The sequence below is a fragment of the Candidatus Sericytochromatia bacterium genome (assembly GCA_035285325.1).
GTDB lineage: Bacteria > Cyanobacteriota > Sericytochromatia > S15B-MN24 > JAQBPE01 > JAYKJB01.
Window position 1 is genome coordinate 57,672 of sequence record JAYKJB010000063.1, and the last position, 57,671, is coordinate 115,342.

General features: G+C 62.9%; 46 protein-coding genes and 1 pseudogene (2 of these 47 cut by a window edge). 26 read left to right on the forward strand and 21 right to left on the reverse strand.

Going from position 1 to position 57,671, the window contains the following annotated elements; all coding sequences use genetic code 11:
- The 3 genes in view from VKP62_08720 to VKP62_08730 are tightly spaced (at most 55 nt apart) and all read right to left on the reverse strand, a layout consistent with a single transcriptional unit that may run on beyond the window.
- Positions 1-262: the 5' portion of an LEA type 2 family protein gene (locus VKP62_08720; protein MEB3197272.1), read on the reverse strand. 218 nt of this gene lie to the left of the window's left edge; the window shows 262 of its 480 coding nt (coding positions 1-262); it begins with the start codon at positions 260-262; its stop codon lies off the left edge, out of view.
- 30 nt (positions 263-292) lie between these two features.
- Complete coding sequence (locus VKP62_08725; protein MEB3197273.1) at positions 293-3,226, reverse strand: hypothetical protein; 2,934 nt, start codon at positions 3,224-3,226, stop codon at positions 293-295.
- A 55-nt stretch (positions 3,227-3,281) separates the two neighbouring features.
- Positions 3,282-4,067, reverse strand: coding sequence for a hypothetical protein (locus VKP62_08730; GenBank protein ID MEB3197274.1), 786 nt, complete (start codon positions 4,065-4,067; stop codon positions 3,282-3,284).
- 247 nt (positions 4,068-4,314) lie between these two features.
- Here VKP62_08730 and rpsU point away from each other — a divergent pair, with 247 nt between their 5' ends.
- The 21 genes from rpsU to VKP62_08835 all read left to right on the forward strand — a co-directional run bounded on the left by rpsU (position 4,315) and on the right by VKP62_08835 (position 28,954).
- A complete protein-coding gene (gene rpsU, locus VKP62_08735) occupies positions 4,315-4,488 on the forward strand; it encodes a 30S ribosomal protein S21 (GenBank protein ID MEB3197275.1) in 174 nt (57 codons plus the stop codon).
- A 136-nt stretch (positions 4,489-4,624) separates the two neighbouring features.
- Positions 4,625-5,596 (forward strand): PhoH family protein, encoded by a 972-nt coding sequence (locus tag VKP62_08740; GenBank protein ID MEB3197276.1) that lies wholly within the window; start codon positions 4,625-4,627, stop codon positions 5,594-5,596.
- On the forward strand, positions 5,593-7,101 hold the full coding sequence (locus tag VKP62_08745) for an HDIG domain-containing protein (GenBank protein MEB3197277.1): 1,509 nt from the start codon (positions 5,593-5,595) through the stop codon (positions 7,099-7,101). The genes VKP62_08740 and VKP62_08745 overlap by 4 nt, the downstream gene beginning before the upstream one ends.
- Positions 7,082-7,597 (forward strand): rRNA maturation RNase YbeY, encoded by a 516-nt coding sequence (gene ybeY / locus VKP62_08750; protein ID MEB3197278.1) that lies wholly within the window; start codon positions 7,082-7,084, stop codon positions 7,595-7,597. Before VKP62_08745 ends, ybeY begins: the two co-directional genes overlap by 20 nt.
- Entirely contained in the window at positions 7,594-8,004 is a 411-nt protein-coding gene (locus VKP62_08755) for a diacylglycerol kinase family protein (GenBank protein ID MEB3197279.1), read from the forward strand. The genes ybeY and VKP62_08755 overlap by 4 nt, the downstream gene beginning before the upstream one ends.
- Before the next feature lie 99 nt (positions 8,005-8,103).
- Positions 8,104-11,025 carry an excinuclease ABC subunit UvrA gene (gene uvrA / locus VKP62_08760; GenBank protein ID MEB3197280.1) on the forward strand — a complete coding sequence of 974 codons (2,922 nt, stop codon included), beginning with the start codon at positions 8,104-8,106 and terminating at the stop codon, positions 11,023-11,025.
- Positions 11,026-11,062: 37 nt separating this feature from the next.
- Positions 11,063-11,485: a hypothetical protein gene (locus VKP62_08765; GenBank protein MEB3197281.1), complete on the forward strand. Its 423-nt coding sequence runs from the start codon at positions 11,063-11,065 to the stop codon at positions 11,483-11,485.
- Positions 11,472-12,161 (forward strand): N-acetylmannosamine-6-phosphate 2-epimerase, encoded by a 690-nt coding sequence (locus VKP62_08770; protein MEB3197282.1) that lies wholly within the window; start codon positions 11,472-11,474, stop codon positions 12,159-12,161. Before VKP62_08765 ends, VKP62_08770 begins: the two co-directional genes overlap by 14 nt.
- The gene (locus VKP62_08775; GenBank protein MEB3197283.1) at positions 12,158-13,087 is read left to right on the forward strand and encodes an ROK family protein; all 930 of its coding nucleotides are present in this window, start codon (positions 12,158-12,160) and stop codon (positions 13,085-13,087) included. The genes VKP62_08770 and VKP62_08775 overlap by 4 nt, the downstream gene beginning before the upstream one ends.
- Before the next feature lie 60 nt (positions 13,088-13,147).
- Positions 13,148-14,632: an AAA family ATPase gene (locus VKP62_08780; GenBank protein ID MEB3197284.1), complete on the forward strand. Its 1,485-nt coding sequence runs from the start codon at positions 13,148-13,150 to the stop codon at positions 14,630-14,632.
- Between the two features lie 119 nt (positions 14,633-14,751).
- Positions 14,752-16,509, forward strand: coding sequence for an SNF2-related protein (locus tag VKP62_08785; protein ID MEB3197285.1), 1,758 nt, complete (start codon positions 14,752-14,754; stop codon positions 16,507-16,509).
- Positions 16,509-17,768 carry a hypothetical protein gene (locus VKP62_08790; GenBank protein ID MEB3197286.1) on the forward strand — a complete coding sequence of 420 codons (1,260 nt, stop codon included), beginning with the start codon at positions 16,509-16,511 and terminating at the stop codon, positions 17,766-17,768. Before VKP62_08785 ends, VKP62_08790 begins: the two co-directional genes overlap by 1 nt.
- A 97-nt stretch (positions 17,769-17,865) precedes the next feature.
- Complete coding sequence (locus tag VKP62_08795) at positions 17,866-18,273, forward strand: YbjN domain-containing protein (protein MEB3197287.1); 408 nt, start codon at positions 17,866-17,868, stop codon at positions 18,271-18,273.
- Between the two features lie 185 nt (positions 18,274-18,458).
- The gene (locus tag VKP62_08800) at positions 18,459-19,850 is read left to right on the forward strand and encodes a hemolysin family protein (GenBank protein ID MEB3197288.1); all 1,392 of its coding nucleotides are present in this window, start codon (positions 18,459-18,461) and stop codon (positions 19,848-19,850) included.
- Positions 19,851-19,909: 59 nt separating this feature from the next.
- A complete protein-coding gene (locus tag VKP62_08805; GenBank protein ID MEB3197289.1) occupies positions 19,910-21,556 on the forward strand; it encodes a CTP synthase in 1,647 nt (548 codons plus the stop codon).
- Positions 21,553-21,972: a cytidine deaminase gene (locus VKP62_08810; GenBank protein MEB3197290.1), complete on the forward strand. Its 420-nt coding sequence runs from the start codon at positions 21,553-21,555 to the stop codon at positions 21,970-21,972. The genes VKP62_08805 and VKP62_08810 overlap by 4 nt, the downstream gene beginning before the upstream one ends.
- Positions 21,972-22,871 carry a GTPase Era gene (gene era / locus VKP62_08815; protein MEB3197291.1) on the forward strand — a complete coding sequence of 300 codons (900 nt, stop codon included), beginning with the start codon at positions 21,972-21,974 and terminating at the stop codon, positions 22,869-22,871. Before VKP62_08810 ends, era begins: the two co-directional genes overlap by 1 nt.
- Before the next feature lie 25 nt (positions 22,872-22,896).
- Complete coding sequence (locus VKP62_08820; protein ID MEB3197292.1) at positions 22,897-23,562, forward strand: tetratricopeptide repeat protein; 666 nt, start codon at positions 22,897-22,899, stop codon at positions 23,560-23,562.
- Positions 23,563-23,576: 14 nt separating this feature from the next.
- A complete protein-coding gene (locus VKP62_08825) occupies positions 23,577-25,475 on the forward strand; it encodes a hypothetical protein (GenBank protein MEB3197293.1) in 1,899 nt (632 codons plus the stop codon).
- Positions 25,476-25,783: 308 nt separating this feature from the next.
- Complete coding sequence (locus tag VKP62_08830) at positions 25,784-26,518, forward strand: lytic transglycosylase domain-containing protein (GenBank protein ID MEB3197294.1); 735 nt, start codon at positions 25,784-25,786, stop codon at positions 26,516-26,518.
- 120 nt (positions 26,519-26,638) lie between these two features.
- Positions 26,639-28,954 (forward strand): MMPL family transporter, encoded by a 2,316-nt coding sequence (locus VKP62_08835; GenBank protein MEB3197295.1) that lies wholly within the window; start codon positions 26,639-26,641, stop codon positions 28,952-28,954.
- A gap of 4 nt (positions 28,955-28,958) precedes the next feature.
- On the opposite strand, the gene VKP62_08840 is transcribed toward VKP62_08835, so the two are convergent.
- From VKP62_08840 to VKP62_08855, 4 genes are all read right to left on the reverse strand, one after another.
- On the reverse strand, positions 28,959-30,455 hold the full coding sequence (locus VKP62_08840) for an AI-2E family transporter (protein ID MEB3197296.1): 1,497 nt from the start codon (positions 30,453-30,455) through the stop codon (positions 28,959-28,961).
- A gap of 78 nt (positions 30,456-30,533) precedes the next feature.
- Positions 30,534-31,532: a metallophosphoesterase gene (locus VKP62_08845; GenBank protein MEB3197297.1), complete on the reverse strand. Its 999-nt coding sequence runs from the start codon at positions 31,530-31,532 to the stop codon at positions 30,534-30,536.
- Between the two features lie 160 nt (positions 31,533-31,692).
- Positions 31,693-33,030, reverse strand: a complete 1,338-nt coding sequence (locus tag VKP62_08850; protein MEB3197298.1) for an aminopeptidase P N-terminal domain-containing protein — start codon at positions 33,028-33,030, stop codon at positions 31,693-31,695.
- A gap of 94 nt (positions 33,031-33,124) precedes the next feature.
- Positions 33,125-34,948 (reverse strand): S8 family serine peptidase, encoded by a 1,824-nt coding sequence (locus tag VKP62_08855; GenBank protein ID MEB3197299.1) that lies wholly within the window; start codon positions 34,946-34,948, stop codon positions 33,125-33,127.
- A 277-nt stretch (positions 34,949-35,225) separates the two neighbouring features.
- Here VKP62_08855 and VKP62_08860 point away from each other — a divergent pair, with 277 nt between their 5' ends.
- Entirely contained in the window at positions 35,226-35,930 is a 705-nt protein-coding gene (locus tag VKP62_08860; GenBank protein ID MEB3197300.1) for a hypothetical protein, read from the forward strand.
- Positions 35,931-36,009: 79 nt separating this feature from the next.
- Here VKP62_08860 and VKP62_08865 read toward each other — a convergent pair whose 3' ends face one another.
- Positions 36,010-36,303 (reverse strand): peptidoglycan-binding domain-containing protein, encoded by a 294-nt coding sequence (locus VKP62_08865; GenBank protein MEB3197301.1) that lies wholly within the window; start codon positions 36,301-36,303, stop codon positions 36,010-36,012.
- Positions 36,304-36,732: 429 nt separating this feature from the next.
- Here VKP62_08865 and fsa point away from each other — a divergent pair, with 429 nt between their 5' ends.
- From fsa to folD, 3 genes are all read left to right on the forward strand, one after another.
- Positions 36,733-37,377 carry a fructose-6-phosphate aldolase gene (fsa, locus tag VKP62_08870; protein MEB3197302.1) on the forward strand — a complete coding sequence of 215 codons (645 nt, stop codon included), beginning with the start codon at positions 36,733-36,735 and terminating at the stop codon, positions 37,375-37,377.
- A gap of 545 nt (positions 37,378-37,922) precedes the next feature.
- Complete coding sequence (locus VKP62_08875; GenBank protein ID MEB3197303.1) at positions 37,923-38,978, forward strand: LysM peptidoglycan-binding domain-containing M23 family metallopeptidase; 1,056 nt, start codon at positions 37,923-37,925, stop codon at positions 38,976-38,978.
- 85 nt (positions 38,979-39,063) lie between these two features.
- The gene (gene folD / locus VKP62_08880) at positions 39,064-39,927 is read left to right on the forward strand and encodes a bifunctional methylenetetrahydrofolate dehydrogenase/methenyltetrahydrofolate cyclohydrolase FolD (protein ID MEB3197304.1); all 864 of its coding nucleotides are present in this window, start codon (positions 39,064-39,066) and stop codon (positions 39,925-39,927) included.
- 75 nt (positions 39,928-40,002) lie between these two features.
- Here the strand turns inward: folD and VKP62_08885 are convergent, their stop codons facing one another.
- From VKP62_08885 to VKP62_08900, 4 genes and pseudogenes are all read right to left on the reverse strand, one after another.
- Entirely contained in the window at positions 40,003-40,518 is a 516-nt protein-coding gene (locus VKP62_08885) for a hypothetical protein (GenBank protein MEB3197305.1), read from the reverse strand.
- Between the two features lie 237 nt (positions 40,519-40,755).
- Positions 40,756-41,325 (reverse strand): annotated as a pseudogene (locus VKP62_08890) (LysM peptidoglycan-binding domain-containing protein).
- 183 nt (positions 41,326-41,508) lie between these two features.
- Positions 41,509-41,922, reverse strand: coding sequence for a cobalamin B12-binding domain-containing protein (locus tag VKP62_08895; protein MEB3197306.1), 414 nt, complete (start codon positions 41,920-41,922; stop codon positions 41,509-41,511).
- 780 nt (positions 41,923-42,702) lie between these two features.
- Complete coding sequence (locus VKP62_08900) at positions 42,703-43,080, reverse strand: helix-turn-helix transcriptional regulator (GenBank protein MEB3197307.1); 378 nt, start codon at positions 43,078-43,080, stop codon at positions 42,703-42,705.
- Between the two features lie 806 nt (positions 43,081-43,886).
- Here VKP62_08900 and VKP62_08905 point away from each other — a divergent pair.
- Complete coding sequence (locus VKP62_08905; GenBank protein ID MEB3197308.1) at positions 43,887-44,201, forward strand: DUF167 domain-containing protein; 315 nt, start codon at positions 43,887-43,889, stop codon at positions 44,199-44,201.
- Here the strand turns inward: VKP62_08905 and VKP62_08910 are convergent.
- From VKP62_08910 to VKP62_08950, 9 genes are all read right to left on the reverse strand, one after another.
- Positions 44,191-44,949, reverse strand: coding sequence for a hypothetical protein (locus tag VKP62_08910; GenBank protein ID MEB3197309.1), 759 nt, complete (start codon positions 44,947-44,949; stop codon positions 44,191-44,193). The genes VKP62_08905 and VKP62_08910 overlap by 11 nt on opposite strands.
- 54 nt (positions 44,950-45,003) lie before the next feature.
- A complete protein-coding gene (locus VKP62_08915; GenBank protein ID MEB3197310.1) occupies positions 45,004-46,653 on the reverse strand; it encodes a hypothetical protein in 1,650 nt (549 codons plus the stop codon).
- Positions 46,654-46,849: 196 nt separating this feature from the next.
- Complete coding sequence (locus VKP62_08920) at positions 46,850-47,899, reverse strand: ATP-binding protein (protein MEB3197311.1); 1,050 nt, start codon at positions 47,897-47,899, stop codon at positions 46,850-46,852.
- A gap of 9 nt (positions 47,900-47,908) precedes the next feature.
- Complete coding sequence (locus tag VKP62_08925) at positions 47,909-49,150, reverse strand: M20/M25/M40 family metallo-hydrolase (protein ID MEB3197312.1); 1,242 nt, start codon at positions 49,148-49,150, stop codon at positions 47,909-47,911.
- 106 nt (positions 49,151-49,256) lie between these two features.
- The gene (locus VKP62_08930; protein MEB3197313.1) at positions 49,257-50,357 is read right to left on the reverse strand and encodes an aminotransferase class I/II-fold pyridoxal phosphate-dependent enzyme; all 1,101 of its coding nucleotides are present in this window, start codon (positions 50,355-50,357) and stop codon (positions 49,257-49,259) included.
- Positions 50,318-55,198 carry a diguanylate cyclase gene (locus tag VKP62_08935; protein MEB3197314.1) on the reverse strand — a complete coding sequence of 1,627 codons (4,881 nt, stop codon included), beginning with the start codon at positions 55,196-55,198 and terminating at the stop codon, positions 50,318-50,320. Before VKP62_08935 ends, VKP62_08930 begins: the two co-directional genes overlap by 40 nt.
- A 110-nt stretch (positions 55,199-55,308) precedes the next feature.
- Positions 55,309-56,826 (reverse strand): leucyl aminopeptidase, encoded by a 1,518-nt coding sequence (locus VKP62_08940; protein ID MEB3197315.1) that lies wholly within the window; start codon positions 56,824-56,826, stop codon positions 55,309-55,311.
- Between the two features lie 33 nt (positions 56,827-56,859).
- On the reverse strand, positions 56,860-57,471 hold the full coding sequence (locus VKP62_08945; protein ID MEB3197316.1) for an MBL fold metallo-hydrolase: 612 nt from the start codon (positions 57,469-57,471) through the stop codon (positions 56,860-56,862).
- Between the two features lie 39 nt (positions 57,472-57,510).
- On the reverse strand, positions 57,511-57,671 hold the 3' end of the coding sequence (locus VKP62_08950; GenBank protein MEB3197317.1) for a hypothetical protein. Its footprint extends 358 nt past the window's final position; only the last 161 of its 519 coding nucleotides appear in the window; its start codon lies beyond the right edge, outside the window; it ends in the stop codon at positions 57,511-57,513.

The following is a 57,671-nucleotide window of genomic DNA, read 5'->3' on the forward strand; positions in this document are numbered from 1 at the left end:
GAAGCATTTTCAAGTCGTTGGCATACAGCGAGTAGTCCAGTCGGTCCAGTACCACCGCGTGGTCACCCGGGTTGTGAACGCGCAGGGTCACCGCAAATTCTGCGCCCGCCAGGTCCAGGCCAACAATCTGGGCGTTGACCAGGGAAAACGTCGCCTGCTCGATCGCTCGTCGCTGCACGTAGGCCTGATAGACGGCACAGCCCGTGAGCATCGGCAGGCACGCCAACGCCAGCAGAAAAAGCCATCTGGAAGCTCGATTCATCGGGTCACCTCATCTGGCTGGGAACAGTTGCTAAAACCATACGCCGTGAAGTGGTTTCCACGCCAGGGAATAGCCGAGCCCGACGCGAAATTCGAGATTGCTCCCGAGGATGGCCGTTTCGGGAACCTTTCCCGTGAACAGAAACCAGTCGGCTCCCACATTCAGGGTGAATCGCTCCCAGAGAGGGATCGCGATGCCCGCATTCAGAAGCGCGGACAGTCCCAGGCGGTCGGGCGTGTCGGTGGCGGTCGGAAAATATCGGAACACTTCCATCCCGGTTCTCACCTTCGCCTGGGTCAATGGTGTCAGGCTGCGCTCGAGGCCACCGGCCAGGTACAACCCTGGCTCCAGCATGCCCGGATTGGCGAGGTCATTCTTCAGGGCTGCCCCGACGCGCCAATCCCGCACCGCTCCACCGGGGGCATAGACCAGGCCGCCGATGGCGGCGAGTTCGGAACGGCGAGGTTTGACCAGCTGGTCGGTGCTGTCTGGAACGAACTCGGTGGTGTAGTTCCAGCTGGCGAAGGGCACGGCGGCCCCCCCGGGGAGGGGGACGGCGATTCGCTTGAGCCGGATTTCACTGCTGAGATTCAACTCGTCGTCGGTCTCTTGATTGACCTCTTGCCCTGAGCGATTCAAGGACTGCCTTTTATAGACGGCTCGCGCGCGGTTTTCGAAGGCCCAATCCCGGGAGTCGTAGAGCACGGACAGCTTCGCGCGGCCTCCCAGCGTCTGGCTGGAGGGAGCCGTCACCCGGGTGTTGCGCACCTGAGAGAAGGCCGAGTGACCAGAGGCGTTCAGGGCATTGGTCAGAAGTTCCCCATCCTCGAGTCGGAGAGACCAGCGAGCGGGAGAATCCTCCGCATTCGCCAGACACCAGGCCAGCAATTCTCGCCGGTAGGACTCGTTGAACTGTCCACGGTGCCGACCCTTGAGTTCTTTCAGGCAGCTGATGACGTGGTCACGCAGGCCCATGGGGATTCCCTTTTGCGCGGGGTGCAGCTCCGCGTGGTGTAACCATTTCCACTGGTTCACGGTGGGGCTGTCGCCCAGCAACGCGGCCACCTCCGGCAGGCGGGTGGTCGCGTCCGTGGTGGTCAATCGATACCAGTCATCATCCCGGATGGAGGCCCCCATCAGCGTCTCTGATGAGGGGTCGAGGCCGGCCCAGCCCAGGCCCGGTTGGCGCAGCCCGGCCAGGGCTCGCAGGGTTTTGCCCGCTACGCGCACGTCCACTAACTGGTCGGGAAATTCCAACCAGCCTTCGACCGTCAAACGACTGACGGGACCAAAGACCCGCTGTCGCAGGGGCAACCGCCTCACGAAGGCCGCCTCCGCGTGGGTGGTTCGCCAGAGCATCTGGGCGATCAGGCGGTTCCATAGCGTTTCGGTCACACGTGAACTGGGCAGGGCCACGCTGTCTGGTGGAACCAGCGGGTGCAGGTCGCGAATGTCCGGCAGCAGCAACTCCCGACTGCGCCGCTGCTGGTCGGCTTTGATGGCGTCAAGCAAGGCTCTGGCATGCGGGTCATGGGGGAGCTGGTCCGTGACCAGGATGGCACGGTTGGTAATTTCGGACAGGAGTTTGGGACCGGCGGGCGATCCACGGAAGGTCGCGGTGAGATGACCGACCCGGTTCGGGCTCGAGCGTGCCAGCAGAAGGCTGCTCCTCACGCGGGTTCGTGCCTGGCCCGCCAGCCTGGTGGATTCGGTGATGACCTCCCCCGGGGTGCCTTCCATGTCGGCCAGAACGGCCGACGCGCCGTTCAGGTGCTGCAGCATTTGCAACCGCTCATCCTGGATGTTGGAGGCCAGCACCACCCATTCCGGTCGGCTGGACAGTGGCATTTGCTCGAATTGCCGCAAAATTTTGCGTGCCGCTTCGATCGGTTCTTCGACCTTCCAGAATGATGACTTCCCGGCCAGGCCCGCCGAGGTGAAGGCCCGGTCGTCCACCAGGCCGACCACCGCCACCGATACGCCATCCAGCTGACGCGTCAGCACGGGCGGCGGCGAGCGAAACTCCGGATTTTGGGGGGTTAAATTTGCGGCGAAAACCGGCACGGCCTCCGTGAGTCGGCTCCACTCGGCCGCATCCAGCGCGAGTTCCGCCTCGGCTGGGACCATGCCGTCGAGTTGGAGGCTGGCCAGTCGGGTCATCGAGAACGCCCGACGTTGTCGTGTCGACTCTGACGTTCCGAATTCGACCGCGTTTCCCAGGTCCAGGGCGATCGCCCGTCCGGCCGCTGCCCGTTTCATCCTGGATTGAAGCCATTGCCGGCGCAGCCCCTCTCCCAGGGTTCGCCCGATCGTCATGATGGTGGCCGGAGCATCCCCTGTGGGTTCTCGGCGAATGCGCACGGCCGCGGCCGGTACCATCTCCCAGGCACGTCGATGGAGTGGTTCGGACGAGGAGAGGGGCGTGTCTTCCAGATTGACCAGGGCCAAACGAGTGCCTGCGGCGCTGCGAAGCGTGTGGTGACGTGCCTGGACCAGGCGGATGTCGTCATAACCGCCGTGGCGCCGGTAGGCCTGCTCCAACCAGCCGAGGCCCCACGGCCTCGAAGCGGTCGGCGTTTCCAGCAAATAGGCATAGTCAGAGCGCAGCAAAGGCAGGGGCTGGCTGCGCTCGAATCGGGGTTGACCGTGCGAGAAGAATTGCTGAACATCCTCGCGCGTCAGTGGACCCTGTTCCGTGTAGAGGTACATGTTGCCACTGCGAAACACATTGTCCGAGAGCATCCCGACCGGTTGGACGGGATCTTGCTCCGACAGCTGGTGGAGTGGCGTCAGTTCCGCAAAGTCGAGTCGCGCATGAAACGTGCCCTGGCTTTGGCCGGTGTAGATGATCTGCGGGTGATGCTCGCTGGCTGACGGGCTGTTGGGCTGGCCCCAGGCGGGCGCTGGCGTCACCAGCAGGATCAGCAGGCTCGCCGTCGACCATCCGCGGCCATCAAACCACACGGGCCAAGGAACTTGGCCCCTGCGCTCGTGTTGTTTCCAGCCAGTGGCGCGATGACTATCTGAAGAGTTGCCCGATCTGGCCAATCAAGTTTCCGATCTGCGTGATGGGATCGGCGCCATAACCCGGGTAACCTCCGTAGCCTGGGGGAGGTGCCCCATAGCCCGGTGTGTGGCCGTAGCTTGGGGGTTGATAAGCAGGGGGCGCGATCATCAGGGCGGCTTGCCCGAGGGCGGCCAGTTCCCGGTTACTCGGTACGGCCGGTGCGTGGTAGGTTCCCATCGCGTACTGGACCGACGCGGCGTGCAAGGTCAGCAGGAACGGTCCTCGCAGAACCCAGTCGTTCACATCCCCCGGTGCGCCATACTGTCCCAACCAGCTGAGCGCGGCCAGGCGATGAAGGGGCATTCGGCCCATCGTCTGATCCTGGTATGCCAATTGCAGGAGGCGAGCGTGGTCGGGCCGCATGCCGGGGACCCGCATGAATTGCTCCCGTACGGCATACGCGTGGAGGCGCTGTTCGGGGATCTTGGTCAGGCTGGAGGCGATCGCGCGGGTCCACGCATAGCGGGTCCAGAAGCGGACCCCACCGAGTTGCATCAAGCCTCGATTCAAGGCCCATCCGTCGTAGGGATGGTCAAAAATGTGGTCGCGAGGATGCAAATAATTCCAGTTGTAGCCGTTGTTCTGCGGCCATACGGCGCTGGCGACGACGCCCTGTGGGCCCGAGCCCGCCGGCCCAGCCGTGGCAAGTTCGGCGGCGGCGGAAGCGGCAGACCATTGTGACGCTTGGCGCGTGGCTGGAGAAAGAAGGATGGGGCTCATCGGGGAGACGGTTTGCATCGTGGCAACCTCGGGCGATTCAGGACGGTGTCCACGGGCTTTATCGCCCTGGTCAGGCGTGATCTTTCCAGAAATTGGTAAATTAAAGGTTAAGAATGATGAAAGAAAGGTGTCGATCGTCATTTGCCTCGTTCGGCATTTGCCCGTATAATGAAACCCTGTCGCGGCTCCCTTACTACCCAGCAGCAGCCACAATTTCGGGACATCCGGGCGACAGAGAGTCTGGCTGCGGGGGGGGTGAATTCATTTGGCAGAAGTTCGCGTTGGCGAAAATGAGCCCATCGAGAGCGCTCTGAAGCGGTTCAAGAAGAAGATCCAGAAGGCTGGCATCTTGTCCGAGATCAAGCGCCGTGAGCGCTACGAAAAGCCCAGCGTCCGTCGGAAGAAGAAGTCGGAAGCTGCGCGGAAGCGTCACAGCTAGGTTGTGACTCATCCAATTTGTTCCAATTCTGGGTGCGGCGGGGCTTTGGTCCTGTCGCGCCCTTTTTGATTCGGTACCCCAGCTTGCGTGACGCATCGTGCGGGACGAATTCGGCCGATGGCGTCAGGAGTTCCCTGTGTCTGCGAGCACCCCAACTGAAAAGAACCTGAACCTGCCGCATCCCTACACCGCACGCTGGCTTTGTGGGGACCGGGATGAGAATCTGAGTTTCCTCTCTTCCGCACTGGGGGTGCACGTGCGCCTGGCCGGTGACGGACTGGTTTGCACCGGCCCGTCGGAAGCGGTTGGGCTGGCGGCACAACTGCTCACGCGTCTGATTCCGCTCGCGTCGGAGCACGAGATTCTGTCCCTTGAGACCCTGCGTGGCGAGCTTCGCGGTCTGGATGAGGAGGCCGCCGCCGAGGATGACCTGCAAGAGGGCCTGGTGACTCGCACGCAGCGGGGGAAGCCTGTCAGGGCGCGCACGCTACAGCAGCTGGACTATGTCCGCGCCGTCACCTCCCACACGCTGACGTTCGGCCTGGGGCCGGCTGGCACTGGCAAGACGTTTTTGGCGGTCGCGCTCGCCTCTCGCTGGTTGAGGGAAAAGCGGGTGGGGCGTGTCATCCTCACCCGCCCTGCCGTGGAGGCTGGGGAGAATCTGGGCTTCTTGCCTGGCGACTTGCAGGCCAAGGTCGACCCCTATTTCCGCCCGCTCTACGACGCGCTCTATGAGATGTTCGACGGGGAGAAAGTTACCCGATATCTGGAGAGGGGTATGATCGAGGTGGCGCCTCTGGCGTACATGCGTGGTCGGACGCTGGCTGATGCATTCATCATCCTTGACGAAGCGCAAAATACCACGCCAGAGCAAATGAAGATGTTTCTGACACGCATTGGACCGGGCTCGCGGGTGGTGGTCACGGGGGATGTCACCCAGGTCGACCTACCCCGGGGCAAGCGTTCGGCCTTGCTGGACGTTCAGTCGATTCTCGCCGGTTTACCGGACATTGCCTTCGTGCTGTTCAGCGCACAGGATGTCGTGCGGCACGACCTGGTTCGGCGGATCGTGTCGGCCTATGGGGCCTGGGAGGCTCGGCAGGCATGACGGATCGCCTGATCTCGCTGGCGCAGCGTGTGGTGCCGCCTCGGGTGCAGTCGATGGCCCTGCAGCCGTCGACCCATCAGGCACTCAATGTCCTGGTGGCCAGCCTATTGAGCCTTCTCTTGCTGGTTTTGGCTCAGCCTCGCTTTGCCACGGCCCTGGCCGAGGGCCACTGGTTGCCGCTGGGCGGCCTGGTCATGGTGCTTGGCACCGTTCTTGCTTTGATTGTCGGTTATTTGCGGCAGTACGAGGCCACGGTGGTGTCCTCTATCCGTCAGTTGTATCTCATCACGCTCGTCGTGGTGGGAACGCTGGCAGCGGCTTGGGCCTTCAGTGTGCTCCGGTTGGATCCTTTCGTCAGCCCGCTGGTGGCGTGCGGCATGCTGCTGACGGTTTTCGTCAACAGCCGCGTGGCGCTGGTGATCAGTTTCCCGATGGCGCTGTTTCTGGTGCAGTTCCCAGGGCACGATGGAACGTCGACCCTGGTGTCCGTGATGGCGCTGATGGTGGCGGTTTATGCCGTCAGTCGCGTGCAGCAGCGCTACGACGTCGTGCGCGCCGGCGGGATTGCCGCCTTGATGGCGGCGTGGTCCGTGGCGGCCCTGTTCAGCCTTGATGGCGTCACCTGGCAGGATTGGGGACTGCACGCCGTATCGGCCGCCGGTTCAGGCTTCGGGTCCGCCATCCTGGTGGTGGGCGTGCTGCCACTGGTGGAAGACCTGTTCGGCATCACGACCACCTTCAAGCTGCTCGAGCTCGCCAGCCCCAGCCAACCTCTGTTGCGGGAACTCCAGATGAAGGCTCCGGGCACCTACCACCATTCGATCCTGGTTGGGAACCTGGCAGAGGCGGCTGCGGAGGCCATCGGGGCCGATGCCTTGCTGGTGCGCGTAGGGGCTTACTATCACGACATCGGGAAGACCAAACGCCCCTATTTTTTCGTGGAAAATCAACTGGGAATGGCGAATCAGCACGACCGGATCTCGCCGCGGTTGTCGGCGCTGGTCATCACCGCGCACGTCAAGGAAGGCCTGGACATGGCGCGCGAGCACAACCTTCCGGGCATCATTCAGGACTTTATCGCGACGCATCACGGCACCAGCCTGGTCTCCTTCTTCTATCACCAGGCGGTGCAAGCTGAGGGACAGCGGCAGGTGCAGGAGGAGCATTTCAGGTACCCCGGGCCACGTCCACGCACTCGCGAAACGGGCATTGTGATGTTGGCGGACGGGGTCGAGGCCTCCTGCCGCTCTCTGAAACACCCCACTCCCGAACAGATCGAGGCGATGGTTCGCAAGATCGTTGAGAAGCGCCTGTCGGATGGTGAACTGTCGGAAGCCCCGCTGACGCTGAAAGAGATTGACAAGATTTCTGCTGCCTTCATTCGGGTTCTTTCGGGATTGTTCCACCAGCGCATCGAATATCCCGACCAGGTCTTCCGAGAACTTCGGGGCGGGGGCATTGAGATGGAATTGAAGGGGCGTAGGGTTGCCGGTCTGTCTAAATGACGAACAGGGGATGGCGCTGGATGCCTCCCACTGGCAGTCTCTGGCGGAGGCCTTGCACGAAGCGTGTGGCCTCTCTCCGGAGGACGAGTGGTCCCTCAGTTGGGTCAGCCGCGAGGCGATTCAGAGCCTGAATCGAGACTATCGCGGGGTCGATGCGCCGACCGATGTGCTGGCTTTTTCCTTGGAGGAAGGCGAGGAGGCCTGGCCCTCGCCCATGCCCGGGCGGATGCTCGGCGACGTGGTCGTCGCTGTCGAGGTGGCCGCGGAACAGGCTGCGCGCCGTGGACACGGCCTCGATGCCGAACTGGCCTTGCTGATGGTACACGGCTTGCTTCATCTGCTCGGGGAGGATCACGACACCCCGACCCGCAAGACCCGAATGTGGCAGAGGCAGGCCGAACTGCTGACCCAGATAGGCTTTCCCGAACCGATCTCCGTGGACGACCCGCCAGCCCAGAAACCGGCTTCCCGGCGCCGGAAGGCGGCTGGTGCGTGAGGTTCAAGGCTGCCACGCTACTGGCCAGTTTCACGTTCGCCGCGTCGGGGATTTATTTTTGCCTGCGCACCCAGCGCAACATGCGAATTCACGTGGTCGCGGGGGTGCTGGCCATGGCCATGGGCGCTTGGCTGCGTTTGCCCGCCTTCCATATGGCCTTGATCGCGGTCGTCAGTTCCCTCGTCGTGACCATGGAAATGATCAACACGGCCATTGAAAATGCGGTGGACCTTTACACCCATCGGCGTCATCCGCTTGCGAAAATCGCAAAGGACGTCGCTGCCGCCGCGGTGCTGGTGAGCGCGATCAATGCCGTATTGGTGGGGGTTCTGCTGTTGGGGCCACCCCTGCTCAGAGAGATTCAAAATGTTCAACTCGGCCAAGCGGCACACCAGGCGTTGCTATGAGCGGCTATCCCTGACGCTGGTGCGCTTCACGTGTCGTCTCAGCGTCCGAGTGCAAACTCCGTGTTTGGCCAGGATGGGGACTCAGCTGGAGGAAGTCTGGTGGTAAGAACTGGCGACCACGCTCACCTGTTCGTGAAGGGAGCGCGGGAACACAACCTGAAAAATGTCGACCTGCGGATTCCCCGCGACCAGCTGGTGGTGTTTACCGGAGTGTCCGGGTCTGGCAAATCGTCGCTTGCCTTCGATACGATCTTCGCCGAAGGTCAGCGGCGCTATGTCGAGAGCCTGTCGGCCTACGCGCGTCAGTTTCTTGGGCAGCTCGACAAACCGGATGTGGACTACATCGAGGGGCTTTCTCCCGCCATTTCGATCGACCAGAAGTCCACCAGTCACAATCCTCGTTCAACCGTCGGAACGGTGACCGAGGTCTACGACTATCTTCGCCTGCTGTTTGCTCGGGTCGGCATTCCCCATTGCCACCGTTGTGGACAGGCCATCAATCCGCAAACGGTGGAACAGATCGTCGATCAGGTTCTTGCGATGCCCCAGGGGTGCAGAATCCAGGTCCTTGCTCCCTTGGTCCGAGGAAAGAAGGGAACCCACGACAAGCTGCTGGAACAGGTTCGCAAGGATGGATTCGTCCGCGTGCGGGTGGATGGGGCCGTCTTTGATTTGGCGGAATTGCCCGCACTCGAGAAAAATAAGGCCCACGACATCGCCATTGTCGTGGACCGTCTGGTGGTGCGGCCTGATCAGGCCTCACGACTTGCTGATTCGCTGGCGACGGCGCTCAAGCACGGTCGGGGGCTGGTTGCGGTGCAAGGCTTGGGGACCCGGGAACATCCTGAGGAACGCCCTGAACAGGTTTTTTCCGAACACTTTGCTTGCTCCGACTGTGGAACCAGCGTGGAGGAGGTGGCGCCTCGGCTCTTTTCCTTCAACAGTCCATTCGGCGCTTGCCAGACCTGTCACGGCCTCGGTGCGCGCAGAGAATTTTCCCCCGCATTGTTGGTCCCGGACCCGCGGAAAACCCTTCGCGAGGGTGCCATCGTTCCCTGGGCGCGAACGGGCAATGCTTACTACCTCGAATTGCTCGGTGCAGTCGCCAGAGGTATCGGCTTTAGTCTAGACGTTCCGTGGGGATCTCTCTCGTCTGAGGTTCGTCAGCTTCTGCTCTACGGCGCGGGGGACCAACGGTTTCACATCCAGGAGTCCAGCTGGTATCAGGACACTGGAATGGGCTATATGACACGATTTGAAGGCGTGGTGTCCAGTCTCCAGCGGCGGTATCAGGAATCGACCAGTGAGAAATTCAAGCAGGACCTGGAAGTCTACATGGCCTCGACGCCTTGCGAGGATTGTCGAGGCACGCGGCTTCGTCCTGAGGCGCTCGCAGTCAAGCTCAACGACGCCTCGATTGCGGATGTGACTGCGCTGAGTATTCGCGAAGCCCTGCCCTTTTTTGGCACGCTCGATCTGACACCACGCCAGCGGCTGATTGCCCAGCAGATTTTGAAGGAAGTGGTCGCACGACTGGGCTTTTTGAATGATGTCGGGCTCGACTATCTGTCGCTTGATCGGGCTGCCAGCACGTTGTCCGGGGGAGAGGCCCAGCGGATTCGACTCGCCACCCAGATCGGTAGCGGGTTGCAGGGGGTTCTGTACATTCTGGATGAGCCTTCGATCGGACTGCATCAGCGTGACAATGCCCGCTTGCTGGGCACCCTGAAACGGCTGAGAGATCTCGGGAATACCTTGATCGTGGTGGAGCACGATGAGGACACCATCCGCGCCGCGGACCACGTGGTGGACATCGGACCTCGGGCCGGGGTTCACGGCGGCCGGGTCGTGGCGCAAGGGACGCTGGACGACATTGCGGCTTGTCCAGAGTCGCTGACGGGGCAGTATCTGTCCGGCCAACGCGGCATCGTTTGCCCCACCCGTTACCGGGAGGGGAATGGTCTCGCCATCTCCCTGACGGGCGCTCGGGAAAACAACCTGACGGGATTCGACGTGGCCTTCCCTCTGGGCAAGTTTGTGTGTGTGACCGGGGTGTCGGGTTCTGGCAAGAGCACCCTGGTGCACGACATTCTGCTGCGCGCACTGAATGCTCGTATGGACGGGACGGTCCCCATGCCGGCGGGTTTGGGCGGCATTGAAGGGTTTGAACAGGTCGACAAGGTGATCGTGATCGATCAATCGCCGATCGGGCGGACACCTCGCTCCAATCCCGCCACCTACACGGGCCTGTTCGACCCGTTGCGGGAGGTCTTCGCCATGACCACGGAGGCCAAGGCGCGCGGCTATCTGCCAGGTCGTTTCTCCTTCAATGTCAAAGGCGGGCGCTGCGAGGCTTGCAAGGGCGAGGGCGTGAATGTCATCGAGATGCATTTTCTGCCCGATGTGCACGTTCCGTGTGATGTCTGCAAGGGCAAACGCTACAATCGTGAGACGCTGGAGGTTCGCTACAAGGGCAAAAACATTGCCGAGGTGCTCGAACTGACGATTGAACAGGCCCTGGAGTTCTTTGCCGCCGTGCCGAGGGCACGCACCAAGCTTCAGACGCTGTTCGATGTCGGTCTCGAATACTTGCAACTGGGCCAGCCGGCCACGACCTTGTCCGGGGGCGAGGCCCAGCGCGTGAAGTTGGCGGAGCAACTCTCGCGGCGCTCGACCGGGCGGACCCTCTACATCCTGGATGAGCCCTCGACGGGCCTGAGTTTTTACGATGTGGAGAAGCTGCTCGAGGTCCTCAATCGCCTGGTGGATGCGGGTAACACGGTTCTGGTGATCGAACACAACCTCGATATCATCAAGCAGGCAGACCATCTGGTCGACCTGGGGCCGGAAGGCGGCGATCGCGGAGGCCGCCTGGTGGCTTGTGGCACACCTTTGGAGGTCGCACGGCAGCCGGAAAGCATCACCGGGCAGTTTCTCCGTCCGATTCTGGAAGCTGCCCACGGTGACCTGACTCCCCTGGCCACCGCGCGCGCTGTTAAAAAGTCGAAACGCGTGGAATAGTGTGGGGGCGCCTTGCGTGGTGGACCGGGGGGGGGAAATGCTCGAATTATTCGACCTGGAGCCCAAGGACCGGCTAGTGGCCCAGTTGCTGCGGTCGCAGGGGCTCATTTCTGCTGAGCAGTTGAAATGCGCGCTGGAGCGTGCCCGTGCCAGTCTGTTTTTCAGCCTCTCCGAGGTGTTGGTCGGGGAAGGGGTGGTGACCCTGGACCGACTCGAGGCGGTCTTGGCGGATTATTGTCGCAAGCTTCGGTTGGGGGAACTCGCGGTGGCCAAGGGTGTCATCAGCGAGGAGCACCTTGAAATTGCGCTGAGCTTTCAGGAAGGGAAGGAGTCCCGCATCGGGGAGATCTTCGTCGAGATGCACTACGCGACGCCTGAGCAAATCGCCATGCTGGTGGACTTCCAGTCTCGCTGTCGCACCTCGGCTGTGCCCGGCTTGAGTCTCGATGCAGCGGTCTGAGCTGCTGGCCAGGTTGCGTGGGGGCCTGCTGGTGTCGTGCCAGGCCCAGCCTGATGAGCCGTTGCATGGGGCGCAGCACATGGCGGCGATGGCCAGGGCCGCGGAGGTTGGTGGCGCGTGTGGGATCCGGGCGGAAAGTCCGGCGGACATCGTGGCGATTCGCGCCGCCGTCCCGCTCCCCTTGGTCGGCCTCTGGAAACAGGGGAGCGAGGGGGTCTACATCACGCCCACGTGCGCAGCTGCCCGGGCGGTGGTGGAGGCGGGGGCCGATATCGTGGCGGTGGATGCGACCCAGCGCGCCAGAGAGGTGCCGGCCGAGGACCTGATCCGTTGGATTGAATGTGACCTGGGTCGTCCGGTCCTGGCGGATGTCAGTACGCTCGAGGAGGCCCTTGCGGCGGAGGCTGCGGGCGCCACGGCGGTGGCACCCACCTTGTCGGGATACACGGGGGGGCCGGTCCCGTCCGAGCCAGACTGGACGCTGTTGGAGGCCATGCTGAGGATGTGTCGGGTACCCGTTTTCATGGAAGGACGCATCTGGGCGCCTGAGCAAGCCTCGCGGGCGCTGGCCATGGGCGCCTGGACGGTGGTGGTGGGCTCCGCGATCACCCGGCCTCAGCTCATCACCCGGCGGTTTGTGGCCGCGCTTGGAACTGCCGCGGAGGTTTCGTCTTGAAATTCGCCATCGGTCTCGACGTCGGTGGTACCAAGATCCTGGCCGTCGCGCTGGATGAAACCGGGCGGGTGCAGGTGTCGCATCGCACGGAAACGCCCGCCCGGGCCGGCGCCGCAGCCGTTCTGGAGTCCCTGCAGCGGGCAGCTGAAGCGGTCATCGGCGAGTTGCCGCCCCTCGGTCAGGCCGGCCTGCAAGGCGTCGGGGTCTCTGCCGCGGGTCAAATCGATGTGGCGCGTGGTGTGGTGGCCTATGCTTCTCCCAACATCGAAGGTTGGACGGGCACGCCGGTGGCGGATGTCCTGCGCGAACGTCTGGGGCTTCCCATCGTGGTGGAGAACGACGCGAATGCGGCGGCGTTTGGCGAATGGGCCTGTGGCGCAGCGCAGGGGGTCGCAAGCGTGGTGATGGTCACCATCGGCACCGGGGTTGGGGGAGGGGTGATCCTCGACGGCCGGGTCTGGCGAGGGGGGCGCTGGCGTGGGGGTGAACTCGGGCATATGGTCGTTCAAGCGCGGGGATGGCCCTGCAATTGTGGGCAGACGGGGTGCCTGGAGGTTTATGCGTCCGGAACGGCGATCGCCCGCCTGGCTCGCGAGGCCCGCGCCGGCTGGGAGGGGGCTGCGCCTGCTGTCTTTCAGGCTGCCAGCGACGGGGATCCCGTCATGCAGGGGCTCCTGGAGGACAGTGCGCGGTATCTGGCGCAGGGGCTGGTGTCGGTCTCCAGTCTGCTGGACCCGGACCTGTTCATCCTCGGTGGGGGCGTGGCCGCTCAGCCGACCTACCTGCCCCTGGTTCAGCGGGCTTTGGAGCGGGCTGACGTATCAGGGCAAAGAGGGTTCGAGGTTGACCGCGTTCGGCTGGCGAGTCTGGGCGAAATGGCGGGCGCCATCGGTGCGGCGCAGCTGGCTTTGCGGGGGCATCCTTGAGCCGGGGAGTGGCCGTGGTTTCTATCCAGCCGGATAGTGGGCGAGGATGCCGCTGTGGCGATGTCTGAGCTGGAGACGCTGATACGCGCTCGCTATCCACTGATTTATCTGGTCACGCCCGAGGAAGAGCGCGCCCTGGCAACCCTGGGGGCGCTGGCGGAACAGATGGGGCGTGATCTTCATCGCTGGTCCTGCGTTCAGGGGTGGGGCGATGCGGGCACGCGTGACCCGCTCTCGGCGCTCGAATATGTGCGATTGGCCTCGGGACGCGGCATTTACGTCCTGTGCGACCTCCATCCCTTTTTCTCCAACGCGACGGTGGTTCGCAAGTTACGGGAACTGGCCCAGGCGCTCAAGCAAACGCCCAAGTCTCTGCTGGTCTTGGGGGCCGTGGTCAATCTTCCTGCTGAGCTGGTCTCTGACGTGGTCATTGTCGATTTCGAGTTACCAGATGCCAGCTTGATTCAGGAGATGGTGGGCCAGGCGGCGCATCTCGCTGGCCGCCCCTTGAAACTCGATCATCTGGAGATGGAGCGCTTGCTCGGGGCGGCACGCGGCCTGACCGCCGGGGAATTCGCCAATGGATTGGCCCGCGCCCTGGTGCGCCACGGGGCGCTCGATGCACGGGTGATTTCCGTCATCATCGAGGAAAAGAGGCAGGTGGTTCGGAAGACCGGCTTGCTGGAATTCGTACAGCCGGAAGGAGCCCTGGACGAGGTGGGCGGTTTGTCACTTCTCAAGGAGTGGCTGCGCAAGCGCGGGCGGGCATTTGGCCGACCCGCACGCGATTTTGGCCTGCCGGAACCTCGCGGTTTGCTGCTCGTGGGGGCGCCAGGATGCGGCAAGAGCCTGGTTGCCAAGTGTGTGGCGGCACAGTGGGGCTTGCCTTTGCTGCGTCTTGATGTGGGACGCCTGCTGGCGGGTTTGGTGGGAGCGTCCGAAGAAAACACCCGGCGCGCTCTGAAGATGGCTGAAGGCCTCAGCCCTGCGGTCTTGTGGGTCGATGAGATCGAGAAGGGATTCGGAGCGACCGGCGGGGATGGCGGCACGGCCAGTCGCGTGCTGGGGACCTTCCTGACCTGGTTACAGGAGAAGTCCGCACCAGTCTTTGTGGTGGCGACGGCCAATCAGATTCAATGGCTCCCACCAGAACTTCTTCGGAAGGGGCGTTTCGACGAGATTTTCTTTGTCGACTTACCGGATGCCGAGGAACGTCGCGAAATATTGAGGCTTCATCTGGCCCGGCGCCATCGCACGGTCGACGAGGATGCGCTCCTGCGGTTGGCGAAGCTCACTTCGGGTTATTCGGGGGCCGAACTCGAGCAGGGCGTGATCGATGCCCTGTATGAGGCCTATGATGCTGCCCGACCTGTGACGCCGGCGGACCTGGAACGTGGCCTGACGACGATTGTCCCCTTGTCTCGTCATAGCGAAGAACTGCAGCCCATTCGTACCTGGGCCGCGCGCCATGCGCGTCCGGCCAGTGTGGCCTTGGGGTTGCCGGGGCCGTCCATCTGGGCGATTGAAGGGCCCTTGGGAGATTGAGCCGCTTGCTGGAGCGATTCGAATGGCTTCAACTGCCTGCCTCACAGACTGCGTCCGGCGAAGGGAGTGTACAGCGCCTGGGACAGGGGGGGCTGACAGGGCCTCCCTCGGGAGTGGGCTTGGCGACTGCCTGCGTGAGGCCGTCGGAGCCGGCGCAAGCTGAGGCCTGCGTCCTGCCTCCGCGCGTGGAGACCGTCCCGTTGGGGGGAAACTGGCCGCTCGAATCCACCCAGGTTTTCCTGTTGCGGCGGCGCTTGGAACAGCTCCAACGGATCTCCGGGTTCGAGCGCCTGGTGTGTCTCGATGCCTGTCGGATTGATCCGCACCCCCATCAGCACCAGGCAGCCCTGCGTGTGCTCCGGGACATGCGCGGGAGGGCGCTGCTGGCGGATGAGGTCGGACTGGGCAAAACCATCGAGGCTGGTTTGGTCCTCAAGGAACTGGTCGTCAGGGGCTTGGCACATCGTCTGCTGGTGCTCGCACCGGCCTCGCTGACCCTTCAGTGGCAGGAGGAGCTCAGTCTCAAGTTCGATGAGACCTTCCACGTGGTCAAACATCCGGACGACTGGACCCAGGGCCGTCTGATTGCTTCGCTCGAACTGGCGCGTCAGCCTCGTCACCAGGCCTCGGCGCTGGCCCAGGCGTTCGATCTGGTGATTGTCGACGAGGCCCACAAACTGAAGACGCGCACGACGCAGTCCCATCGCTTCGTGAGTCGTCTCAACACGCGTTTCTTGCTGCTACTGACGGCCACGCCGGTCATGAACGATCTGACCGAACTCTACGCCCTCGTCAATCTGCTGGTGGAGGGGGGGCTCGGCACGCCACGAGAGTTCGAGGCCCGGCACATGGATGCCAGTGATCCGCGGCTGCCGCTGCAGGAAGACGTGCTGCGTGCCCGTCTGGCCAGCGTGATGGTGCGACATCGGCGTGGTGCGGTGGGCGTTTGCTTGCCCCCACGGCGAGCCGCGATCTATCACTTGCAGATGCCACCCGCGGAGAGACGCCTCTATCTGGGACTGACGGCTTACATTCGGCAGGAACTGGCGGCTCACCCTGGCCAGGGGCAACTGAGGCTGCTCTTGGGGGTGCTGCAGAGGGGGCTGACCAGCACGCCGGCGGCAGTGGCGGCCACCCTGGGCAAGTTGAGAGCCGACTCAACCCTGGATCCGGCGAGTCGCTCAAGGCTCGCAGATTTTCAGGCCCAAGCCAGCGAACTGCTGGGTAGCCGCAAACTGGAGGCGGTGGGGGAGTTGCTGGAGTCGCATTGCCCGGGCAAGGTGCTGATTTTTACGGAGTTTCGACGCTCTCAAACGGTTTTGGCAGAGTACCTCGCCAAACGTGGCCTCGAGGTGGTCCTGTTTCACGGCAGCCTGGACGCGGCAGCTCGGCAAGCGGCCGTGACGAGATTTCGGGAGGCGGCGCGGGTCATGATCAGCACCGAGAGTGGCCAGGAAGGCTTGAACCTGCAGTTTTGCCAGACGCTGATCAATTTCGATCTTCCCTGGAATCCCATGCGGGTCGAGCAACGGATCGGGCGGCTGCACCGCTTGGGGCAAACCAGGCCCGTCACCATCATCAACCTCTGCTATCAAGAGACCATTGAAGCGGCCGTGCTCGACTTGCTGGTCTCCAAAATCCGGCTCTTCGAACTGGTCGTCGGGGAACTGGATGTGATCCTTGGGGAGAGTGAGGGGGTTCATCACATCGAAGCGTGGCTCCAACAGGCTTGGTCTCAGTCGTCGGACGATCAGGACTTTGCACGCAGCGTCGAGGCTCTGGGGGAGGCTGTCCGGCGGGCCCGAGGGCGCTATGACGAGATCTGTCGGGCGGGTGAGGCGCTCAGTCGGGTGGCTGAGAGCACCGGGGTGCCCTGATGGAAGAACCCGAAGCCTGGCAGTTTGCCCGGGCCTTTTTCACCGCCTGGGGCGGGACATGGCACGACACTCAGCCCGGGGTGGCCGAGGTGGACCTCGTAGGCGCCTTGCAGGAGGCCTTCGCGGTGCCGCGTTTGACGCTACTCGCCAGGCCGAATGCGGATGTCGCGGGTGAACTGGTCGCCCCGGGGTCGCGCCTTTTTCATCTGGTATCCAGTTTCCTGGGGGCCCGGGGACGGGCTGCCGTGTGCGAGTTGGTGCCGGGGGATTTTCCTGAGCCGATTCTGGAGATTCGCGCGCAGGACACGGAATTTCTCGGCCAGCTCGCGGCACCTCAGCATTTTGGCCTCTATGACTTCAAGTTTTCCTTCCTGTCGGATGAGATTCAAGAGCAACTTCACACGGTCATTCTGGACGGCGAGGGGCAGCTCGTGGCGGCAGACGCTTGCCCCGATCTGTTCGAGGCCGCCTGGCGGGATATTTTGCCCCAGGCGGGGCAAGCGCCTGGGCGATACCTGACGGAGGCGGCAGAACTCGCGCGCGCCGCCGCGGAACGATTGGCCATCCCCCTGGCCGATGCGGCGGCAGCCCGCCTGGCCGTCGTGTCCGAGCGGCTTCAGCGTTACTTTGTTGAGCTGGCCTCGGAAGTGCCCGTTCGACCCCGTCGGGGCCAGAGCATCGAAAGCGCGCTGGAAGATACGACGCGACACCAGCAAGATCTGCTGGCCGAGCTGGCCCGGCGGCGTCAGGAGGAGGCACGAAGACATCAACTTCGGGTGCAGATCCGTCCGCTGGGATACGCGCTGGTGCAGGTGCCCGGCAGGCGTTACTCCTGGCGAGCGCAGCAGGGGCTTCAGCAGGTCGGGGTGACGATCTGGCAGAATCTGGTGACGGGTGAGGTGAGGTGGCCGACCTGCGCCCGCTGCGCCCAACCAACGGGGCGTCTATCCCTCTGTCGAGAAGGCCATCTGGCCTGTGATGCCTGTGCGGCCCGTTGTGAGGATTGCCACCAGTGGGGGTGTCGCGCGGAGTTGCGCTTGTGTGAAAGCTGCGGGGCAGCCGCCTGTGCGTCTTGTCTGGTGAAGCTGGCCTGTGGCCACTGGGCCTGTGGGCACCACGCCCAGTCGTGCCTGTGCTGTGGGCAATCCATCTGTCCGTTGTGTGCCAAGCCCTGTCCGCTTTGCCCGTCCGATCAAGCTTGGCTGCTTCTGGACCATGCGTGCCCCAGACACGGCCGTCGACCAGGCCTGCCCCCGTGAGTCTTTCGTGGTGTCATTGTTGCAATGGCTGAGTTTGGTTAGAATGATCGCGCTTGACCTCGCGGGAATGGCAAAGCTGCTTGAAAGGAGCCTGTTCGTGGCCACTGTTGCGGAACGCATCGACCGATACTTTATCGAGCTGGATTGGACGTTCGAACGGATCGACGACACGCTCTGGCGGACCTCGTTCCCCGGAGACCTTCAGGTCCACGACGTGTTTGTCTCCGCCGATGAGCCGGGTTGGGTGTCCTTCCGCAGCCCGGTTTGCACCCAGGTGCCGGAGCAGGCCAAGCCCGCGCTTTATGAACGGCTTCTGCGCCTGAACGCCTTGATTCCGATGACCAAGTTTTGCGTGATGGAGGGAGGAGCCGTGTTCGCCATGATCGATCTTCCCACGGCCGAGCTTGATTACAGCGAGTTCCGCACGGCGGTGCAAACCCTGGTGAATCACGCCGATGCGCACGACAACGAAATTTATCAACTCTGTGGGATGTCCGCAGCCTGAACCCAGGCTTTCGCTGCGATTTCACCCATCCCTCGCGTGCCTGATTTCACAGGCTTCGCGGGGGTTTGTGCTACAATTGGTAACCGGGAGGGCGTGGTGTCATATTCCCTCGGCAGCAGGTTGAAGCGACGCCCGACCCCGGAAGGAGCGATATGGACCCTGGCAGTCCACAGGCGGCATTGAACTTGGGATCGTTACACCTCTTCGGTCTCGATATCACGGCCGCCACCCTGATCATCGTCCTCTGTATCATCGGAACGGCCTTTTTCTCGTCCTCTGAGGCTGCGATCATCGCGCTCAGCAAGCTGCGCGTACGAACCCTGGCTGAGCAGGGCAAGCCCGACGCTCAGCGCCTACAGAGCCTGATTCAAGCCCGTGAGCGGCTGGTGGGCACCATCCTGCTGGCTGAAAACGCCTTGATCATCGTGGCCTCCACGGTGATGGCCTTTCTGGTGTTTCACCTCAGCGTATCGGGTGGCCTTTCGCTTCCTGCGCCCTGGCGTCCTTGGTTGTCCTGGGTCGCGGTCGGCATCTCATCGCTGGTGATGACCCTGCTGGTGGTGCTGATCGCCGAGATCATTCCCAAAACAGCAGCCGCCAGCAACGCCGAACGCTATGCCCTGCTCGTGGCCAGACCATTGCGCTGGGTGACCCGTCTGCTCTATCTGCCGGTGTTGTTCCTGACAGCTTCTGCCCGCGCTTACGTGGGGCTCGTCAACTTCGTGACGGGGACCCGGGGGGAGATGTCGCTGCCGCTGGTCACGGAGGATGAGTTGCGGCAGGTGATCGCGGATGTTCAGGAGCAAGGTGGCCTGCAACAAGACGCCTCCGAGATGATTCAGTCGGTGATCGAACTGCGCGATACCACGGCCAGAGAGATCATGGTTCCGCGCATCGATATGGTCTGCCTGCCGTCCGACGCCAGTTTCGATGAGGCGGTCCGGGTGGCCATCACCGAGGGGCACTCCCGCATCCCGGTCTACCAGGACTCCAGCGACAACATTGTGGGCTTGCTGTATGCCAAGGATCTGCTAGGGGTTCTCCAGGGTGATTATCGCCCGGAAGGCATTCCCGCCGAGTTGGTTCGTCCACCGTTCCACGTGCCTGAGAGCAAGCGCGTGGACGAGCTGCTGAAACTGATGCGCACCGAAAAAGTTCACCTGGCCATCGTCCTGGATGAGTTTGGCGGGACGGCGGGATTGGTGACGATCGAAGACATTCTGGAGGAAATCGTCGGCGAGATTCGAGACGAATACGATGCGGAAGAACCGACCGAGATCGAGGTCGAGAGTGACGGCACCTTGTTTGTGGATGGCCGCGCCAACATCGATGACGTCTCGGATAAACTCGGAGTTCAGCTTCCGACCGATGACTTTGACACCATTGGCGGATTCGTCGTCGGTCTACTTGGCCGCGCCCCCGCGCTCGGGGAAGAGGTGAGTTGGGATGGGGTGCGCCTGCGGATCGAGGAAGTGGACCATCGCCGGGCTGCCCGCATCCGGATCTGGCGTCGTCAGACGGCGCCACTTGAGCTGCCGTTCGATGTGGCGGAGGAAACGGCTCGCCGTGGCGCCTGATTTCCTGCATGATGTCGAGCACCTGCCTCACTCACGCGCGTCTTGAACAGTAGGTTCTTGTGGCCAGTAAATTCGTATTCATCACGGGTGGCGTCGTCTCCTCGATCGGGAAGGGCATCGTGGCCTCGTCGCTGGGGCGTCTTTTGACGGTCCGGGGGTTGAGCGTCAGCATTCAGAAGCTGGACCCTTACATCAACATCGATCCGGGGACCATGAGCCCTTACCAGCATGGCGAGGTCTTCGTGACGGAAGATGGCGCCGAGACGGACCTTGACCTCGGTCACTATGAGCGGTTCACCGACACCAATTTGAGCCGGGAGAATAACATCACGGCTGGGCGCATTTACTGGAATGTCCTGAACAAGGAGCGTCGGGGAGACTACCTGAGTGGCACGGTGCAGGTGGTTCCGCACATCACCAACGAGATCAAGGATGCGGTGCATCGGGCGGCCAATCATTCCGGCGCGGACGTGGTCATCGTCGAGATTGGCGGCACGGTCGGTGACATTGAAAGCTTGCCGTTTCTCGAGGCGATACGTCAGTTTCGGAAGGACGCCGGGAAAGAGAACGTGCTGTACCTGCACGTGACCCTGGTGCCGTACATCAAATCGGCCGGTGAGCACAAAACCAAGCCCACGCAACATTCAGTCAAGGAATTGCGCAGCATCGGGATCACCCCGGACGTGTTGGTCTGCCGAACTGAAAAAGGCTTTCCTGATTCGATGCGGGAAAAGCTGTCCTTGCTCTGCGACATCGATCGTGAGGCCGTGATCGCCTGTCGGGACGCGAAGCACATCTATGACGTGCCCGGGATGCTTGAACGGGAAGGTCTGGCGCACCAGGTGATTCAACGCCTGGGCCTGGCCGGCAAGGCGACGGCGCCCTCGCGGGACGGCTGGGACGAGTTCCTCGAGCGTCTTCGCAAGCCTGCCCTCTCCGTGCGTGTCGCCATCGTGGGCAAGTATGTGGCGCTCTCCGATGCTTACCTGTCCGTCATCGAGTCCCTGCGCCTGGCGGGCGCGGCCCAAGGGGTAGAAGTGGACATCAAATGGGTTCATGCGGATGAACAGGTGGAACCGGATGGGCCTGACAAGCACCTGGCTGACGTCGATGCCGTGGTGGTCCCCGGAGGATTCGGGGGACGGGGCGTCGAAGGCAAGATCAAGGCGGTGGCCTGGGCGAGGGAACACGGCGTGCCGTTTCTGGGCTTGTGCCTGGGCATGCAGTGTGTCGTGATCGAGTTTGCCCGCTCCCAGGCTGGCTTCGGCGGTGCCAATTCCACCGAGATCGACCCCGGCACGCCGTACCCGGTGATCGACCTGCTGCCGGAACAGAAAAACCTGGCCGATCTGGGGGGCACCATGCGCCTTGGCGCACAGCCTTGTCACATCGTGCCTGGTACGCTGGCCGCGTCGCTGTATGGCGTGGCGGAGGTGTCGGAGCGACATCGCCACCGTTACGAGGTGAACAATGTGTATCGGGAGAGACTGGAAAAGGCGGGTCTCGTGATCTCCGGTACCTCTCCAGATGGTCGCCTGGTGGAGATGGTGGAAGTGCCGACCCATCCGTTCTTCATTGCGTGCCAGTTCCACCCGGAATTCAAGTCACGCCCCACGCACTCTCATCCGCTTTTTCATGGCTTGATCCAGGCGGCGCGAGAGAGGCGGACGGGCGCGCGTTCAATCGAAGTGGGCGTGCAGGCATGACGTTTGATCCCATCGCGTTGCTGGCCGAGGCGGACCTCGGGGCTCAAAATGCCTACTGCCCTTATTCTCGCTTCCAGGTCGGGGCCGCCTTGCTCGCCGCAGATGGGACGGTCTTTCGCGGTTGCAACGTGGAAAATGTCTCCTACGGCCTGGCCATCTGTGCGGAGCGTTCCGCCATTTGCGCGGCAGTCGTGGCAGGCAGCCGCGACCTTCGCGCGATTGCGATCGTCCAGGGTGTGACACCCGACCACCCTGCGCACCGAGAGCCTTGCTGGCCCTGCGGGGCGTGTCGTCAGGTGCTGGCGGAATTCAACCCTGAGCTGTTGGTGGTCTTGCGCGACCTGGACGGGCCGCGGGTGTTGCCGTTGCGGGACCTGTTGCCCCACAGTTTCGACGTGCATCGATTGCAGGCGTGATGACGGAACCAACCAGTACCTTTCGGAGTGGCTTTGTGGCCATCGTGGGTCGACCCAACGTGGGCAAGAGCACGTTGATCAACCGCCTGGTGGGTCAGAAAATCGCCATCACCAGCGATCGCCCTCAGACGACGCGACACACCATCCAGGGGGTGGTGTCCGCGCCGGACAGCCAGATCGTGCTGGTCGACACGCCAGGCATCCACAAACCTCATCACCTTCTGGGAGAGACGATTGTCCGGGCGGCGACGGAAGCCTTGTCCCAGGTGGACCTGCGCGTGTTTCTCGTCGATGCTCAGGAGCCGGCTGGCAAGGGTGACGCCTTTGTGGCTGATTTGCTGGCGAAGTCTCAGGTTCCCGTCATCCTGGCGCTCAACAAGGTCGACCGGGTGCGTCAGGTGCCTGAACGGATCTTTGCGAGCTATCGCGCGCTTGGTGATCATGTGGCCGTGGTTCCCCTCTCGGCCCGCACGGGGCGCAACACCCAGTCGCTGGTGCAGGCGATCGTCTCGCACTTGCCCATCGGGCCCCGTTATTTCGAGGACGATGTACCGACGGATCAGACCCTGCGCACCCTGGCTGGCGAGCTGGTCCGAGAGCAGCTCCTGCGTGCCACCGGGGACGAGATCCCGCACAGCGTGGCCGTGTACATCGACACGTTCGATGAATCGGCGACGCCGGTGCGGATCGAAGCGACCATTTTTGTCGAACGTGAAAGCCAGAAAGGCATCGTGATCGGCGATGGGGGTAGCCGCTTGAAGCAGGTGGGGCAAGCTGCACGCGCTCAGATTGAACGTCAACTCGGCGCACCGGTCTATCTGGGCCTGTGGGTCAAAGTGCTGAAGAATTGGCGGCGGGAAAAGCTCCAACTCAAGCGCTTGGGTTACGTGGTGGATTGAGCCCCGGAGGCTCGGGAGGCGACGCTTGAACAGGAATGGTGGACGTGAGCGCCTGACTGCCCTGCTTTTGGGTTTGATGGTCGGACTCGTGATCGCGCCAGCCGCACGGGCCGAGGAGTGGGTCGAGCCTGCCAACAATCGCCCAGGGGCGACCCGGCGATCAGGCGACCTGTTGGAGCGCGCCCAGCAATTGTCTGCGGAGGGCCAGGTGGATGCGGCCATCCGGGAATACCAGATTGCCATTCAGGCCGACCCCCATCACGTGGAGGCCTTGTATCAACTCGCCAATCTGTTCGCTCGCCTGAAACGTTGGGCGCAAACGGCGGCAACCGCTGAAAAGGCCTACAAGATCGACAATCGGAATGCTGATGTGCAAGCGTTGTGGGGGCACGCGCTGCTTCGCATGGGGCGTCATCCGGAAGCCATTTGGGTCCTGGAAGGGGTGGTGCGGCTCAATTCAGGCCGCTCCCTGGCTCAGGTTTACTATGACCTGGGCCAGGCTTGCTTTGCCATGAAGTGGCTCGACCGCTCGGTGGACTACGCGCTCAGACACCTCCAGTTGAAGGACACGCCCCAGGGGCACGCCTTGCTGGCTCGTTCGTACCTTGCCCAGGGGCATCGAGAGAAGGCACTCTCGGAGCTGCAGCGCTCGGTTCACCTGTATGAGCAGGTCGAAGACGCGCAACGCTGATGGTGGCGCGCGCGATGCTCTGGCGGATGACGCTCTTGGCCGCCGCTTGTCTCACCCCTTTTGAGGCAGCTTGGGCAGGCGCAGTCTCCGCTCAAGTCGATGAGCGCCAGGCCGCTGACGCCTTTGCCACTCTCGTGCGGGATGCCTGCGCGAGTGGCGAGGCTGCGCGCGTGCGCGTGGTGGTCCCTGAGGCGGGACCACTCGCAGACTGGCTCTCCACGCTGTGGCAGGAGATGCGACGGGGGCACTGGGCTCCCCGGAGCTGGGCGGCTCGCTTCGAGCCCTTCTATGTGCGCGGGGATGCGATGGGGGGCTTGCTCACGCTGGGCGTGGAGGCGAGTGACGGCACCCTTCGGCAACGGGCCTTTCCGCTGGTGGCGCGACGGCGAGGGGCGGTGTGGCTGGCTGCAGGAGAATTGCAGCGCGATCGCCCTGACCTCATCGTGAAACCGATTTCCGCCTTGTTCGACCTGCGCGAGGCGGGGCGCTTGCGGGGCCAGGCCCACTTCGAGGCCAGGCAAATGGCGGCCGAACGGGGTGTCTACTTCTCCCTGGACCCGGCCCTGCGGGTCACCTCGGTCATGTGCGGCGAGCGCCGCCTATCGTTCCGCCAGCTTGAAGACACGGTCTTTCTGGAATGGCCCGAGGGGGAAACGGAGGTCGTCCTGTCCTGGGAAGGTGCGTTGGCTTCCCTGCAGTCGGGATTCGTTCCCGACCGGGTCTTGCAACTCCCCGCGGCCCAGGCTTGGTGGCCTCGCCCGCTGGGGGGGCTTGCATCCGAGCGGCTGGAATGGCAGGTCATGCTGCCGCCGACCTGGCTCGCTCTGGCGCCCGGGAGCAGTCGGACCTCCGAGCACTTTCGCGATGGTTGGCTTCACCGCTTCCAGCAGGTCGTCACCTCCTCAGAGGCCGGTTTACTGCTGGGCGATTGGGCCCACCAGGAGCGGCGTGACCAGGGGGTGTCTCTCGAGGTGTATGCGCGAGCGGGGCACGAGCCCGGAGCGGCGCTGGTGGCGCGCGAGGGGGAGGCGATCGCGGGATTTCTGATGGATTGGCTCAATCTGCCTGATGGCGCCCCTTGGACCTTCTGGGAGACCGCCGCTTCCGAAGTTGGGCTTGTGGGGCAGACGCTTGCCTTGCCGGCCTCCGCCTTCGAGTATGAGGAGGTTCGGCAGGCTCAACTGGCGCCGGCGATGACCCGCGCCATGTTGGCTCCCCTGTCCGTTCTTGGAACCGCTGGGGAACGAGGATGGCTCACAGATGGCTTAGCGGCTTACCTCGCCGCCATTTATAGTGAGCATCGATGGGGCAAGGCGGCCTTTCGTGAACAACTTCTGGCGGCGTATCGACGCGAGGTGGCGGCGCCGGTCACGGAGGAGACGCCTGCCATTCGCGATGTCAAGCCGACCCATGGTGTGGACACCTGGCAGCGCCTGGTGGCGGACAGGGGCATGCTGATATTTCACATGTTACGCACTGAACTGGGGGAAGTGCCCTTCCAGCGGGCCGTTCAGGCGTGGCGGGCAGGCCCCTCCGACCGCGTTGACCTGCGCTCCCTCGACACCTTGGTGGCGGCCTGTTCAAAGCAGCGCAAGGGGGATTGGGGCCCCTTTCTTCGGCAGTGGCTGACCCGGGCCGACCGGCCGGAGGTCCAGATATCCCAGGTGCAACTCAAACGTCAGGGACGCCTGTGGGCCCTGCAAGGCCTGATCAGCCAGGCCGGTGAGCCCTTCTCATTTCGACTGCCCCTCGTCTTGAGCACGGCGGGGCGTCCACGCATTTACCACATGGCCATCACCACGGCGCGGACCGAGTTTGTGCTGCTCTCTCCCGACCGACCGCGGATCTTGCGCGTAGACCCGCTCCACGAGACCCTGGCCATCTCTCCCGGTGCGTGGGTGATATCCCGCTAAAAAACTTGATTGAACAGTCGCTGGTGTGACCGGCCAGTGCCTCGTCGGTGCCCCCGAGACGCTCGTGTGGCGCTCGGTCCGAAGGGGGAGGACAGCCTGATTTCGGGTATTCATGCGTTATGTGACCCACGCCCCCGCGCCGTGGCTGACCGCTCGTTAACCTGTAGGCAGTTCGGCAGCGTGGTCGTGTGGCTTGGGGCCAGCGGTGGCAGCCCAGGGGATCGGAGCGTCACGATGAAGGGGGGAGCTTGCTGGTGCTTGGCTTGACCGGTGGACCGATACGGCCTTTGCAACAGGCGGAACAGGCCTTGAGCGTTGGCTTTGGGGGCCGGGCAGATGAGGCGGCCCAGGTGTTTGCCTCGCTCGATGCCCGATTCGAGGCCAGTTTCGAAGCGGTCTTGCGCGAGGCCCTCGGCGGTTCCCAAGGGCACGCCTTGGCCGGCGAATCGCCTGCCAAGCGGCAGGTTGGTGCGGCTCAAGGGCTCGTGGCGATGCCCAATGGCGAGGCCCTGCCCACTGTCGCGAACGCGGTCGTGTCGCCTCCATTCTCGTGGGGACCCTCCGCGGGGTCGACGGTTGCGGACATGGCCTGGAATCTGACGCCCTCTCAGCCTGAGCGAGTGCTCTCCGCTGAGCCTGCAGGCTCGCGTGGTGCAGCCATTGAGGGGGGGCACGGCGGCCCTTACCGTGGGTTGATTGAAACCCTGTCTCAGCGCCACGGGGTGCCGGCCTGGCTCGTGACCAACGTCATGCGGGCAGAATCGGCAGGCAATCCAATGGCCACAAGCCCGGCCGGTGCGCAAGGGCTCATGCAGTTGATGCCTCAAACTGCGGCGGAACTGGGCGTGTCGGACCCTTACGACCCGGCGCAGAACCTCGAGGGGGGCGTGAAGTATCTGGCTCGGATGATCGGGATGTTCGAGGGGGACCTGGTACGCGCCGTGGCCGCTTACAACGCAGGACCAGGTTCTGTTCAACGGTTTGGTGGGGTTCCTCCCTTTCCCGAAACCCAGCGTTACGTGGCGCGGGTGTTGGGAACGTGACGCGAATCCCTTGATTCCAGACGACTGCCGGTTGCTGGCTATGGTAAAATAGGGCTTCCGTCGCCATCGTGCGGCTCGGAGGTCAGGCGCTTGCACCGGGGCAGCCATTCCACCGGATTATTGTTTCACCGTTTTGGCGCCTGGCTGTACCGGCAGCGTTGGGCCGTCATCGTGGCTTGGGTACTGCTGGTTGCAGTGGCCACCTTCGGGGCCGCTCGGGCGCCGGACGTCTTGCGCGGCAGTGCAGCCGGCATTCCCAACAGTTCCTCGGCCAAAGCCCAGGAGTGGTTGCGAACGGAGTTCAAGAGCCCGTATCAGTTTCCGTTCATCGTCACCCTGGCGGCACCGGGACATTCCGTGGAGGACCGCGACTACCGGACGATGCTGGCGGAGCTTCAGCGCTTGCTTGCGGCGAAGCCCTTCGTCACCCGCACGGTCAGCTGGTTGGACAACCAGGACCCTCGCTTCAAGAGTGCGGATGGCGTCCGCACCTTCCTGGTGGTGGGGATCGATGCAGAGAATTTTCTGGCCGCCGAGCAACGGGTTCCTGTGGTGCGGACCGAGGCGGCTGCCGTGGTGGCCCGCTGGAGGAGCAGGCTTCCAAGCCTCGAGTCCCACGTCACGGGCCAGATTCCGATTGGTTACGACGCCACGCGCATGATCGCGCAGGACACCACCACGGCCGAGCGACGCATCTTGCCGGTGGCCCTGCTGTTTTTGCTGTTTGCGTTCGGGGCGGTTGCCGCCGCCGGTATCCCCGTGTTGCTCGGTGCCTTGGCCTCGGTGGTCACCTTGGGGCTCCTGTATGTCGTGGGACAAGGGATGAATCTGTCTTCCATGGCCCAGAACATCACGGCCATGGTGGGGCTGGGCATTGGCATCGATTACGCCCTGATCATGGTGACACGCTTCAGGGAGGCCCTCGCGACCCACGCGGAAGCGGACAATCCCGTTGAGGCCGCCGTCGCCGAGACGATGGGGACCTCCGGGGTGGCCGTTCTATTTTCAGGGTTGACCGTGATGATCGGTTTCCTGGCCTTGTTCATTCCGGACCTGATCGACACGACCTCGCTCGGCATGGCTGGCTCCCTGACGGTGCTTTCGGCGGTGTCCCTTTCGTTGACGCTTGTACCAGCGCTGCTGGGCATTCTGGGGCCTCGGATCGATTGGCCTTCCGGATTTTCTCGCTGGGTCTCACAGCGTTTGGACCACCAGGCGATGTGGCTCCGCTGGGCCCGGCATGTGATGCGACACCCGCTGCGCTTTCTCGTTGGCGGCAGTGCCCTGATGATCCTGCTGTCCTTGCCCTCGTTCACGGTGGAGTTTGGCCAGTTCAGCTCCAAGTTTCTGCCCACCTATATGGATGCAGGCCAGGGATTGCGCAGCATGGAAGCGATGGGACAGGCCGGGGAAGTTTACCCGATTCAGTTTTTGTTGCGTCGCACGGATGGGCGACCCATCACCGATGCCCGCTCGTTGAAGGCGATCGCCACGGTGGTTCGGGAGTTTCGCCAGGAGCCGGTGCTCGAGGAAGTTCGTTCGATCGTGCCCTATGCGGGGCGGCTGATGTTGATGAGCCAGATGTTCTTCGGCGGCGACACCAGGGCCGTTCGGGATCGGTTCCCGGATGCGGTGTCCTTGCTGCTAAGTGAGGACGCCTCTGGCACCTTGGTCCAGCTGGTTCCACGCAATGACGCCGCCTATGCGGACATCAAAGATTTTGTTCGTCGATTGAAGGATCGCGACTGGTCTCAAGTGGCGGGTTTTGAGGGCTTTGAGGTGGCGATTGGCGGGCCGGCGGCCGTCAACAATGATTTCGAGCGTGCCATCCTCTCCAACTTCGGCAAGGTGGTCTCGTTGGTCTTTGCCGTGACCTTTGTCTTGCTGGCCTGGTCGTTTCAGTCGCTCGTTTTGCCGCTCAAGGCACTGGCGATGAACACCCTCTCCACGGCGGCGAGTTTCGGGGCCTTGGTGCTGGTGTTCCAGCACGGGTACGGCAGCTGGCTGGTGGGGTATCCGGACCCGCCCGGAAACATACTGGTTCCCATTCCCATCATCGTGTTCTGTCTGGTGTTTGGCCTTTCGATGGACTATGAGGTCTTTCTGCTGAGTCGGATCCAGGAGGAATACATGAAGCACGGGGACAACGAACGGGCTGTCGCCACTGGCCTGGCCGCCACTGGCGGCATCATCACCAACGCGGCCCTGATCATGTTGCTCGTATTCGGAGCGTTCATCGCGGCGTCTGTGGTGCTTACCAAGATGCTGGGCTTCGGCCTTTCGGTCGCCATCGTGTTGGATGCCCTGATCATCCGGATCATGCTGGTGCCGAGCTTCATGGCTTTGCTCGGCAAATGGAACTGGTGGCCCAATATGCTGCCTGAACCGGTGACGGCCCCGGAGTCCCCGGAGCCCGTTGGTGCCGGGAGTCCCTGAGCGCTCAGAGGGCGCGGCTTTCCTGGCGCTCCACTTCATCCCCTGATTTCGCTTCCGCCCACGGCAGGTAGTAGCATTCCAGGATGATGGAGACGGCGATCGCCACCGGAATGCTCAGGAATGCCCCCGTGAGGCCATAGAGCGTTCCGCCCACCAGCAGCACCACGGCGACCCAGGCAGGGTGCATTCCAATGCTACGCCCCATGATCCAGGGAAACAGAACCTGGCCAATCAGTTGCTGAATGGCAGCGTAAACCACCACCGTCCAGAGGGCCAGGCTGCCTGATTTGGACAGGCCGATCAGGCCCGCCAGGGCTCCCCCGATCAAGGGACCCACGAAGGGGATGGCCTGTAGCAACGCCGTGACGGCGCCGACCAGCAAGGCATAAGGGAGTCCGAGCCAGGCCAGTGCCCCCCACGTGAGCAGACCTGCGACGGCACAGATCAGTGCCAGTCCGGCCATGAATCGGCCCACGCGCTGTTCAACCATGTGCAGCAAGGCCGGGACGTGGTCTTTTCGCTTCAGTGGAATCCAACGCACCAGCGCCTCTTGCAGCAGGCGACCGTCCAGCAGAATGAAGAAGGCCAGAAACAAGATCGACAGCAGCACAATGATCAGCCAGACGAATTTGCCTGTCATATTGAACGCATTGGCCAATACCTGGGAGCCTGTCTCCGCGACATAGCCCATCAGGCGGCTTCCGTCCGGCACGAGTCGATGGCGCGCGTGTAGCTGCGTCAGATGCTCTTGGGCCCGGTCCACATAGCCAGGCAGGCTGGCGGCCAGGTCCTGGCCTTGGGTCATCACCTGCGGAATCAAGAGCATCGACAACACCGTGATGGCCGCCGTGACGGCGATGAAGGTCACACCGACGGCACCGGCACGGTGCAGCTTGGAGTGCATGAGCCATTGCACGGCCGGCCCCAGCGCCGCGGCCACCAACAGGGCGCCCACCACGACCACCCAAACCTCGATCAGGGCCACCAGACTCCACGCCAGGGCCAGCGTGGTCAGCGCGCCCCCCGTGGCGGCAGCACTCTTGAGAAAGAGGGCCTGATAGCCGGATTGCTCGGGTGCGGCGGGTAGCTGCTCCGCGACCGCCATGGCCTCTCCGAAGCGCATCAAGGCGGCATCGATTCCGCCGTAGAGGGTCGGGGTGGTGTCTCCGGTCGGATGCTCGGGTTCCTCCTCGAGCGACAGGGTGACCCGGGTGCGTTCACTGGAGAGGGCTTCGAACTCGACGCGGCCTCGGTTGGGCCAGGGGCCCGAGCGGCTCTCCCAGGCCACCAGGCGCTGGGGCAGGTCCTGGACAATGGAGGTGTCCCAGGTTCCTTCCTGGCCGGGGGCCCACTCGACGCACCAGCTCGACGTAAAGGGACCGGTGCGGGTCAGCTGTTTCAGGCCCGGTACCAGACTGGCGATGTTTTCGACGCGAGCCCACCATTGGTAGGCCTGGTCAACCGACGCGGTGACCGTCACGGAGCGCTCGAATGAGGGCACGAGACCTGCCTGTCTCCTCTCGCGGGGGGCTGCCAGCCATGTACCCGACTCAGCCCACTCTCCCCCGCGACGCAACGCCTACCCCGGAATTTTCAACCAGCGCCCTCCGGAGTGTCCATAGCTCAGTCCCTGTAGCCCGAGGCCGCGCAACGCGGCACGGCTTGTGGCCAGGTCAGGTGTGAACGCTTCCGTTCGCGCCAGACGGTGCCATTGGTACTGCAGCCAGGCCCGGCCGTCGGGACCTGGGCTTCCGAGTTCGAACACGCGATAGGCATGCGGATATTCGACCAGTGAGGGGCCTATCAGCACGGCGGCGTGGCGGAGCGCATCACACGCCGCGAAATGATAATGACCGGCCAAGACGAGTTGAATCTGCGGATGGGTCGCCACGAGATGGGATAGCCATACACTGTCTGCGGCATTGAAGCGCAGGCGATCGAGAAATGGATACGGCATCAGGGGGGGGTGATGCATGGCCAGGATCAGGGCCTCGTCCCGATGGCGCTGAATGGTCGCTTGAAGCCAAGTTTTTTGTCTCGGACCCAGAAAGCCCGCCCAGCCGCTGTAAGCGTCGCCATCGGTATCCGTCGTATCGATGGCGACGAAGCGGATTCCGGCGGTGGGACTGAAGGTGTACCAGCCTTCCCCCTGGGCGAGGCCTCCATCGCCCAGCTGGCGAATCAAAAATCGCTTGCGCTCCCGCAATCCGTTCCCTTCCACGTCGTGATTGCCGAACAGACAGTAGTATGGATGCCTCAGGCAGCGCAGGAGGTCCCGCAAGGCCTCCGCCTCCTCGGACAGGTCCTCGGGGAAATGGAACATGTCTCCGGTGAACAAGACGAAATCCAGGTCTTGGGCGTTCAGCTCGAACACGGCGCGTCCGACTTGACGATGGCTCTCGGGATAGCGTGGTTGGACCCGACGCGTGAAGTGCAGATCCGTGACATGCGCAAATCGGATGACGCCTTCGCCTCGCTCGGAGGGTCTTGCCTCGGCGAGGCGGGGAAGTGGCAAGGTCATTCCCAGCGCGCTTGCCGCGCAGGCCGACAGGAAGCGACGACGGTTCAGGACAAGCACAAGGGCGTCTCTCGGTGGACGATTTCAGGGCCGGACCTGCACTTGATACCACGTCCCGCCGGCTGCACTTCGCCGATTCTGAACGCCAAAGAGACAGGGTGAGCCGATTGGCCGGTGTAGGCCGGCCCGTCGCCCCAAGTTTTCGACGCCTAACGTTATGTTAATTCGTGGCTTGCAGGACGCCGCTTCTCGTCCCTTGCAAGGCGCCCTCCACCTCGTCTACCGACTTGGGAATGGCGGCTGTCAGGTTGTGTGGGCACCCGGCCTGGTCGACCCAGATATCATCTTCGATCCGCACGCCGATGCCCCAGAAAGCCGGATCGATTCCAGGCATTCCGTGCGGGACGTACAATCCGGGTTCGACGGTGAAGACCATGCCCGGTTCGATCGGGCGCCAATCCTCTTCCAGCCTGTAAGGGCCTACATCGTGCGTGTCGAGGCCCAGGTAGTGGCCGGTGCCGTGCATGTAAAAGCGCTTGTAGGCCTCACGCTGAATGAGTTCCTCCAGGTCGCCTGTCAGCCAGCCCAACTCGACCATGCCGGCTGTCAAAACCCTGACGGCATGTTCGTGGTAGGCCTTGACGTGCTCCCCCACGCGCACCCAGGCGATTGCTTCCGTCTGAGCTTTCAGAACGAGTTCGTAGACGGCCCGTTGGGCCTGGGAGAAGCGCCCGCCGACGGGGTACGTGCGGCTGACATCGCAGGCATAATAGCCAAACTCCGCCCCCGAATCGATCAGCAAGAGCTGTCCGTCCTGCAGGGGCTGATCATTTTCGTTGTAGTGCAGAATGGTCGCGTTGTCGCCGGCCGCCACGATCGGCGTGTAGGCGGAGCCCTCCCCACCCAGGCGTCGGTACGCGAACTCCAGGGCCGCCTGGACCTCATATTCCCAGCCACCCGGGCGAATGTGGGCGAGCGCCTCCTGGTAACCCACGGCGGTGACTTCGGCGGCCCGCTTCATCAGGGCAATCTCGCTGGCATCCTTGCGCAAGCGCATCTCGTGCACGATCGCCCCCGGCGACACCAGCGTCTCAGGCGGATGAACGTGCCGGTTGCCCAGGCGTGGAAGCAGGCGCAGGACGATCTCATCGTGTTCGCGCCAGGTGCCCAACTGAAAATACAGGGTCGGTACGCCTGTCAGGTACTTTTGCAATACCTGTTCGAGATCATCGAAGGAATAGGCCTGGTCCACCTGGAGCGCGGCAGGCGCCGCCTCCACCCCCAGCCTGCGGCCATGCCACGTTTCCAGTTCCGGATTACGTGGTTGCACGAAGAGCACGCTCTGGTGCTCGGGGTGACCAGGCAGCAGCAACAGCGCCGAACCGGCCTCTCGAAAGCCTGTTAAATAGAAAAAGTCGCTGTCCGGGCGATAGCGGTGGTCGGTGTCTCGCGAGCGAATTCTCGGCGGCGCATTGAAAAACAGGGCGGCGCCGTTCTTCATCTCCTTCATGAAGTTGGCTCGGCGGCGCGCGTAGAGAGACGGTTCAGCAGCTGGCATGGGGGCGGCCTCACATTCCGGACGAAGCGGGCGGGCCATCGGATGATGACCTCGCCCCCATGTTACCCCAGGTTGCCGGGCTTGCGGGACGCCATCAGGAAGATGGCAGGGCGAAGAGCCACCACAACTTGGTTCGGACCCGCTGCGTCTTGGTGTAGTGCAACTGGCTCGCATTGGTGGCGGCCACGACCCGATAGTGGTAGGTCTGAAACCGCTTGAGGCCGGTCAACTTGAAGGTGTGGGACTGCTTGGGGCTGATATCCCAGCTGGAAGCTTGTCCCAGGGAAGATGTTTCTCCCCACTGGACCAGGCAACGCATCGGTTCTTTGGTCTTCCAGGAGAGGGTGACCTCGGTCTGCCCCCGGCTGGACACCGCCAGGTCCTTGATCAGGTCGGAGGCTTGCCCCGGGCTAGCGGCCACGGCCGCACTGGGTGAGGCCTCGTTGCCGTCGGCATCCATGGAGATGACCTGGTAGTTGCTCTGGCGCGTCACGCCGCGGTCCGTGAACTGCGTGCCGGTGGACGTGCCCACCGAGACGCCATCGCGCAGAATCCGATAGGTCACGCTGCTGGCATTGTCCGCCGCCGCGTTCCACGACAGATCCACCTCCTCTGGAGGCCCCGCCACGCCAGCCAGCCCTGTCACCGCGGCGGGGGGTTGCATGTCCAGGTTGGGGGCCTTCGTGAAGGCATCTTCCAGGTTCAGGGCACGCGGCGCGTTGGAACCCGTGAATCCGGTCGTGGTAAAGCCAGTGGTTTTGAAGAGCCGGCTCAGGTGGCCAGCCTTCAGCATCGGAAACTTGGCCTTGAGCAGGGCACAGGCGGCAGCCACATGCGGGCTGGCCATGCTGGTGCCGCTCATGGTGGTGGTGCCTCCCCCGCGCTGGGTCGAGCCGATGTTGACCCCAGGGGCGGCCACGTCGATGTAGTCGCCAAAATTGCTGAACGTGGCCCGCTTCCGGTGGTCGTCCACCGCTCCCACGCCGATGACCCCCTCGTTGGCTGCGGGAAAGAAGGGGGTCGAGATGCCGCTGTTCCCGGCCGCCGCCACCACGATCACGCCACGCTCCTGCACTTGGGCCACGGCACGCCGCAGGGTTTCGGAGTTATCGGTTCCCCCCAGGCTCAGATTGATGACCTGCGCGCCTCGGTCAGCCGCCGCCACGATGCCGTTTGCAATGTCCGCGTTGCTGCCTTGCCCCTTGGAATTGAGCGCCTTGATGGGGATGATCGCGGCGCCGGGGGCCACGCCCGCCACACCGATGCCGTTGTTGGCGAGCGCCGCAATGGTTCCGGCCACGTGGGTGCCGTGTCCGTGGTCGTCAGCGGCATCCTCGTCGTCGTTCACGAGGTCGAGCCCTGGCAGCACCTGACCCCGGAGGTCCGGATGCGTGGCATCGACCCCCGTGTCGATCACAGCCACCTTGATCCCGCTTCCCGTCGTCGTCGGCCAGATACTGGGAGCCAGGATCGCTGCCACGCCCCAGCTGTCGCCGAAGGCCGGATCGTTCGGGGCTTCCAGGGTTTGGTACTGATAGTTCGGCTCGATGTAATCGATGTCATCGGCTTCATCCCAGCCCTCGGCTGCCTGGAGGGCGTAACCGTTGGCGTTGAGTTTGTAAACGGCCGTGCCCTTCACGGAAAGGTCCCGCAGGCGGGTGGCCCCGGGAAGGTCGCGCGCACTTTCCCGGAACTTCACAATGTATTCGCCTTCGACCGGGGCCAGGGCGGCGGTTTGCGCCGCCGTCGGGGTGAGGCTCACGCTGGGACGGGCCGCGGCGGAGGGGGCGGTGATTTTGCCGCTCTGCTTGCCCTGCGCCGTCACGCGTTGGGTGACGAGGTTGCCCGCGACATTCGCACGGCCGCAACCGGCGAGGGTCACGGCAGCGACCAGGAGCACGAGCGAGCGATGGGACATGATGAACCTCAATCGGGTCACATTGGTGGAGCGGTGAAGGGAATATCCCTGGCGCAGCCTGGCCCCTTGCTGAGGTGAGATGAAATAAGAGCTAAATTTAATGCGTTAATAAACTTTCGGGCCGGTGGGGGCCCGCTTCAGGCGGGGCGGGAATGGGTCGAAGATCCGTGAGGGGCCTCGAGTGGGCGCCTCTCGAACAACGTGATCCGGATTCCTGAGCCGAAGTCAGCGCGGATGCTAGATTCGGGGGGCAACGGATGAGCTGGAGCGATCGCCCGTGCGGATTTGGTTCGCGTGTTTCATTTACACCTTGGTGAGCTGGCTGTCTGGAGCGGCCCTCGCCGACACGGTGGCAGACAAGCCTCGCTTGGCCGTGGCGATCGCCGGAGCGCCCGCCCCCTTTCTGACGAGCCTGGGCACGAAGTTGACCGCCACTCGGCGATTCGTGGTGGTGGATGGCCCGGCCGCCAAGGCCAAGCTCAAAGGCGTGCCCCTGAACGCCGACCTCACGCTCGAAAATGCCAGGAAAGCCCGCACTGCGGCCAACATCGAGCTGCTGGTCGATGGCAAATACGAGAACGCTGGCAACCAACTTCGGGTCACCGTGCGGCTATTCGATTTCAGAACCGGGGAATTCAGCCGTGATCTTGGATTGCTGGGCGAGGGCAGTGCGGCTGAGACCCTGGCCGACCAGCTCGTGAGCTTCATCCGGCACGCAGACCCGTTGCGCTGTCGGGTGAAGGACATCGACGAAGACCAGATCATTCTGGACCTCGGCGAAGTGGATGGCGTCAGGCCGGGCTCCTTGTGGCGAGTTTTCCGTTTTCCCGGCAACGTGAAGCCGAAAGAACTCGGAACCCTTCGCGTCACGACCGTCCAGCCTTTCGCGGCACGTGCCGAGGCCGAGCAGGTGGCTCCCGGCACGGTGTTCGAGCGGGGTGATGTCCTGGTCGAGCAGACGTCGGGCCTCTTATTCCCCTAGAAAAACCGCCCCTGATTCAGGGGCGGTTTCCAGTCATTTGCCGTGAGTGTTCTGATCGGGCGCACCTCCCTGAGGCAGCTCAGGCCAGCCCGAGTGCCTCCAGGGTGGCTGGGGTGGGCTCACCGTCCGCCGGCAAGCCGTTGGACGCCTGAAAACGAGCCACGGCGAACTTCGTGTAGGGGCCGTAGTCGCCGTCCATCATCCCGCCGTAGAACCCGTGTTCCGAGAGACGTTGCTGAAACATCGCGATGGTGATGATCGGGCGGCCCGCCTGGGCAGCCGCCGGCGCCTCAGCGATCGGGGCAGCGGCGGTCGCTACCTGCGGGCTCTCCGGCGCTGCCGGCGCGGCTTGCTCTGTTAGGGACGGCTTCACCGCCGTCTCAGACGCTTGGGCCTCAGGAGCCTTCCCGGAACGTCGGCTGGTTTCCTTTACCTGCTTGGGGGACGTCGTATCGTTCGACCGCTTGGCGGTTTTTTTCTTGGTTGTCATGCGATTCCCTTTCAACGGATGGCCGTCTGTTTTCGGCTGCGTTTCCGCTCGCCGCCACAAGGACGGCCGGCTGGTTCCATAGCCCCAATCCTAATGAGGAAAGCCGGATGTTGGGCGTGACCGCGACCACAGGCCCTCCTGTGCATCGCGGGGGCGGGTTTCGTGCCGGAGTCAGTTTCGGCTCCACCTTCCAATCTTTCGTTCTCGCTCTCGCGGTCTCCGCTGGTGGGCGATTTGACATACAATTCAAGCTGCCCTGGTTTCCCCATCTGTCTGCCTGCCGGTAGAACGTCGTGCCGCAAGGAGCTACCCGTGAAGTTTTTTTTGGATACCGCCAACGTTGAAGAGATTCGCAAGGCTGTGGCCTGGGGCCAGGTGGATGGCGTCACGACCAATCCCACCCTGGTCGCAAAAGAAGGACGGGACTTCAAGCAAGTGGTGTTGGAAATCTGCTCCATCACCACGGGCCCCGTCAGCGCAGAGGTGATCGGTCTGGATTTCGATTCGATGATTCGCGAGGCGCGCGAATACGCCCAATGGGCACCGAATGTGGTCGTCAAGATTCCCATGACTGAGGCTGGGATGCAGGCGGTGAGCGTGTGCGCCAAGGAAGGCATCAAGACCAACGTGACCCTGGTCTTCTCGGCCAATCAAGCCTTGCTGGCGGCGCGCGCCGGCGCGACCTACGTGAGTCCGTTCGTGGGGCGGCTCGATGACCTCGGGCAAGAGGGAATGACGCTCATCGAGGAGATTCTCGATATCTATTCCAACTATGGATATGAAACGCAGGTGCTCGTTGCGAGCGTGAGGCACCCCGTTCACGTGACGCAGGCGGCCCGCCTCGGAGCACACGTGGCGACCATGCCGTTCAAGGTGCTCCAGCAAATGTTCAAACATCCTCTAACCGATTCAGGCATTGAGCGCTTTTTGGCTGATTGGGCGGCGCTTTCGGTGTGAGATGGAACGGCCGATGGGCCGGGCACGTCTTCACAGAACGCGTTGACACCAATCCTAATTTTCGTTTAAATTAAATAGAAGGTTTGCTTGTTTGTACGGCGTCGCGCAGGTGCGGACTCGCGTCTGCCGCTTTTTGACCACCCCCTTGGCCGGTTGTACGATGCTCGAAAGGTGTGATTTTCCTCACGCCTTCTTGCAGGATCGACATCGTCGGTTGCTTGCAAACAAGACCTCGCAAGACCGGTCCTTTTCGTTAGCACGCATCGGGTCCGTTTCGTAGTACTAGAAGTTTCGGAGGAAGCGTCTTGGTCGAGCTCAAGCCGACTCATACTTCCCGGCGGGAGCCCTTCGAGATTCCTGCTTACGTGGTGAATTCGCCTCGTGTTCGTCCTCATGCTTACCAGGCTCCGCGACTGGCAAGGACGTCTCTGAAGGATCTTCAAGCGCCTTGGCCCTCGCGCAGGGGATGGTTCCTGCAGGGATGGGGGCCCTTGTCCTCGACCCGGCGCCCGCGCCTGGCGGACGGAGGAGAGTCTGTTGGGCTGGTGCGCGTTCGTGCCGCCCGTCAGGGCTATCGTGAGGCGCTGGCAACCTCGCAAGGGTCTCCACGTGGCCTTGCCGTGGTGGCTTCACTGCTCCTGGCCGCCTCGCTGGGCGTGGCCTTTGGTGGCTCGCTGCCCCAGTTCTCGTCTCCAGACCGGAAGCCTACCGTTCCGGCCAGCACCTTGATTGCATCTCAGAACCTGCAGGCCAAACTCCCTTTGATTGAAGCCAGTGTGCGCGGCTCCGGTAGCCCACTGGAGTACGGCCGTCGGGCAACCAATCTGGTCTACGTCGTTCGGAGTGGGGACGACTTCACCGCCGTGGCGACTCGGTTCGGTCTGCGCGCCCGGACGGTTCGCCTGGTCAATCGTCTTCCCGCCGGGGCACGTCTGCTGCCCGGGCAACGTCTCATCATCACGCCGACGGATGGGGCGTATCATCGGGCCGAAGCAGGGGAGACAGGGGTTGAACTGGCCGAGCGCTACCGCGTCAGCCTGTCCGATTTGCAGGCGCAAAACCCGGGGCTGTCGGATGGGCGCCTCAATCCGAACCAGCCGGTTTTTATTCCGGGAGCGACCGAGATTCGCCTTCGCCCGAAACCTGTAGCGCCCCTTCGCGGCTATCGCACGGGTGGTGGTCTTGCCAAGCGCTTGAGTGTGTCACGGAGTTTGGTCGGCGCATTCGGTAGCCGGGTCGGGGCATTGGCCTGGCCTGCCAGCGGTCAGATGTCCTCCCCATTTGGCATTCGTGGCTATGCCTTTCATCCAGGCATTGACATCTGTAATGCCGTGGGGACCCCCATCCACGCTGCCAAAGAAGGCGTGGTGGTCTCCGCCGGCTGGATGGGGGCTTATGGCTACGCCGTCGACGTGGACCATGGGGGCGGCGTGGTGACGCGCTACGGGCACTGCTCTCGGGTTGTGGTATCGGCTGGGGAGCACATCGCTGCCGGTCAAATGGTGGCTCGGATGGGCAGCACGGGACGCTCCACGGGGCCGCATCTCCACTTCGAGGTTCGCATCCACGGACGCGCCGTGAACCCGGCCAGCTTTTTCTAATTGCCCCTGTCTCGCTGAGTCAGGGCGTACGCCCCACCGTCCTCGTTGCTGTTGCGTGAGGCCCTGGGCTGATTGGAGGCTCCGCGTGCTCAATGGGACGGCTCGCTGCTTGGATGGCAAACGCCTGGCCGGAGAGTGGCGGGCGCGGATCAAAGCGCGCATCGATGGCTTGGCACCGGGGCTTCGGGTGCCCTGCTTGGCAGTGGTCCAGGTGGGAGAGGACCCCGCCTCCCAGGTCTATGTCCGCAACAAACGCCGTGCCTGTCGCGAGGTCGGAATTCATTCGATTGGCATCGAGCTCGATGCCTCCACCAAGCTGGCTGATTTGACTGCGCATTTGCAGGCTTTGAATGACGATCCAGGGGTGGATGGTATCCTGCTGCAACTTCCACTGCCCCCCGGGATCGATGACGTCACACGGGTCGGCTTGATTCTTCCTGAGAAGGACGTGGATGGGTTTCATCCCTTGAATGTGGGGAGACTGGTCCTGGGGCATCCTGGTTTGCCCGCTTGCACACCGGCGGGGATCATGGCATTGCTCCAACACCATCAGATTGCTTTGGCTGGCAAACGGGCTGTCGTGCTGGGGCGTAGCGCCATTGTCGGCAAGCCCCTGGCCAGTTTGCTCTTGAATGCAGATGCCACCGTCACGGTGGCGCATTCGCGCACCTCCTCGCTTGAATCGCTCACCCGCGAAGCGGAGATTCTTCTTGTGGCCGTTGGAAGGCCAGGATTCGTCACCCCGGAGATGGTTCGCCCAGGGGTGGTGGTGGTGGATGTCGGGATCCATCGCGGTGCGGATGGGTCACTGGTGGGTGACGTATCGCCTGAGGTGGCTGACGTGGCCTCCTGGATCACCCCGGTTCCCGGCGGAGTGGGGCCGATGACGATCGCCGCGTTGCTGGAAAATACCTGGCAAGCGTTTGCGGCTCGTTTTGGAATCTCGTGAAAAGCGGGGGCTTTGACAAGCCCCCGCTCTGAGCAACGAGCTGTTCTGACCGCGTGACAGCCTTCCGGCGAGGCGTCAGCGGGTGGCCTGTACTTCCAGCAAGGTTTTCTTGAGTGCTTCAATGGTGCCCGGTCCCACGTATTCGTTGATGGCCCAGGTGCCGTCCGCAAGCTTGTAGTTCTGGTGAATGCCTTGTTCTTGCTTGAAGCGGGTAATGGCCGATACGAAGGCGTCATCCATGACGGGGTTGCCGCTTGGGTCCCGCTCAATTTGGCCCGAGGTGTTTTGCTTGTAGAAACTTCCACTGCTGCTCAGCCCAGTCAGTGGGCGTCCGCTGGAGTCATTCACACGCAGTCGGCCGGCTTTGATCAGGATGTCCAGCGCTTGCTGGATCTGTTTCACACTGGCCCGTATCTGTTCCGTTTCGCTGGCCGACGCGGCCAGGCTCTCCATTCCTGGACCAAAGACCTTGCCACGGTAAGCGTTCTGATAGGCGTCCATCTCATCCAGAAATTGGGACACATTCGTTTTCAACTGGGGAGATGGGGCGGCATTGGCAGGAGCCAGTCCGAATTCCATCGCGAGTCGCACCGCGTCCACGTCGCTGATGTTGCGCTGGACTGCAGGGGGGGCAGGGATGTCTGGTCTGGGAATGACAGGGGCGACGGGCGGGGCCGCCGGTGGTGCTGGTGGCAAAGCGGGCACGGCGGGTGGCAAATTAGGCTGTGAGACGGGGGGCAGCGCAGGCGGCTGAGGACGTGGTGCGGGGGAGACCGGAGGGCTGGTCGGAGGCGGGGCTGCGGCTGGTTTCGCCGGAGGGAGTTTGAGGGTCTGGCCAGGTTGGATCAGGTTCGGATTGTCTCCAATGACGCCCCGGTTGAGCGCATAAATTTCGGGCCACCGAGTGGCATCCCCTAACTTTTCGCGGGCGATCTTCCAGAGGTAATCTCCAGCTACCACCGCATGCGTCTTCGAGGGCGCTGCATTGGCTTCTGGGAGGGTGCCCGCAACGGCCGGAGGCGCTGGGGTGGCGCTGGCTGCACCGGTTGGCTGCGCAAGAGGGGCGAGGGGAGGAGCGGTGATCGCGGTGGGGGCCGTAGCGCTGGGGCTGGGTGGTGAGGTCTCGGTGGCTTGAATGAGAGTTTCGAGTCGCTGATTCAGCTTCAACATCTCAGATTGGAGCGCTTGCAGTTCGCGTCTGACATCGGCGGCCGTCATGGTGCCCGGCGCAGTCGTACGGTTCTGCGTGGAGGCGGGGCTCAGGGTGACCTGATCGATGGTGGGGCTCGGATTGCCAGCGGGCAGTTGCGTCGAAGGGACGCCGGAAGGCGCTCCACTTGGAAGGGCGGATCGCCCGTTCAAAAGCACGTTGTAGGGCGTTGAAAGTGAGTCCGCCATGAAATCGTCTCCTCCACCACTGAATTCACCGGGTGATTACCAATTGTTATAGCGAGGTTTGGTTTCCTTCTTGTGTGGTTCCCTGGAGTTCTCTCCACCGAGCACGGTTCACGGAAGCGACCGTTTTCAGGGGTGGCCCATCCCTTAGGGTGGTGGCCCATCACCCGCTCGTTTTGGCCTGGTTTACGCCCGGGTCGAATTATCTTGAAGAATGGCACTCCTGATCGCGCTGACGATGTCGTCCGTCGGCGTTCCGGGACCGAACACGTGGTGGACTCCCACGTCTCGGAGGGCCTCGATGTCTTCCTGAGGAATGATGCCACCGCAGAACACCAGCATATCGGCAGCGCCTTCCGCGCGAAGTCCTTTGCAAATCTCCGGAACCAGGGTCATATGAGCGCCCGATAGGAGGCTCAGACCCACGGCGTCGACATCTTCTTGAATGGCCGCCCGCACGATGTCCTCGGGTCTTTGGTGTAAACCCGTGTAAATCACCTCCATGCCGGCGTCTCTCAGGGCACGCGCGACCACCTTGGCGCCGCGATCGTGACCATCCAGGCCGGGTTTTCCGATCAAAATTCGCAGGGGACGAGACATCGTGAGACCTCCTGGTTCAGTGGCTGATCCCATTTTACCCGCGTCTGGCTACGAGACCGGCTCGTTTTCGCCTGGTTGGCTACGTTCAACGGGAGGAGGCGCACCGTTTTTGGTACGGTTGAACTCCTCACTCGGCCTGCTTGGCCTGGGGGTGTGGAGGGAAGCGGTCGCGCGCACAGGTCTTGTAAGCTATTGCATGAAGCGGTTCTTCGACTTTTCTATTTGGTGATTTAGATTGCAAGCGGAGTCATTTTTCGCTTACTGGAGTGCTTGTAATAACAACCGGTGTCGTGTTTTTGGATTGGCCGTCGAGATCTTGTGCTTGTTATTAAAATCACCATAGCCTCACTGCTGCACGTTGTTTTTTCTTTGCATGTTTTTAGAAGCATAGGGGCCTTGCTGTGAGGCGCTTGCAGGAATTGGATTGCTTGTCATGAAAAGCGAGCCCGTGTCTTTGACGCGGCCTCCCAGGAGCCGCTTTTTATGTTCCACTGGTTTTCTCGGTTGGTTCCTTAGGATCAGCGTGGTGATTGGAATGAATGCCTCTGTGGGTGGCAACATGGGGCGTCCTTCGGAACGGTGGCGACGGCCTTAAGAAGTTCTTTTGGTCGTCTAATGGAGCCATTCTTGGGGAGCTGTGGCGTGCCAGAACAGAGGCCCCCCATCAGGGGCGCTACGGGGCTTGCGTGTCAAGTGAACGCGCTGTCTGGGTTTTAAGGATTTTATCCCAGTTGAAGTTGGATTATTTCGGTTCTCGAACGAGCCAGTGGCTGACCGGCTTCAGGTGGATTCCGGAGCGGCGTGGCTCTGCCAGAGTGTTCGGAGCTTGGCGACCAGCCACATCCGCTCGCTTTCAGGAAAATGGGGCGACTGCATGAGTTCGTCAAACATGCGATAGGTGTAGTCTTCCTCCCATCGCACGCTCGCCTTCAATTCCGCTTCGCCGAGCTCGCGAACCAATCCATCCAACCAGGCATAGGTGGTTTTGAGGCCGTTTGCCAGTTTCTGGAGCGTCGCAGGGCGAGGTGCCTTGATATCTCGACCCGATTCAATGCCTGCGATGGTGCCGATAGGCAGGTCGCATAGCTCTGCGAGGGCGCGCTGGCTGATACCCAGCTCGGCGCGTCGTGCGCGGATATACGCTTTCAGGTTGCTCATTTAAGTGCTCCTTCTCTCCTGTTGCTTTATTATACAAGCAGGCCATTCGGGTGCGACAGGTCGAGCCGGCAAAGGGATGCTTGTCATTGCGTGCGAGTTCGGGTTTATTGCTCGCGTTTCGGCTCTGGAGATTGTAGATACAAGCGGAGTCAACTTTTGCATTCATGGGGTCGGGGCGTTCGAGGTTGAGATGCTTGTCGAGAGAAGTGTCCTGATTCCGTCCCCGGTCCAACTTGCTTGTCGAAGCATGTAATTCTGTTTGGCCGTGTAAAGGTCGCACGGTGAGATTTTTAGGAAATTCGGGTGGGGTTTTTTATTGCGCTTCGCGCCTCGTTTCTCGATGAGGGAGGTGGGTGGGGGAGGCGTCTTAAGCTCGACGATGGGACGCTGAATGGGCTGTTCGGTGAGGGTTGCACCGCATTGCCGCCGCCAGTGGGTGGTCTTCGGTTCCTGGTTAACGCTTTGAGGTTGGATGGGGCGTCGGTGGTAATTAGTTGGTCTTCGGCGAGATTCAGGGCCGGAGTCGAGATTCTGATGCAGGTTTGGCAAACTGGAGGGGGTTTCCTGACGTCGTTCTGCCCCGGTGGGGATTGCCCTCTCCTTGATGACTCTTGCTTTGACTGGCGCTCCGGGGCCACGAGTCCAGATGGTCCTGGTGGTTCCCTTGACGACAGGCGCGATTGCAGCGGTTTTGACGCCGTGGGGGCGGGGGCTGCTGGCGCTTTTTTGCCGGTCTGGGCGGTCACGGAGGAGGGGGGCGCGTGTTTGGTTCACTGCCCCCCATCAGTCTTATTTGGAGGTGTCGAATGGCGGCAGCCTGTTATCAGGAATTTGCTGGCGGCGTGCGCTTGTTCGTCCGCCTGATTCCCCGTTCTTCCCAAACGCGGGTCGATCGGATGCGCGATGGGCGACTGTGCGTCCGAGTGGTGGCGCCGCCCGTGGAGGAGGCAGCGAATCAGGCGCTGATTGCTTGCATCGCGAACTGGTTGGACTGGCCCCGCCGGGATATCACGATCACGCGTGGTGGGCATTGTCGCGACAAGACCCTGGAGGTTCGGGGGCCTTCCCCTGAATTGCTCACCCGATTGGCGCGTTGCTTGGAGGCGGATTTCAGCCCGTGATCGTGAGCGTCTTTCGGAAGATTCGCAGGGCTTCCTGACCAGTCCCCGGATCCGCCTCACTGTAGACCAGGGTTCGCATGCGCATTCGGCCTGGCTGTGCGGGAAGTCTCAGGTATCCCGGATAGAGTCTCTGGGTGATGCGTGCGGACGCTTCTGTCAGGCGCTGCCCGTTGCGGTCATTGCCCCGGGCAAAATTTGACACACTCACCACGGACAAGTGGCCGTCATTCATTTTCAGGCGAATGTCCGCCACATAGACCGTCGCGACCAGGTTTTGCGCCTTGACCGCCGCCACGGCGAAGGTGCTCTGGTCGGTCTCTGTCACCGTGATCTGGGCGGGTAGGCTCATTTTGGGAGGGGTTCCGATATCGAGTTGACCATCCCCGATGACCGAGCCGACCATCACGCGCGCGAAGTGAAATGACGCCCCTTCCAGCAGCAAGCGGACTTCTCGGACCTCTAACTCGCCTTTGGTCTGGTACAGGTCGATGCTGGTTTCGGGTGTTCCATTGGCCGGTAGGCTGTCGAAGATGGTGTTCACCTTCGGGGTGAAACGGGTGGGTGTGATCACGTCCTCAACCAGGCTGTCAAACGGGTTCGACGTGACCTCGGGAGAGGGTGGCGTCCCAGGGGAGATCGCGGGACGGGGCACGCCGGTTGGTTCGCGGTCGTCGTCGTTGAAGTCCGTGGCGCTCAAAGGAGGCGCACTGGCGTTCGGCAGTTCAGGCGCGCACGCTGTCACGCTCACCAACAGGCATCCCAACCAGGTCCATCGTGCTTGCTGAGGCTTCACGAGGCGTACCTAAGGGGAAATCTGGATGTTCTCGCTGAATTCGACCAGACTGCCGCCTCGCGAGAAGATGTCGACATCCACGTTGGTGACAGGGGATAGGCGATTGGCCAGCAAGGTGGGCTGGTCAAGACTCAGGACACTTGGGAGGATCGTCATGGTGGTGGTGTGTCCCTGGTTGATGGTCACGGCATCGTTCAGCGTATAGCTGAGGACCACGAACACGTGTTCAGCTGTATCGAATACTTGCACATCCGCAATCGGATGGCTGCTCGGGAGGTACTTCCACCTCCCCACGAACGCGGGACCAGACAGGCTTCCTCCCCCGAGGCGCTGGCTGAGGGGCCACGTCTGGGCGACTCCGCCCGCTTCGACCCGGTGCGTGCCGCTTGCGATCGGAGAACTGCTGGTGCCCTCCGCCAGAATGGCGGGCGGCGGTGTGAAAACAGCCCCGGTTCGGGCCTTGGAGAGCCTGGCGATGATCCGGAAAACGTCCTCCTGCCCCGCGGTCTGACTGACCGTCATTTGCAGCGATTGCGTGCCCGGCAGGTAACTGACGGTAAAGGTCGGATCGAATTCTGCAGGCTCTGGGCCCGGTGTGGGCGTTGGTGGAGCACTGCGGCGACTCGAGCCTCCCCCGCTGGACACCGAGTCCGTGGGGGTTGGCCTCGGAAAAGGCTCTAAAATCGGGATACTGGGCGTGGCAACCTCGTTCGGAAGGTCAAAGTTCAGGTTGACCCCGTTTCCGGCGATGGAAATGACCGTGCCGGTGATCGTGATGTCGAAGCCCGCCGACGCCAGGACCCCGAGATCGTCCTGGGTCAGCCCGGTTTCGACGGAGGTGTCCAGGTTCCCACCATCTTGCTTCAGCGTGGAAAGCACCTGTAAGGATTCCGCCACTGTCTGTCGGAAGACTCGCCCCAGGCCCGCCTCGCCCATCACCTCTGCCAGCAAGGCCGGCTGGATGGTCCCTTTGGCATCGACGACTTCAGACAGGGTATCCAGCTCGCTGGCGGTGAACGTTCTGGCGATCTGCCTGGCCAGGCTTTCTCCTTTGTTGAGGACCTCCAGGAACAGTTGACTCTCGGCGTCATCGGTCAAGGCTTGGGCGAGCGGGATCAGGTTCCTGACGCAGTTGTCAGCCAGTGTGGTGGCCGGGGTCAGCAGGAACTGAAAGCCCGTTTGCTTGCTGGGCAGGGATTCGTTGGCGGGGGTCGACAGGGACCTGAAGACCAAGGTTTCTTGGCGCCCCTGCTTCGCAGAAATGGTGGCGATCAGGGTGGTCACGCTGTACTTGCCGTCGCTCACCACCACCCGGTAGACGTCGCCTTTCCGTGGGACAGGCATGTGAAACGAGAAGCGGCCCTGAGCGTCGGTGCGAGGACCGGTCTGCGAGAGGCGATACTTTCCGGAGTCGAAGAAGCGAATCGGGATGGCCTGTCCCGTGGCCGCGTTGAAAACCCTGACTTCCGCGTTGGCCATCAGCCCGCGACCGTTTTCGGCGGTGCCAAACAGCACCTGCGAGAATCCTGGCGCCTGTGTTTGGGGGCCCCCGATCAGGCCAAACAGCAGGACGGGGCCCATCGGGCTGGGGTCGAACGGGGCGCAGGCCACCAGCGACACGGACAGGGCGGTGAGCGTGGGGAGCCACGCGTCACGCACGTCTTTGCCTCGAGGGCGCTGCGGGAACATGAACTATTACTCCTCGGCGAGAGCCACCGGGTGATCGGCTCCTTGTTGCCCACTCTGCCAGCAGGCCTAGCCACGCACAAGGGCTCCGGTCACAGGCCCCGTGCTGCTCAACAGGCCGTTCAGGAACCGGGATGGCTGCCCATCTTCCGTCCGGCTCCCAGCGACCTCAGCTCAGCGCAACGGGTTCGGTCTGAGGTTGTTTGACCGGCAGCTCGATCGTGAAGGTGGTGCCTCGGTTCACTTCACTGCTCACGGTGATTTTGCCGTGATGGGCCTCAATGATGTCCTTCACGATGGACAGCCCCAGCCCGACGCCCCCCGTGACCCGTGAACGCGCCTTGTCTACCCGGTAGAACCGCTCAAAAATTCTCGGCAGGTCGATGGGGGGGATACCGATCCCGCTGTCGATCACGCGGCAAAGCACCTCGGAACCTCCGGGCGCAACCCCGATGTCGAGCGTCACGGTCCCGCTGGCAGGGGTAAATTTGATGGCATTGTCGACCAGGTTGATCAGCACCTGCTGAAGGCGATCACGGTCAGCTTCGATGGTGGGGACTTCTTCCGGACAGTTCACCAGCAGTGTCACGCTGGCCAGTTTGGCGTGATGCTGCAAGGTCGATTCGACCTGTTCGGAGAGGCTTTGCAGGTCAAAGGACGACATGTGCAAGACCGGTCGCCCCATCAGGTTGGCCACGGTCAGGAGCTCATTGACCAGGCGAGTCAGCCGGTCCGCTTCGCCTTGAATGTTGTTGAGAAATTTCGCACGCATTCGTTCATCGCGCATGGCACCCATCTGGAGCGACTCAGCCGCCATCCGGATCGCCGTCAGCGGGGTTCGCAATTCGTGGCTGACGTTGGCCACGAAGTCCTGCTGCATGGTTCCGAGCTTGTAAACGTCCGTCCAATCATGAACGCTGAGAATGGTTTCTTCGCCGCGTTGAATGGCACTGACGGCCAGGGTGCGGTCCGGCCACCAATCCGGCCCCACCAGTTCGAGCAACGGGGCCTCTCCGTCGCGACGGGCGCGGGCAATCAGTTCCATCACCGCTGGTTCCGCCAACATCGCTTGGAGACGTGGACTTGCCTCCTCGGCGCGTACCTCCGACAGCGCCTGCAACAAACTTCGATTGTGTGCCAGCACCTGATTGTCGGCGCCTAGCACCAGCAATCCGTCAAAGAGTTTGGGTTTGAGGGAAAATTCTTCTTTTTTTGACACGGCAGTATCTCACCCGGCGATCGCGGCACCGATTGCCGCATACCCACTTACCGCAGCGATGAGACGATCGAGGCGTACGTGTTCGAACGGAGTTTCCGCAAATTTCTCATCACCAGGAGAATAGCCGAGCGTGACGATACGTTTCATCGTGGCCACATAGGCCGCGTCGCTCGGCAGTCGCCAGTACGTCTGCACGGGATTCTGGCCCACTTCCTGCAAGCCTCGCGCGACCCGGTGAATCAGGGCGTGGCTTGCGTCGGTGAGAAACGGATGGGCCACACACGCCACGTCCTGTGATACGCCGGTGAAACTGGTCGCCGTGAGGCGACGAACCTGCAGATCGGCCGTGAAGGCCGTATCTTCCTGGGCGATGCGATTCACGATCGACTGGAGCTGCCACAGGGCGGCGTCCGTGCTTTCGCTGGGAAGGTAGCGGCGATCCAGACTGATGGTGCAGCGATCCGGGACCAATTGAGGGGCCTGTGGCGCACTGCGAATCGCCGTCACGGCCAGGGTCGAACGGTCCAGGTTGGGATGCGACGGCAGATTCGACGCCAACTCCTGGACCGCCGCGAGCACCGGCTGCATCGCCAGGATGGCGTGGCTGCCCAGCCAGGGAGCACCGGCGTGACACACGCGGCCCACCGTCGTCAGCTCGACTTCCAATCGCCCGCGTTGCCCGAGGGCCAGGTTCAAACCCGTGGGTTGCCCCACCACGCACAGATCGAACTGGATCCCCCGCTCAGGAAGCGTGCGGTCCACCAGGACGCGTGTCCCGATGTGAGCAAACACCTGGGTCTGCACGACGCCTGCCACGATCACGTCACCCCGCAGGCCACCCCGTTCGTGTTTGAGGATGCGTCCGGCCGTGAGCATCGCCGCCAGCGCTCCCTTGTTTTGACTCGCGCCACAGCCGTGAAGGGCCTCGTCGGTCAGTTGAGCGGCATAGGGAGGGTAGCGCCATTCCTCCGCGTGCAGGGGTTCGGCATGGTCCAAGGGGCAGAGAAACAGCACGGAGGGGCCGGTGCCGTCCCCCCGGATGCGCCCGACCACATTGCCGATTTCATCCTGAAACACCTCATCGTAACCGGCCTGAGTCAACGCTTCCAGGACGGACGCCGCCAAGTCGCCCTCATGACAAGCCGGGCTTGGAATGGCGATCCACGCCTGCGCCAGATGGAGCAGGGCCTCTCGGGACGCCTCGGCGTGTCGCTGGAAACCCGACGGATGGAATGGTTCGGTCGTTGGCATCGGAGGGACTTTCAAACAGGGAACAGGGCCGGGCGGGCAGCATGATAGCAGAAAGCCCTGGTTCCCCATCGGGGGGCGGAACCTGAAGGAAATCAGAGGTTGGGTTTCAAAACCGCTTGAAGGTTTGGGTCATCGCCGCGATGAAGGCTTGATTTTCCTGCTCGCTTCCGACGAAGACTCGAATGCAATTTCGTAGCGGGGGACGGGCAAACGTCTGAGTGGCGATGCCGTGTTTCAGAAGCGCGGCGGCCAGTTCATCCCCAGGCAGCGTGGTCCCCACCAGCAGGTAGGGGGCCGCGCTTGGCCAACTGACGACCCCGTCCAGCTGACTGAGGGCCGCGCGGATGGTTTCCCGTGCCTGGCACATGGCTCGGAAGTCATATCCCAGTTCGTCGGTTTCTTCCAGGACCCATCGGACGGCCAGTTCTGCCGGTAAATTGAGGCCGTTTGCGCCGGGCACGCGGCCACACACGGCGACCACGCGGGGGCAACCGAGGATCCAGCTGGCTTCGAACGCGGCGGCCCCGGTTTCTGCTCCCAAACCCTGGATGACGACCAGATTTTCCACCTCAGGGATGGCATCGGCCACGGAAAAGCCGCTCCAGATGGCCAACCGTTCGTCCACCACCACCAACGCCTCCGTTTCCCTGGCCAGGGTCAGGATCTCATCCCGCGTGATCAGCCCACCGCTGGGCTCCGCTGGGTTGCTCAAGGCCACGACACCCGCTTGGTGGGCGCGTGCCGCTGCGATGACCTGACCGAGGGGGAACGAGAAGTCTGCCCCGGTCATCACCGCGATCGCCTGAATCTCCAGCGCCCGCGCGACTTGCGCGTACAACGGGTTGGTGGGGACAGGATAGAGCAACGGATGCTGCCAACCCCAAGCGGTCAGGACGGCACTCCACGCGCCTGCCTGACAATTGGCCAGCGCCACGCTATCGGCGGCCAGCCCCCACCGATTTCCGATGGTGGCACGCAGGCTCTCCGCCCCGCTGGCCGGAAGGTGCCAGGGCGATTCCGAGAACTGGGTCCACCAGCGCTGTTTGGTTCTCCCATTCCAGTCGACGGGCCCCCGGGGAAGCTGGAGGGGAATCGGCGCAGCCGGCGGTGTGGCCACCAGGGGCGAACCATCGAGCAGGTCCAAGCGTTGCAATCGGTCGAGCTTGCTCACAGGTTGGCCTGGCTGGCCGACGGGTGCTGCCAGCAAACGATGGCGGGTTTCCCCTGGCGTTGCGCTTGGCGCATGGCCCGCTGGGCTTTGTCGAACATGGGCGCCGAACTGGCATCCTCGGCCAGAAAATCGGCCAGGCCGAATGATGCGCTGACGGTGATCGGGGGGAGCGAAGGGGAAATCTCGATCTGGAGGGCGCTGATGGCTGTCTGGAGTCTGAGCGCCAGGGCCTCCAGGGCGGTCGCCCGGGTGTCCGGACAGAGGACGGCGAAGGTGGTGTCGTCCCAACGAGCAGGGGTGTCCATGGCCCGACACGCCGCCGCCAGGGCGCAGCCAACGGCCCTCAGGACGGCATCGCTGCCCGCCTGCCCCCAATTCTGATGGGGCGGCGTCAGGGGGGCGAGTTCGCAGGTCAGCACGCTCAGGGGGCGCTGATAGCGGCGGGCAATCTGACATTCCCGTTCCGCCACTTCCTCCAGGAACCGGCGATTGCGCAAACCGGTCAGGTGACACGTGCCGGCGTCGAAATCGACCCTTCGATACTGCGCGATCACGCGTTCCAGTTCGGCGGCGCGCCTGGTTTTCTCTTCAAAAAGACGGGCGTTTCGGATGGCCACGGCGGTGTGGGCGGCGATCGCCTCGACCACGCTGAGGTCGCTGGGCATGAAGGGCGACAACTGCGCCTGGCTATCGAGGTAAAGTGCGCCCAGGGTTTCTCCTTGGGTCAGCAGGGGCACGCAAAGAACGCTGCGAAGATTGAGCCCCGCGATCGAGGCGCGTGCGAGGAGTTGTTCGTCCGTGCCGATGTCCGCGATCGACAGCACCTCACCGCTAGTCAGGGCCTGCTGCAGCAACGACGCCGAATAGCTTGGCTCGATGAGGGGGCGTGCCTCGCTGTCGAAGGCCGCCATCAGATCGGGGGGGCGCGCGTCATCCTCGGCCTTGAGAAACAACAGGCCACGTTGCGCTTGGGTGAGTTCCAGGGCCAGTTTGGTGCTGTGCTCCAGCACGCTGGTCAGGGACAGCGAGTCGTTGATTTGACGCGCGAGCGCGTTGAGGCGTTCGAGTTGATGCGTCTGACGCGTCCATTCTTGAAACAGGCGTTCGTATTGGATGGAGATGCCCTGAAGGTCGCGGTGAAGGCCTTGCAGATGGGTGAACGTCGCTTCTTCCGATGCCGAGAAATGTTCCCGAGTCGGAGCCTCGCGACCCGTTGACTCCAGGATTTCGAGAATTTCCGGATGGGCACTCAATGCCCTGCGTAGATCGGGGGATTGGTTCTCGCAGAGCGCATTGAGGAGCGACTGGGCCCGCTGCAGCGCCGCTTGCCTTTCCTCGGGCTTGGCCAACGTCCGAAACAGGCCAAACTCCGCGCGAGCCTGATAGCGCGGGGCGCCCATCTCGGTCGCCAGTTCGCGGGCCAGCGTAAAGTGCTCGGCCGCCGTGGCCATTTGTCCATCTACTCGCAAGGCCTCGGCCACGGTCAAGTGACCGAGCAAGGGGTATAGCACCCCACCCAGTTGGCGCAGGGCTTCAAGGTCGGGCGGCGGTGTCAAAGGACGATCCGGTTCTCCCTTGGCCTGGAGTTCCGCATGCTGAAGGGCGGCGCGCGCCACCAAGCAAGGTGCTCCCAAACGTTCGGCGCCACGCAGGGCTCGCTGCGTCAGGTGTAGGGCTTCGCTCCATTGTCCCTGGCTGCGCTGCCAGAGCGCCGTCACGAGGAGCAGCCGGATCCGATTTTCGCTGTCATCGTCCGACGGGATCAGCGGTTCCAATTGTGCGATCAGAGGGGCCGCCTGGACCGCCTGCTCAGCCAGCAGCAGGGTTTCAGCCACATAGAGTCCTGCCAACGTAAACGTGTAGCTTTGCTCCGGCTGCACCTGAGCGAGGGCGCGATGAGCTTGTGACTGGGCCGCGTCGAGTTGTCCCTGAACGGCCCGCACAAGGCCCAGCAGGGCGCAGGCAATCGGGGCCGCGATCACGTGCTGATGGGCGGTGGCGACCTCCAGACAGGCCGACGCCCTGCTCGCGGCGTCCTCCAGACGACCCAGTTCCCAGTTGGCGATCGCCTGATTCAGCAGGCCGACGATGTAATCATCGACGGCGCGAATTTCCCGCGCCAGTTCGCAACCTTTGCGGCACGTGGCCTCTGCCTCGAGCAGGCGGCCATGGAGCAGCTGTACCTCGAAGGCCAGATTCAAACTGTAGACGAGGCCGCTCTTGTCGCCTTGTGCCTCCTGAATGGCGATCGCCTCGTTCAGGAGCGACCGTCCCTCGTCTCGACTTTCCACCGCCTGGCTTGCGCGCAGGTAGCCGAGGAAAGAGGCTGCGGTGGCCTGGTAACCGGGCCAACCGAGTTCGCGTGCGCTGGTCCTGGCCTCTGAAAAGATGGCCTGCGCTTCTTCGAGACGTCCGAGAAAAAACAGCGCGCGGCCCCGATTGATGTCGGCACGCAGCCCGGTGCTGTGGCGGTCCAACGTTCTGGCGAGGGAACTGGCCTGCTGCTGGTAGGTCAGGGCCAGCTCGGAATTCCCATTCAGGGAGTGATACTTGCCGGTGGTGACCAGCAGTTCCAGTTCTCGATGTGGGTCCAGTCTGGAGGCGGTTTCCGCTTCGGCCCATTCGATATGCTGCTTGGCCCGTGGGAGGTCGTGACGCCAATGAAGGCACGTGGCCATCAGGTTGTGGGCGTCAAACCGCAGATGGGGATCCATCGGCAATTGAGGGCCCTCAGGCAGGGCCGCGATGACCCGCTCAAGCAGGTCTTCGGCCGCTTCCAGCGCCAGCACCGCCAGGTGGCCCTCCGCTGCGAGCAAGCCCCAGCGGGCTGCCCGGGCGTCAAGAGGACCCCGGACGTGGTGATGGGCCAGCAGGGCGATGTCACCGAGGGCCAACTGTGCAGACACGGCCTTCTGAAGCGCTTGCCCCGTCAGACCCTGGAGTTCGGGGGCGATCAAGGGTTCAAGTTGGCGAGCGATCTCGGCGTGACCGGCTTGTCTGCGCTCGGCTGGGATGCGCTCATAAAGGCTGCGTTGCAACGTGACGGCGCTCAATTCGTAGAGGTTTTCCCGCTGGTCCAGCCACCCGGCGCGACGCAGAGATTCCACGGCGTCCAGCAGATCCTGGTCAGACAGTTCGAGACATCGGCGGGCCGTGGCCAGCGAGAACGGACCTGCCACCAAGGCGGCGAATTCGGCGAGTTGAGCTTCTGCGGCCGTGAGAGTCGGCAGGCGGTCCAGCCAGCTGTCGGTGGCGAGCGCGGGCCAGGTCACGTCGTGCAGCAGGTGAGGGAGTTCCCAGACATGGCCCTTTCGAACTATCACCCCGGTTTCGACCAGTTTCTGGAGGCTCACGATCACGGCGGCGGGGTTTCCGCCGGCGTGACGACTCAGCGTCTCTGCGAAACCTGCAGAGACGCTGTCCAGTCCGAGTACCCCTCCAATCAGGGCACGGCAGTCCTCGACTTCCAGACTCCTCAGCGGAAGCGTGCGGAACGTTTCCAGGGGGGGCTCGCGGGAGCTTCCCAGGACCAGCAACGGCAGCTCACTGGTCTCCTGACACAAGCGCTCCAGCAGCGCCCGGGAGGAACCGTCCAGGTGTTGCATGTCCTCGACCAGACATAAGCAAGGGGCCTGGGCCACCAGCAGGTGCATGGCTTTGATGATGGCCGCTTCGAGTGCCACCCTGGCGGCGTCCGGCTCCAGCCGCGGTATAGGGGTTTTGGGTCGCAGTTCCGGAAGCAGGGCGCTCAGGGGCGCCTGGATGCCCGAGAGCTCTCCCGAGGCTCCGGACTGGAGCACGGGTAAGGCTTGCCGCAGCCACGCCGTGAAAATGGCATAAGGAGGCTGATCGCTGCGTGCGCGTGTCGACAAGCAAAGCTGTCCGGCGATCATCGCCTGGACCCGCACGTCCTCCAGAAGGCGCGTTTTTCCCGTGCCTGCCTCTCCTTGCAGGGCAAGTGCCTGGCCTTGTCGTTTCGTGGTGAGATCAGCCACGGCGTCCATCAGTTGATGGATTTCGCTTCTTCGTCCCACCAGGGGCGGGGAGAAAAGCGGCAGGGCCGCTTCCTGGCCACTGGTCATTCCCAGACTATCGAGCACGGCCTCGACTGAAGCGAAGCGCTGGCCTGGGTTTTTAGCCAACATTCGATCGATGGCTCGGGCCAGTGCGGGGGGCGCATGCGGCGCGCGCTCAGCCAGGGGCGGCGCAGCTTCGGACAGATGGGCTTTCAGCAGGGCAAGAGGCGAATCGCCTCGGAATGGCAGCTCTCCGACGGTGAACTGGAAAAGCAAGATGGCCAGGGAATACTGGTCGGCGCGGGCGTCGATCGGTCCCAGGCGGGCCGTTTCGGGTGCGAGGTAGGCCAGCGTCCCGCGCACGGCTGGTAAAACCTGCCCAGAATGACCCATCAGGCCAAAATCCATCAATTTCAGGACGCCATCCCGCGTCAGGCGAAGATTTTCCGGCTTCAAGTCCAGGTGCACCAGGCCCTGCTGGTGCACGTAAGACAGCGCCGCGCCCAGCTGGCGCAGTAGAGGGGCGATCTCCTCCGCGGAGAGCGGCAAGGTGGCTTCGTCCAGTCCCTGACCGTCGATGTATTCCATCGTCAGGTAGGGCCGTCCGTCAGGCAGGGTGCCGTAATCGTAGGTCTGACAGATGTTGGGATGACTCAGGCGGGCGATCGCGCGATATTCCTGCTGAAAGCGCAGCCGGTGCTCTTCGGCATCCACGGCGTTGGCGAGTTCCTGGTTCAGGGCTTTCAGGGCCACTTCGGCACCGTTGGCCTGGTCATGCACCAGGTAGACGGTGCCCATCCCGCCTCGACCAAGTTCACGAATCAGGCGAAACCTCGTGCCGAGGTCGATCGCATCCTGCACGTGCAGCACCCTTTACCCGAACGTCCCCGCTCCGGGACGCCCCTTGTATACCCCGCGGCCCAGGCACCAAAAAAACCCCCGCCCGAGGGCGGGGGTTTGGACCGGTTGAATCAGAGCGTCGGCCAGTTCTCCAGCGTATCCAGAACCGCCCGAATGGGCGTTCCCGTGGGGCCTTTGGGGCGGTAGGGGCGCTCCTTTTCCGTCCAGGCGGTGCCCGCGATGTCCAGGTGGACCCAGGGGGTTTCTCCCACGAACCGTTGGAGGAAACAGGCCGCCGTGATCGTGCCTGCTTCGCGGCCACCAATGTTCTTCATGTCGGCGATATCCGAGCGCAACAACTCGTTGTATTCCTTCCACAAAGGCAGCTGCCAGCCGCGATCGCCGGTTTTTTCCCCCGACTGTAGCAGTTGGTTGATCAGCCCCTGATGGTTGCCCAGCACACCGACGGCCTCGGTCCCCAGCGCCACCACGCAGGCGCCGGTCAGGGTCGCCATGTCGATGATGGCTGCCGCTTGCTTGTCCTTGACGGCATAGGTCAGGGCATCACACAGGATCAGACGGCCTTCCGCGTCGGTGTTGAGCACCTCCACCGTCAGGCCCTGGTAGGAGGTGAAGACGTCACCCGGTTTCAGGGCGGTGGCGCTGGGCATGTTGTCGGTGGCGGGGACCAGGCCCACCAGGTTTTTCCGGATGCCGAGACGGGCGGCGCCGAGCATGATGGCGATCGCCGCCGCACCACCGGCCATGTCGTATTTCATCTTTTCCATGCCCTCGCCCGGTTTCAGCGAAATGCCGCCGGTGTCGAAGGTGACTCCCTTGCCGACAATCGCGATGGGCTTCTCGTCAGGCGCTCCGCCCCGGTACTCCATCACGATGAACTTCGGGGGATGCTCGCTGCCCTGGTTGACGGCCAGAATGCCGCCCATCTTCATCGCTTCCAGATCCGCTTTCTCGTAAATTTTCACGGCAATGCCCGCCGCTTCGCAGGCTTGCCGGGCATCCTCGGCCATGCGAGTGGCCGTGGCCACGTTGCTCGGGTGCATAATCAGGGTGCGTGCGAAGCGGATCGCATCCGCCAGGATGCTTCCCCGACTGACGCCTGCTTCAATCTCCTCGCTGGGACCGGTGCTCCAGATGGTCACGGCGTCGACCGTCTTGATCTCATCCAGGTCGCGGGTGCGGTAGTCATTCATCTGAAACAGGGCCAGCAAGGCCCCCTCGGTGACGGCCTGAGCCACTTCCTGACGTCCGGCGGGTTTGGCTGGTGCCCAGCCGCGTGGCGCGTCTTCGGTCAGGGCCAGGGTGACCGACTTCACGTTCACGTCCCGCAGGGTCGTGACGCCTTTCCCGGCAGCCTGACGAATGGTTTCCAGCGTCGCGTCACCCGACTTGCCCAGTCCCACCAGCACCACCCGCTTGATCGGGGTGCTCGGACTGTGCAGCAGCACGGTCTGATTGGCTTTGCCCTTGAAGTCACCCGCCGCCAGGACGGCCGCCAGCAAGCCTCCCACGCGCGCATCGATGGCCTGCGCGGTATCAGTAAGCTGGGTTTCTCCTTCGTAAAGTCCCACCACCAGGCCTTCCGCCTGGAGGTCTTGGACTGGACATGACTGGGCGCGTGCGTTCATGGAGTGAGGCCTCTTTCGTCAGAACTTGCGAGATCAGTTGAAGAACGGGTTGTGGGAGCGTTCCTGTCCCACGGTGGTGCTTGGCCCGTGTCCGGGATAGAGCACCGTGTGGTCGGGAAGCGAGAAAATGTGGGTTTCGATGGAGGCTTTCAGCGTTTCCCAGGAGCCGCCCCACAGGTCGGTGCGCCCCACGCTGCCGGCAAAAATGGTATCGCCCACGAACATCTCGTCGTCGATTCGATACGACACGCCCCCTGGAGAGTGCCCAGGGGTCAGCACCGCCTCGATCACGGTGTCACCCAGCGGCAGGGCTTGGCCGCCATCGAGCAAGTGGTCGATGCGAGGCGCGACCATCGGGGGCATCCCGAACAGGCTGCACTGCAACGGCAATTGTTCCAACAAGCGAACCTCGTCGCGAGGCACGTAGAGAGGAATGCCAAAGCGTGCCTGAAGCTCAGCGGCCGCTCCGACGTGGTCGAGGTGGGCGTGCGTCAGCAGAATGTAGCGAGGCTTGGCGCCTTCGGCTTCGATGGCTGCGATCAGGCGATCGGCCTCTTCGCCAGGGTCCACCACGGCCAGATCGTCGCCGCGACGGATGAGGTAACAATTCTCTTGAAACGGGCCGACGGTGAGGATACGCACCATCCTCCCAATTTACCTGGCATCCGGCGTTTTGACCAGGCTTCAGAGGCGTATGAAGCGGTAGTGCGCTTCCGGGAGGGCCACCGCATCCGGTTCGAACCAGTCCTCGAGTTTGTCGAATATCAGCAGGCACAGTTTTTTGGTTGTGTAGCGGTAGTGGATCCGTCGCTTCACGCGTTGGAGCAGCGCGTCACAGGCGGCCT

Excerpts from the sequence above, each read along its gene's own strand:
- VKP62_08730 (MEB3197274.1), bottom strand. The coding sequence starts at position 4,067 with ATGCAAACCGTCTCCCCGATGAGCCCCATCCTTCTTTCTCCAGCCACG.
- VKP62_08745 (MEB3197277.1), top strand. The coding sequence starts at position 5,593 with ATGACGGATCGCCTGATCTCGCTGGCGCAGCGTGTGGTGCCGCCTCGG.
- VKP62_08765 (MEB3197281.1), top strand. The coding sequence starts at position 11,063 with ATGCTCGAATTATTCGACCTGGAGCCCAAGGACCGGCTAGTGGCCCAG.
- VKP62_08770 (MEB3197282.1), top strand. The coding sequence starts at position 11,472 with ATGCAGCGGTCTGAGCTGCTGGCCAGGTTGCGTGGGGGCCTGCTGGTG.
- VKP62_08780 (MEB3197284.1), top strand. The coding sequence starts at position 13,148 with ATGTCTGAGCTGGAGACGCTGATACGCGCTCGCTATCCACTGATTTAT.
- VKP62_08790 (MEB3197286.1), top strand. The coding sequence starts at position 16,509 with ATGGAAGAACCCGAAGCCTGGCAGTTTGCCCGGGCCTTTTTCACCGCC.
- VKP62_08810 (MEB3197290.1), top strand. The coding sequence starts at position 21,553 with ATGACGTTTGATCCCATCGCGTTGCTGGCCGAGGCGGACCTCGGGGCT.
- era (MEB3197291.1), top strand. The coding sequence starts at position 21,972 with ATGACGGAACCAACCAGTACCTTTCGGAGTGGCTTTGTGGCCATCGTG.
- VKP62_08825 (MEB3197293.1), top strand. The coding sequence starts at position 23,577 with ATGCTCTGGCGGATGACGCTCTTGGCCGCCGCTTGTCTCACCCCTTTT.
- VKP62_08850 (MEB3197298.1), bottom strand. The coding sequence starts at position 33,030 with ATGCCAGCTGCTGAACCGTCTCTCTACGCGCGCCGCCGAGCCAACTTC.
- VKP62_08855 (MEB3197299.1), bottom strand. The coding sequence starts at position 34,948 with ATGTCCCATCGCTCGCTCGTGCTCCTGGTCGCTGCCGTGACCCTCGCC.
- VKP62_08895 (MEB3197306.1), bottom strand. The coding sequence starts at position 41,922 with ATGTCTCGTCCCCTGCGAATTTTGATCGGAAAACCCGGCCTGGATGGT.
- VKP62_08900 (MEB3197307.1), bottom strand. The coding sequence starts at position 43,080 with ATGAGCAACCTGAAAGCGTATATCCGCGCACGACGCGCCGAGCTGGGT.
- VKP62_08905 (MEB3197308.1), top strand. The coding sequence starts at position 43,887 with ATGGCGGCAGCCTGTTATCAGGAATTTGCTGGCGGCGTGCGCTTGTTC.
- VKP62_08925 (MEB3197312.1), bottom strand. The coding sequence starts at position 49,150 with ATGCCAACGACCGAACCATTCCATCCGTCGGGTTTCCAGCGACACGCC.
- VKP62_08940 (MEB3197315.1), bottom strand. The coding sequence starts at position 56,826 with ATGAACGCACGCGCCCAGTCATGTCCAGTCCAAGACCTCCAGGCGGAA.
- VKP62_08945 (MEB3197316.1), bottom strand. The coding sequence starts at position 57,471 with ATGGTGCGTATCCTCACCGTCGGCCCGTTTCAAGAGAATTGTTACCTC.